The following is a 56644-nucleotide window of genomic DNA, read 5'->3' on the forward strand; positions in this document are numbered from 1 at the left end:
GGGTTGGTGTTACGAGTTGGTATCGAGTACTTCGGTCAGCCACTGGTCGGTGACCTCGAAGCGGAAGTTCGGGTTTTCTGCGGGCGGCACGTCGGTGAAGCGGATATTCCAGTACACCTTGCCGTCCGCGATCTGCGAGGCGGTGTTTAGCTCCGGATCCGCATAGACCTCGAAGTTGATCACCGCCCCCTTGTTCTTGAGGTCGCGCATGAACGCCTGCAGACCCTTCGTGACATCATCGACGTAGGTGCCGGTGATACCGCGGTCGACCGCCCATTTGTGACCCGCCAGCACCGCGTCCATCACGATGTCGAGCGTGCGCACGCGCGTGACAAATTTCCACTTCGCGTCGGCCGACAGCGTGCGGTTGCCCCACAGCCGGTATCCGCCATCACGGATGATCGTCGCGATGTTCGCGTGGTTCAGCAGGTTCGCGCGACACGTCTCATCGCCATCGAGGAATTCGATCGGGCGCTTCGTACCGGTGATATCGGTGATTTCCTTGTTCGACGGCGACGCCCAGAAACCAACGTTCGCATCGGTCTGGCAGAAGAGGCCCGCTGCGAACGACGAAGCCGGCGCATCCACATCCGCGTTCGCCGTCGTGTCCCACAGCATCGCGCCCGGGTCGACCATATAGAGGCGTTTGCTGCCGAAGTTCTTCGCGTACGCAATCGCCGCCTCGTCGTCGATATTCGGCCCGTCGACGATACCGATCGCACGCAGCTTGCCCGCGAGAGAGTCCATCGCGGTCGCCACCGCCTGCGTCGACGAGAAGCCGGGCGCGAGCAGCAGCCGTGGCTGCACGTTGTATTTCGACTTCGCATCGAGCAGCGACTGCAGACCGGTGCGTGCGCCGCCGGCACTGACGCCACCGATGATGGCCGACGTGAGCGCGGGCGCCTCTCCACCGGCCGCCACGCCAGTCGCGACGACCACCGCCTTGCTCTGCGCGTAGATGGCGCGGGCGGCTTTGGCGACCGCGCTGGTTTCGCCGAATGCAGCCACCGCTTCGCGGTAACTTGTGAGTTGCACCGGCACGTTGGGCGCAGCCCGATCGGCGCCGGGCGTATAGGTGTCGACGAGGCCCACGATCGACGACGACGGCACGGCGATCGTGCGCGGGCCGCTGTCGACCAGCGACACCGTGACGCCGTGGAAAAACGATGTTGCACCCATGCGGGCTCTCCATAAAAAAGAAGCCGTCGCGGACCAGATCCGGACGGCTGTTTCGGGTGATGCAGTAATGCAGAACGGTGTCTGCGCGGCGAGCCCGGAGCAATCAGGCCGGTGCGTCGTGCGCCGCATCCGGCACGATCTGCGCGCCGGCATACAGATAGCGGTTCTGGATGCCCGGGTACAGCGTCGTATCTTCCTTGCCGTCAGCCGGTTCCGCCTGTGCGAGCAGCTGCTCGGCGTAACGGAACGGATCCGAACCCGCCTCAGGAATACCGGTGAGCATGATCGACGTCGCCATGCCGAGCGGATTCTTGCCGGCCTTGTACATCGCCTCGGTGTAGTAGCTCAACACCACCACCGAGGTGATATTCGAACTGCGGCTTACGTTGACGTTGTCGACGACGTGATACTGGGCGGGGACGCCGATCGAATCGATCACGATTTCTTTCTTGAGTGCCATGTTTGGTCTCTGTGGTTGAATGACGGACCGATGCCGTCAGGCGTTGGCCGGGGTAGCCGCGTTGGCCGCAGTGGTCTGATCGTTGGGCATGGCCTGCTGATACGCCGAAACCTGTTCGGCAATCTGCGCGTTGGCCGCTTCGATCACCGGCCGCGCGACGCGATAAGGCAGCTCGCCCAGAGCGGAAAAAACGAGTTCCATGCCGGCGGACGGCAATGTGAGGGTGAAGGCCGAGGGCACATTCATCGCGGGTACTCCAGTTCAGGATTAAAAATGTTGTTGTTGGGGATACAGCTCGACAGCACAGTTCAGGCCGGTTCGACCGGCCACTCGATGTCGAACGGAAAGCCGGGCTGCCCGGTGAGATCGCGCAACGCCTGGCGGTATCGCTCCCAGGCCGCAGCGCTTGCCCTGAACGACTCCGGCGCATCCGGCGGCACGTTGACGCGGGCGTCGCTCGCCCCCAGCAGCCGGTCACGATAGGCACGCGCGAGCAGCGTGCGATACATGCCTTCGTTCGCACTGAACTCGTGCCTGAGCGAGTCCGCATCAGGCTGGGGAATCGTGGTGCTTCGCCAGACGGCGATGAACGGCTCGCCGCACTGGCGGCCCGAACGCGCGTCAACCGGGTGCGCCACATAGAAATCGCGACCGTGTTCGAGCATCGGATATCTTTCCCGGAGGATGGTGATGAGCATGTCATGCGAGTACGTCATCTGTTCCATTTACGTTATGTCCTTTCGTCATGTCTACTGGTTGCGCAACCACGTCGCGCGGATGTAAATGCCGCCGTCGCCAACGCGTCGCAGCCCGACCATGACCCATGGGTCGCCGAGATCCGCCGTGCCTTCCGAGTGAACATTGACCGCGCCGAATTCAACGATGCCGCTCGCCCAGCGCACCTGCGCGCCCGCGCCTGCCTTGCCAGCGAGAACGGTAGACAGATAGCCGCCCCACGCAGCGCCGTAGACGTCGCCGTTTGTCGCTACCCAGGCGCCTCCGTTCGCGATCCGCACGATGCCGGCGAAAGTCACGTTGCCGCCGTTGTCCAGGGTCGCCGGGATGCTGTTGTACTCGCTGTTCACCCACTCCATGCCACCGCCACCGGGGCGTCCGCGCATGAACATGGCTGTGCCGTCGGTGCTTTTCAGGCCGATCTCGCCATACGTACCGGGCTGGGTCAGCGTCAGACGTCCGGTCAGCGTGCCGCCACTCCGGTTGAGCTTGCTGTCCGGATCGAAATTCCAGCCGCCCCATACCGTCTTGCCGTCGCTGCGCGCGATCTCGTTACGGCCGAACGACCACGCATTGGTGCGGCCGTCGATATGGAAAACGATGGACGGCTCCGAGGTGACCGTGCCCCCTTCGTACGCATCGATCGCCGCGAAATGCCGGCCGCCCCAACGCGTCCAGCGCATGCCCATGTAGGCGGCGCCGGTGTTGGGCGCATCGACCTGCAAGGCAGGAATACGTGCGGGCGTTGAATTCCAGTCCGCAAATGCACCACCGTTTTCGCCGGTCGAATGGAACACACCATTCGCACCCGTTCCCGCCTTCACGTTTGAAAGCAGCGGACGCTGGGTCGAGACAACGTCGGTACCGAAGCGCATCGTCTCGCCGCCGTTGTTCGTGATCGCGAATACACCATCGGTGACGTGAAAAAGCCCCGTATCGGGCGCACCGTCATTCGCGAAGGTCAGCGAAGGCAAAGTCACTGTGCCTCCGTCGAGGTAGATGACCTTGCCCGTGTTGAGCCTGAGGTCGCCGTTGAGCGATCCCCCTTTACCCGTATCGAGCGGGTTCAGGTTGCCCGAGTGCCAGGCATAGCTGTTTCCGATGCGGATGTTCTTCTGCGCGAAGTTCCACGCCCACTGCCCGTGGGTCGGCGAATACCAGCCAGCTTCCTGATCGTTCGCATACAGGTAGCCGTCATTGGGACCGAGCAGGATCTGGCCTTCTCCGCCGCTGCGGTTGATCGCCAGGCCGGTGTTGACGTCCGCGCCCTGACTCATGATCACGCGACCTGTGTCGCGCCGGATCATGAACGGGTTCCACAGGTAGCCGCCCTGATCGTTGAACGCCTGGATGTAGAAATCCGTGCCCGCGTTCGAACCGTTGCCGGGCTCGCCCGTCGCGTCACCGAAGATTTTCCAGCGTACGCTCGCGCCGGTCTGGATCTGGATTTCGCGCTGCGTGCCGGAGTCGCCGCGCAAGGCGAGACGTCCCGTGTTCTTCAGTGTCACCGGGCCGCCGAACGTGGTCGACGCGCCCGTCTCATCGATGTTCACCGCGCCCGTGGACAGGTTCCAGAAAAATGGCCGGAAACTGTTGTAACCGCCGTAGAGGTCACCCGCGTTCGTCTGCAGCAGATAGGCGGCGTTGCCGTCGTTGCGCAGGAATACGCCGTACGCGCCAGTGACCGCGCGGAACGCGTTGATCGAGCCCGACTGGATCTCGCCCGTAAAGCGGGCGTCGCCCCTGCCCTGCACGATGCACGAACCATCGTCATCGGCCAGCCCGAACAGCACGCGCCCGGACGGCAGCACCCGCACGCGGGTCGTGCCGCCCCCGGCCACGATGTCGACGAGGCCCGAGGCGTTTTCTGAACCGATCGACATGTGGCCGTTCGTGCGCAACCACGACACACCCGACTGGGCTGCGATCCACGCCGTGGTTTCGCCCTTGCCGAACGTCACCGGGCCCTGCAACAGCGACGCGCCCTCGACCGTCAGATCCTTCGTGGAGACGAGGCCGGCCACGCGGGGCGCGTCCCACTGTCCGGGATTCTGCTCGGGCGCACTGTTCGAACCGGCAAGAATCGCGCGATACAGCAGGCCGCCCTGCTGCACGAGCGCGTCGACCGGATAAAGCACTTTCGGGGACCACGGCGGAATGCCCGTCGCCCTTAGCCAGGCCGTCCGGTTGCCGAGCTGCTTCGCCTGCACGTTGTCGATGCCGTCCGGGCCACCCATCACCGGGTCGGACGTTTCAAACTGATAGATACCGTCTTCCCACCGCTGCACTTCCACAAGATCGGTCATGTGGTTTTACTCCTCTGTTCTGCTGTCGTTCTTACCTGCTACGGTTCTTACGGCTCGCCGGTGTCAATCACCGGCAGCGGCAGCTGCGACGTATTCGAGCTTCGCCAGCCGGCTGCGTGCGGGCGCATAACGCTCCAGCGCTGCGCGCAGGCGGGCAGCCTGCTCGTCGGTCACCGGCTGGTGCAACTTGACGATGTATTCGGCCCACGCGCTACGCGATCCGTGCAGGTAGTCGCCATTGCGCGTGATCGATCCATCGCGTCGGCGGGCAAGCCGCCCCTCGATCAGCGTCACCTCCCCGAACCCGAGCCGCCGGATCACTTCGCGCACCGCCCACGCCGTGCCCTTCTTCCGGTGGAGCTCGAGCGAACCCTTGATGAGCGAGCGCTTCGCCTCGTCCGAGTCCGCGAGTTCCCAGCCGTCGACCGCGAGCGCCCACGCAAGCCACGGCAGCCATCCGGACGGACAGCGATCCGCATCCCACAGCGTGCGAAGAATCTCCGGGTCGACGTTGGGCTCCATCACGCGGGCCAGCGCCGCTTCGAGCGGCGTCTGGTTCGCGGGCAGGAGCGGCTCGCGCAGACGTCGCGTCGGTGGCTTGCCAGTCGGATCTGACATCACGCCTCCTTCGGATTCAGTCGGATCCGCGTGCAGTTGGCGAACTGGTGTCGCTGGCATACGACGGACGCTGCGGGCGAGATCAGTTCCACGTCTTCAACGCCGGAGCCCGGCGGATGCAGCGCTCCGAAGATCGCCGACAGCGACATGCCGGTGCCGAGCCTGCGCGCCTTCGCCACGGCGAGTTCCAGCGCCTCGCGCCGGGCCTTGAGCACGACGTCCGGATCTGGACCCTCGCCGATGTACAGATCGGCTTCGATCGCGAAGTCGAGCGGGGCTGATGCGGCCGTGATTACCGTGTCATTGAGCGGGCGCACGTCTTCGGGCGAGACCGCGTTGCGCACGCGCTCGAGCAGCGCCTGATCCGGCACACCGTTGCCCTTCGCCGAGAGCAGCGTCAATCTGACCGTGCCCGCTTCGGGCTGGTCGACCGACACGTCGAGCACATCCGGCGACGCGTTCATCGCGAGCGCCACGTACGCGCCCGACGGGCCGGCCACAGTCGCCGTTTCCATCGACATCTGCGTGCGCAGTTTGAGCCGCTCGTCGCCTTCGAACACGGGCGCGACAGGCGGACTGGCGGATGGGTCACCCGGGTCGACCGTAGCGCGTTCGATATCGAAGAGCACGGCGAGGTGTTCGAGATCCGCGCCGGTCGAGAACGCGAGCATGACCGCCTTGGCCGCGTCGTTAATCCGCGCACGCAATCGCACCTCGCGGTACGCAGCGAGCTCGATCAGCTTGACGACCGGATCGGATTCGAGCGCCGCGCTCCAGTCTTCGTATATCGCCCGGAAGTGGGCGAGCTTCTCCTGATAGATATCCTCGAAATCGAGCGTATCGACCAGGTCCGGTGGATCGATCGCGGTCAGGTCAATGGTTGTCACGTACTCACCTCAAAAACAGTGTCGTCACCCGCGTAGATGCCGGCCAGGCGAAACGTCACGGCACCCCCGACCACGGACACCACCGTCACGCGCGAGAGCCTGATCCGCGGTTCCCAGCGCCCGATCGCGCGTGCGGCTTCTGCCTGCACGGCCGAGATCCAGCCGCGCGTGACCGGCAGGTCGACCATGGCGGGAATGTCACTGCCATAGTCCGGTCGCTCGCGACGCGTGCCCCGCCGCGTGGACAGGATGTCGCCGATGCTCTGGCGCAGGTGGTCGAGTCCGCGTAACGGTGCACCCGTCATTCGGTTCATGCCGGTGAGTGCCATCAGAACGTGTCGCCCGCGCGGTCACCAAGCCGCTCAAAATCGGCGTGCCGTTCGATCTCCGCGATCTGCTGCGCGAGCGTCACCGTGATCTGGCTGCTGACGACCGGCGCGGTGCTGCCGTCGGCGAACACGAACGTGCGCGAACGGAATACGCGATCGAGGAATGTCACTGGCGTCACCGGCGTCGACGTATCGACTTGCGCACGAACGTCAGCAACCACAACAGGTTCTTTCGGCATGGTGGAACTCCAATGCAAAAGCCCCGCACACTGGCGGGGCCAAAGTTACTTTAAAGCGGCGCGATATCAGGACCTGACCGGTGGACTCACCAGGTTGCCGTCGCCCTCCTCCCTGTGCCGGTGCTTTGGCAGCGACACGCCCTGCGAGGTCACCTCACCGGTGAAATGCGCCTCGCCGTCGATCTCCGAGGCCGGCCCGCCTTCGCTATTGCTGCCCGTCATGCCGCCCTGAAACGTCAGCCGCTTGACGGTCGTGCTGTTGCCGGTGAAGGTCGAGTCCGGTGCATCGACCAGCAGCTTAGGCGTGCTTTGCGTAATGCCCTGCGCGGTCAGCTCCATCTGCGTGCCACCGATGCGGAACACGATGCGCCCTCCCGCCGGCACTGAGAACACATACTCGTGTGCGTCGTGGTCGTAGTGCTCGTGCGCGCCGTCCGGATAGTCCGTTGCGGTCAGATTCGCACATTGACCGTTCGCACCGCCGTGTGTGTCGCTGTAAAAGCCGGCCAGTACGAAGCCGCCAGCAAGCATGCCCGAGGGCGCCAGCACCACGGCCTGCTCTCCGACGGACGGCGGACACCACGTCCGCACGCGCCCGGCGGAGAACGTCTTCCATGGCAGCAGTGCACTGACCCACTCGCCATTGCGGACCCGGCATCGGGGCGGATCGTATTGCACCTCGTCGATCAGGCCCGCCTGGACGATGCTCGCGATCAGCCGGTCCATCTCGCCGATGTCGTAGTCGCTCATGCACGCGTACCCAGTTCGCTGCGCTCACCGTGGAGGCCGACGTGGTACAGATCCAGACTCGCCGGATCGACATAGGCCACTTCATGTGCCGCGCCCACGTCCGGACTGATGCCCCACACCACGGTCCGCGCGTGCGATACGTCGCCCGGCGGGAATGATGGAAACGGAAACGTGGGGGCGACTACCTCGCCGGCATCGAACTCGTGTGTCCACTCGACCAGCCAGACGAGATAGGCATCCAGCTCGGGTTTGAATGGGTCGTCGCCGATCTGCACCAGCTTTGCAGGCGTAACAGGCACGCCCCATGTCTCGCCGTGCACCGCGCACGCGATGCGCGCGGCAAGCCGGCGTACTGCAAGGTCCGCATGCGGCTCAAGCGGATCCACAATCGCGCGCGCCTGGAAGCGTCCGACCAGTGAAGTCTGCCCGGTGCCCGGATCGCGTCCCGGTTCCATCTCCGAGAGTTCAACCGCGATGCTGGGTGTCGGAATCCGCTTGCCGATGCGCGGATACGCATCGATCGGCGCGATGTCCGGCAGCCGGCCGCGCAGGCCTGCGATCATCGCGTCGTGCAATACCGTGAGGATGTCGGCACGGCCGGCGTCGCTATCGATAGCAACGTCGGCAACGCCAGCCGCGTCAGCTACATCATTATTTAGTTCTGCCACGGCGCACACCTCCCAGCGCTTTCCGTATCTCATAGTTCACCTCCTGACGCAGGATCGCCATGAGGCGTTCTTCACACATCCTTGCCGCCCGCCGGAAGGCCGGGTCGCCTGTCTTCGACCAGTCCACGGTCACGACTTCGAACGGCGTGCGGGCTTTGCCCGTGCGCTGGTAAAGCGCACCATCGGGCTTCGCCTTCGTCTGCCGCCATGCGCCATCGAACGTGAAGCGCCCCGCTCGCATGCCCTTCTTCGTCTCGCGCACCGAGCCGAGCCGGTGCGCCTCGACCGGATTCAGACCGAGCCACACCTTGCCCGTATCAGCCGAGCGCATGAAAAAATAGAGGCGCTTGCTGATCGCTTTCTGCGGGATCTGCGTGCCCTTCGATACTTCCTTGCCGGTCTGGCTTTTGATCCAGGCTGCCGTCTTGCGCAACGTGCGGCGCCACGCGGCCTGCATGGCCGGTGGCGACAAGCCCTGCAGGGCCGCAGTGACTGCCCCGACATCGATCTCGACTTTCAGTGCATCCATGCAAGCGCTCCCTGTCGAAGTTTCAGCGCGGTCGCAACAGCAGAGTCGTCCAGCCCGTACCGTCAGGTTGCAGTTCGAACACGACGTATGAATCGGCACCGACTGTCGCGATGCTGCCCTCCACCACACACGCGGCCTCGGCATCGCGCACACTCACCTGCGGGTGTTCCAGCTGCGTGCGCTGCCGACCAAGATCCGGACCGAGCCATGGCGCGGCGAACATGCCGCGCACCGGCTCGCCGTCGACGGTGATATCGTCGTCGGCCAGGTCCCGCACCACCGCGTCATCCAGATCCGCGACCAGATCCCGGAACGACATGCGGCGCTCCTTAAACCGTCAGCCGGATAACAGCCTTCGGACGCGTGCACAGGTGAATTGGATTGGACTGCGCCTCGAGTTCGACGCCCTTGCCGAAGTCCATCAGTTCCTGCTTCGCGTAATACGGCAACCCGTTCGTGTTGACCGTCTCCATATAGTCGGCCGGCGCGAAGCGCGTAATGAACAGTTCCGGCACGCCTTCGGGCACGGCCCACGCCTCATCGTCGGCGACATAACCGATGTCGCCGACGCGCCCCCGATAGCGTTCGAACGTGCAGCCGCCGAACTCGAACGTGTCGCGCGCGTCGCCCCGCAGCGCCGACGCCATCGCCGTATTGAGATAGGTTTCCTTGATCGCCTTCATCACGACGAGGCGGCTCCAGAAACTGCGCCCGCACAGCACGCGAACCCCGGAAAACGGCGTGTTGCCCAGCGCGTCCTCGATCGTGTCGAGCAGATCCGCGCACTTCAGTCGAATCTCGGTGTCCGCCTTGCCCAGCTCGAAACTGATCACCGTCTGTCTGATCGCGAACCGGTCGAGCAGATCGGCCACGACCGTTTTGCCGTCTGCATCGAGAATCAGACCCTTGACCGCGCCGATGCGATGGAATTCGTGCGTTGCATCCAGCTGGCGGCGCATCTTGGCGAGACGCTTGTTGACTACCGTCTGGATCGCTTCGAGCTCGGATTCGGAGCCGAACGCACGCAGATTCTGGATCTCGTCCGCGCCAATCGTTGCGCGCTGCGGCAGGTGCACCGTATTGAACGGAATCATGTTGCGCTTGCTGCCCACGACGACCGTACCGGACGCACCACGCTGCCCGGTCGGCACCAGTGCGAGCGTGTCGCCGTCGCGCTCGATCTGCACCACGGTGGTCGTGATGCCCTCTTCCTCGAAGAGGCCAAGCGTCGCAAGCCGGGTCGGCACCTGCGGCTGTTCGTTGATGGCTGCGCTGAGCGACGACAGCGAAAACGCGTCATCATTGAGAAGGGCGATATCCGCCATGAAATGCTCCTGACTGGAAAGAAAAAAAGGAAGGACGCCGCGCCGGACAGCGCAGCGCTGCAGCGATCAGCGCACGATGACGTGGTGCGCGGCAAGGTCCTGGCGAGCCGCTGCGTCGAGCCCCGTCAGGCGCAGCGCGGTCACCTCGGCCAGTCGCACGATGCCCACCGCCGGGCGCGGTGCGTCCGAGGCCGCGAGCGGCCCGTACAGGATTGCGGTGGCGACTTCGGATCCGTCAGTTGCCGTGTTGCTGTACGGCGCGTACTCGCCCGTGCCGGTGGTACCAAGCAGTTGACCGGCGGCCAGCGCGTCGCCCTTCGCGACGACAATCTGTTCGCGGGAAATGCGGCCCGGGCCTTCGGACAGAAGAAACTCGCGGGTGAACGTGCCCTGGGTCTTGATGGTGGTGGTCATGCATGTAACTCCCTGTTAGCCCGGTTGGCCCGGACCATTGGTTATCAAAGTGACTTTGCGTGAGAACTACCCGTTGCCTTGCGGGCCGCGTAGATCGACGACGCTTTGGGACCGCCAGTGGCCACAACGGTGTCGCCGGTGACAGGCTGCCGGCTGTTCACGCGTGGCTGCGCCTGCGTCACCCGATCAAAGAGACGCGCGCGCACCTGATCGGGATTCAGCCCGTCGCCAACGAACTGCGCGGTGAGTTCCGGCAGCTTCGCCGCCATGCACAGACCGGCGATCTCCGACGCGTTACGCACCGCTGCGTCGATCGTGGCGCGATCCTTCAAACCTGTAAGCGTCACGATGCTCTCCGCACAGGCGGACAGCTTCGCCGTACGGCAGGCGCTGAAGACGTGCGCCGCGAGCACGCCGACGTCTTCCGTCACTGGTGGCTCCGGATTGGGCGGCGCAGGATCCACGGGCGGCTCTGCGACCGGATCGACAGGTGGCGTCACCTGCGACCCAGGATTGCCGACCGTTGTATCGACCGCTGCGTCGACAAGCGCCTGAACCGACGATGGCGCTGCCGCGAACCGCGCGAGCAACCCCGCCGCGCGTACGCTCGCTGAGAGCTTTACCGGCGTCTCGATTTCGTCGGCGAAACCGGCCTCTTTCGCCTCGGCCGCCGTGAACCACGTTTCCGCATCCAGCATTGCAGTGAGTTCCTCGTCGGTCTTGCCGCTCTTGTTGCGGTACGCAGCGAGAATGCCGTCTCGCGCCCGGTCCATCGAATCAGCCGTCGCGCGCAGATCCGCCGACGTACCAGCGGCCACCGTCCACGGGTTGTGGATCATGAGCATCGCGTTCTCGGGCATGACAACGCGGTCGCCCGCCATCGCGACCAGCGAGGCTGCAGACGCAGCCACGCCGTCCACACGCGTGGTCACGCGACCGGCATAACGGCGCAGCGCGTTGTAGATCGCAAAGGCGTCGAACACGTCGCCACCCGGCGAATTGATCGCCACAATGACTTCATCCGCACCCGCAGCCACTTCGTCGAGGCGTGCCACGAACGTCTTCGCGTCCGTGCCCCAGAAGCCGATCTCGTCATAGATCCGGATCTCGGCCACCGACGAGCCCTGCGCGTTCGTGAGCGCGCGGATATCCCACCACTTACGATTTTTCATCTGCTTTCCCTTTCCCTGAAACAGCGCCATCCGCTGTTACGTCACCTGCCATATCGCGTGAGCGTGGATCCGTGTCGTAACGCAGACCCAGCGCATCGGCCCGTGCGTTATCCGCCGCGTTCTCCTGATCGACCTGCTCCGGGTCCTCGCCCTGCTTGAGAATCGACGCCGAGCGGCTCGTCAGGCCCGAGCGGATCGCCAGTTTCTGTGCGTTCACGTCCTGCACCGGATGGATGTACGGCCAGCCCTGAGGCACCCAGCGCACGCGCAGGTACTCGCGGCGTGTGCGATGGAAATCGGGCATGTCCATCGCGCCCGACAGCACGCAGGCATCGACCCACCACGCCCACACCCGGCGGCAATACTGGTGAATAAAAATGTTCCACTGCACCTGCTCGACCGAACGCCGGAATTCGTTCAGCAACACGCGCAGCACGCGATCGCTGACCTCGCGCAGATCGCCGGTGAGGATTTCGTACGGCATGCCAACGGACGCCGCAGCCGCCATCAGTTGCTGTCGCATGAAGGGGCTGTAATCAGTGCCCGCACCAGGCGGCGTCGCAAAGCGCATGTCTTCGCCAGGCGCGAGTTCCTGCACGGTCCCGGGCTCAAGCGATACCACCGGCGAAAAACCGTCCGTGTCAAACGTGAGCCCCTCGCCCGTCACCGGGTCGCCAGGCAGGCCGGGCTCCGTGTCTGGCTTCACCAGAAACCCCGCAAAGAGATTGCTGATCTCCTGCCGGAACAGCACCGCGTCGTCGAAGTTGTCGAGCGAGTGCAGCCGCAGCAGCACCGTGGACAGTTCCGGCACGCCGCGCACCTGGCCCGCACGCAGCGGCTGGAAAACATGCGCGATCTCGTCCGCCGGCTCCGGTCTCGTCAGCAACGAGCCGGACGATGCCAGGTTAGCGCGGTTGTATTCGCCCGGATGGCGCCGCAGCAGGTGGTACGCCACACGCTGGTCGTCGCCATCGAACTCCACGCCGCTGACGATCTCGCCGCCACGGGGCAGCATTTCGTTTTTGTCGACCGGCAGCATGTCGGCTTCGAGCACCTGCAATTGCATCGGCACCGACAGCAATCCGTCGAGCCGACGGATCCTGCGCCTCAACAGCACCTCGCCGTCGCCAAAGAACGCACGCGCAGCGAGGGTCTGCTGTCCATAGAAGTCGAGCAGGCCATCCGCGTCCGACTCGCTCACCCAGTCGTCCCACAGCTGCTTCTGCTGTCGGCGGATCTCCGGATCCGGGTGCTGGGGGTGCGGCTGGATGCCTGTGCCGATCGTGTTGGACACGAGCCGCGAGATCGCAGTCTTCGCCCATGGATCGTTGCGGATCGCATCGCGCGCGCGGCTGCGCAGCAGCGGCAGGTTCTGCACGGCGGCCGCATTCGGCCCGGCGCGCGAGGTCTGCCACGACCGGCCGCGTGCGCCCGAAGATCCGGCCGCCTCGTAGGCCGATGCCTTCAGACGGGGCGGCATCACGAACCCACGTCGTGCGAGCGACGGATAAGCGGCCGAACCGGCGCTCTTCATCGGATCCCCTTGCCGCCGTGCCGCAGGCGGAACACGCGCGAGCGCGGATTGGCGCGATCGAGTGCGCGCACGATCTCGGTCTGCGCTTCGCGCAACTCGGCGATACTGCGATAGCGGACCTTGCGATCCGCGTACTGCACTTCCAGCTCGCCCTTTGCGATTGCCGACTGGATGCGGGCAAGATCTGCTGCGGTATAGGCCATGCGTTGCTCCAGAAAAAGATGTTCAACTGCGCGGTTACCTGCGCTTCAGATACGCCGAGCGCCCTGTGCGCCGCCCCTGAAAACGCGAAACCCCGCTCGATGGCGGGGTTCCGGGTAAGGTATTTTGCGGTACGGTGGCCACTGAAGTAGCCACCGCTGGCGGGTCGTGTGCGGGGCTAACTGGCCCGGCGGGTTTATCGTCAACAGATGTTGCATCGCTAACATCGGGCACCTCAACGTCATCGACCGCCGGCAGCCCTGTCGCCACCGGTATCGTGTCAAACAGCGACGCCTGCGCGAGCCGGTTCTGCTCGAGCATCCAGTGCGCCTCTGTCATGAGGTGCGTCTTGATGCTGCGCGCCGCGTGCAACGCGTACACCTCACAGTCGAGCGCCTCGTTGCGCGCGCCCGCCTTCTTCTGCCAGATGCGCTTGCCGCCGATGCGCCCCGGCACTTTCACTTCTGCCGTCAGTTGGTGCAGGTAATCGGCCCGCACGCCCTGATACCAGTGCAGACGCCCGGGACCGTCGCTTTCGAGCTTGAGCCGGTTGTCGAGGATCAGGTCTTTTGCCTTGCTCACGCCCACCATGTAAGGGCGCAGGCCGTACTTCGCCGCCTTGCTGTTGTTGCGTACCGAATCGACCGATGCCTTGGGTACGCTGAACACCTCGGCCCCGACATCCTTCGCCCCCTTGATCGCCATGATGTTGATGCCACGCTTCTGAGCGACACGCACATAGCGATACACCGCATCGGACGTCGAGCCGTCCGACGAGTCGATCGACGCGGCGCGGATGCGCAGAACCCAGCCGTTCGCGTGCCGATAGCCCTGCGTGAGCAGCTCCGTCAATGCACCCCACACGCCACCAGCCATCGGATCGGTGCCCTGTTCGAGCACGTTGCCGTAAATTTCGTCCCATAACACCAGCCAGCTTTCCTCGCCACGGCCCCATGCGCGCAGCACCACTGCGATCCGGTCGTGCTGCACGTCGATACCGATCGTGAGCAGCAGCGCACGGGCCGGCACCGTGAAGACGGGATAGTCGAGCGCACGCGCCGCCAGTAGTTCGATCTCGGGAATGTCGCTCTCATACTTGTACGGACGCCCTTCAGTGTTGTTCACGAACGAGCGCATCTTCGTGTCGTCGCCGGCACGCAGCGCCTTCTCCGCGACGAGCCGCTTCTTGACCAGCTCGGCCATGCGCGAGCCTGGAAACGGCGACACCAGTTCATTCAACCGGAAGCCGGCCACGCCGTGAAACGCCGCGGTTGCCTGCCAGCGCCCCCGGCGCACTGCACGAAAGCGCGCGGTGTCGTCCCACAAACTGCCGCAGAATGGACACGTGTATCGGGCCGACTCGGGACGCGCGAGGCCGAACACTTCGTGCGGCTTCTCCGCATCCTCGGTCCACGTCACGTTGTCCCACGCCAGTTCGTGTTCCTCGCCGCAATCCGGACACGGCACGAGATAACGGCGCTGGTCCGACGCCTCGTACGCCTGTGCGATCCGCGAGAACCCGTCGACCGTCGGCGTGCCGCCGAAGATCACCTTGCGGCGGCTGTCGGAATAACTCTTGTTGCGCTCCTCAAGCAGCGTGATCGAATCGCCCTGCTCACGCACGTTCTGGTTTGCGTCGTCCGGTTCTTCGACCGCGACCACGGGGGCCGGTGTCGACTTCACATCGTCCGGCGCGTTGGACGTGATGAACTTCACGAACCCGCGTGCGAATGTCTTGTGATCCCACAGGTTGTTCCTGTCGCGCCCGGCGGTGACCGGCAGTTTCGCCAGCAGGCGCGGCGTGACTTCGACCATCGGCTCGAATTTTTCGAGATTGAATTTCTTGGCCGACTTCTCTTTTGCGAACATGATGATCATCGGACACGGATCGATGTCGATGCGCCGTCCGATGTAATTCAGCAGCACGCCATCGGTCCACGCAACCTGCGCCGACTTCATGCACACAATTTTCTGCACGCGCGGATCGTCGAGCGCCGCATGCATGCCCAGCACCCACGGCGTGATGTCCGGGTTGTAGCGACCGGGACTCGCGGCAGCCTTCGCACTCAGGCGACGATGCCGGCGAGCCCATTCAGTCGTCGAGAGCTTCTCCCCCGGCTTCAGCAGACTCGCGAGCCGCCTCAGCACTGCGTGCACTGTCTGGCTCGTATCGAGCCAACTGTTCGAGGCATCCATTGATATGCCCATTCAGGATTTCGACATCGATCTCGATACCGTAGAGCGTGCGCAGCTCCTGGACCAGCTTGTCCGGAAGAGAAACAAGCTCGGATTGAAATGCGCTGACCATCTGGCCATAGGCGCGTTCCAGCTGCTCCGCGTTGACCAGCTGTCCCTTCTTCTCGGCGAGCGTGAGGATCTTGATCTCGCGCTCCACCCGCTCCGTCATCGCGCGCTCGGTTGCAAGGTCGTATCCACCATCGCCCACCCGGCCCGCAGCGATACCGCGCAGGTGCCGGATGTACTCGACGCGGATCTCATCCATCAACGCCTGCCGGTAGTCGATGCCGAGCTTCTCGACAAGACGCGAGACGGCTGACTGGTCGAGGTCGAGGTGATCCGCGATCTGCTGCTGAGTGGGCATGAATATGACCCCCCTTGATGTTTCGCCAGTAGAGAAAAAACGCGGGTGTGAGCCCCCGTGTCTCCAGCGGCCATAGGGTCCCCGGCGGCTTGTGTCGGCGCCCTGCCCGCGCCCGACCTGCCGTGACTCAAAGACCAAACGCAAAAAAGCCCCGGCGCGAATGCGGCGAGGCTTCAGTTTCTTCCGGACGTGCGGCGACCCGGAACAGGCCGCGTCACTCGGTAAATACCGGAATCAAGTTGTAAGCCCGAAGTGTAGTTGAGCTACCTTGTTTCTGCAAGAGGCTGCGTACTGGATTGATCGTTGCGGCGATCATTGCATTCGCCACCACACTGCGCAGCGCGTTCGGCATTGAGCCGGTCAATGATGGTCTGCATCGACACGTACTCGCGCTGCGGTTCGCGTCCCATCTCAAGCAACTTTTCTCCGATCGCACGCTTCGCATGCGCGAGCGCCAGATCGAAGATCGATGTGGGCCGCACCTTCAGCCCAAGCCGTCGGCAGATGAAGGCTGGCGAAGCACTCCACAGGAAGTGCATCTGCAAGACCTTGCGATCGAGCGGCATCAACCGCTGCCACGCGCGCTCTACCTTCTGCGCATCTTCGGTGTTGATCGCCGTGCTGACGGCACGACCGCCCACGTTCGGAAAGTAAATCGATGCGACCAGCGTGTCCCCGTGGCCACTGCCCCCGCGCATCGCCTTCGCCCAGTTGTTCAAACGTTCATCCAGCGTCATGAGTTATTCCCCGTTCAGTCTTCGTACCGGCCGATGTGTGCCCGGCAATAGCCGCGCCGGGATGAGCCGGCACCAATGATGGTGGTCGCGATCCGCGTGCAGCGGCATCCGTCTTCGACGTGTGCGCATTGCCGGTCATCGGCCTGCGCTGATGCACCTGACGCACCGCCCGCCGATGCGCTGCCCGACGTCGCTTTCGACGCGAGCGCATCGTTGCGCCGACGCCGGATTTCGTCCCAGTTCTTGCGCAACCGTGCGGGCGAAACCATCACCTTCGACCAGAACCGGTCGCGATCAGCCCAGCCAAACAGGCGCGCAATGTCGCGTGCATCGCGCCCGTCGACCCGCAGCATCTGCCGGATCTCGGCGACCCACGCGGGCATGTCTGGCGTCCCGAAGTCCGGCAGCCGTACGCGGATACGCTCAAGCATCCAGGCCGCAAGCGACTCCGCCGTGCCCGCCTCATGGGCTTCCTCATGCGCTACTTCACCCACTTGCCCTCGCCGTTGTGCTTCGCTGAAATCCTCTCTCTGCCCAGCTACGGCTTCGTTCACCACTGTGGGTTGAGGTTTAGAGAGGTTTTTATACGTACTTCTGTTTACTGGTTTACTAGTTGGAACGTGGTTCAGGTAACTTTGCGAATCCGCCGTGTCCGGCGCGTCCCCGACGACACGCTCCGCAAGCTCACCGGAACGTCGTTCGGGTAAAGCGGCAGGTTCACCCGAACGACGTTCGTGATTGCCTGTTTTGCGTGCAACACCGGAACGTGGTTCGGAGTTGCCGAAGTTTTCAGCAACGACGGAATCAGGTTCCGGATCAGGCTCCTCTCCGCCGGCCGCGAGATCAAACTCAATTACATCGCACTGGCGCAACGCAATCTCCTTCGGGACCGACAGCCGGTAATGCGCGTGCGCCCAGCGGCGTGCCGGTCGGCGCGAGCGCCAGCGTGTGAGCCAGCCGTTGCTCTCCGCCACCACCAGGTGATTGCTTACACAACGCTCGGACAGGCTCGCCTTGCCCGCGATCGTGCCGATCGACGGCCAGCAGATGTCGTCCATCGCGTTTGCGTACTCGGCAATCACGAACAGGACCAGCTTGGTGGTCGACGGCAGATCGCTCTCCGTCATCGCACGTCGCCAGGTGAAGAATGGGGAAACAGTTGTCATAGGTCAGTTGCTCAATCTCTGATGCTTGATCTCGGATGCTTGATTTCAATAGCCCGCGTCCGGCTCCGAAAAATTCTCGAACCGGGTAATGGCGTTCTGGAATGCGAGGCGCACGGTGCCGATCGGCCCGTTGCGCTGCTTCGCAATAATGATTTCGGCGGTCCCCTTGTCGGAACTGTCCGGGTTATAGACTTCATCGCGATAGATGAAGAGGATCACGTCCGCGTCCTGCTCGATCGAACCCGACTCGCGCAGATCGGACATCACCGGGCGCTTGTTGGGCCGTTGCTCGAGGCCGCGGTTAAGCTGGGACAGCGCGATAACCGGCACGCGCAGTTCGGTGGCGATCTGCTTCAGTGCCCGCGAAATGCTGCTCACCTCAACCGCACGCATTTCCGGATTCGCGCCGTCGCCCGACATCAGTTGCAGATAGTCGATCACGACGACGCCGAGCTGGCCACACTCGCGATGCAGGCGTCTGAGGCGGGTTTTGAGCATCGATGGCGTAAGCGACGCGCCTTCCAGCATCCGGATGTCCGCGCCGGACATTACCTGCACGCCGTGCGTGACACGCGACCAGTCTTCGTCGTCAAGCGTGCCCGTGCGCAGGCGATGCTGGTTCACTCGCGACACCGACGCGAGCATGCGCGTCACCAGTTGCTCCTCGGGCATCTCCATTGACACGACCGCCGCCGGAAGTCCAAGGCGTGCGGCGACGTGTTCGGCGATGTTCATGGCGAACGAGGTCTTGCCCATCGACGGTCTACCACCGACGATAATAAGTTCGCCCTCGTGCATGCCGTCGAGGCGCCGGTCGAGATCGTCAAAGCCGGTCGCGGTCCCGGTGACGCCGCGCTTATCCTCGCGCTGGGACAGCTCGTCGATCCGCTCAAGCACGCGGGCCAAAGTACCTTGCATCGGCCTGAACCCGTCGTCCTTGCGCCGCTCGGTGTCCGACAGTCGCAGGAAGGAGGCTTGCGCCTGGTCGATGATTTCCGCCACCTCGCGCCCGCCCGTGTGGTGACACAGGTCGATCACCTGACGGGCCGTGCGCAGGCACCCGCGCAGCATTGACCGGTTACGCACGATCTCGGCGTACCGCACGACGTTCGCCGCGCTTGGCGTCGACTGGACGAGTTCGTTCAGATATTCCAGGGGGCGTTTGATCTTCGCGCCGCTTGACTGGAGCCGCTCGAAGACCGTGACCACATCCGCCTGATGCTGGGCGAGAATCAACCCGGCGATCGTCTGGTAGATCAGGCGGTTTTCCGTTAGCGTGAAATCGTCGACCGCAACCATATCGCCGATCCGGTCATACACGCTGTTATCCAGTAGCAACGCACCCAGCACCGCGTGTTCAGATTCGATCGACGCGATAGGCCCGTTAGGTCCGGTGGATCCGGCCGGGGCGTGCGCTTCCAATGGGTCGAGTGCGCCCATGGTTCTCCAGGATGTGCTGTGAGGTATTGAAATGGGGGGCCACGTCGCAGCGGCACCCCGAACGGGACGCTAGTTGCTGCGCAGTCTGGCGAGACGCGTGGCCGTATGGATGAGGCGCTGGAAAAGACGTTGCCCCTTGCGGCTAACGACCGTCAACTGCTCGACCTCGTGCAGGTCGATCCGGCGATCGGCCACCGCGCGCACCACCTCGCCCGCGACCTCGCCGACATGCACCTGCAGATCCAGCGTCGCACGCGCGAGCGCCTCTACGTCGTGGCAGCCATCCGGGTCCGGCAGCGTAGTATCGGTCTGCCGTTCGGCTATGAGGCCAAAGCGCTCGTTCAGCGCGTGCAGCGGGTCAAGCGCAAAGGGTGCGCTTTCCTTTTTTTCCTGCATCCACTCGACGAGGAGCTCGAACATCTCCATTGACAATCGATTCTCGCCCTCACCACGCAGGCGCAGCCGCAGAGATTCCGTCGCAATGTTCTTTCCTCGCCGCAGTGTCAGGAAGTTCGCAGCATCGGCCACACCCCCCGGTGTATTCCGCACCGACGTGTACAGCACGTCGAGCCATTCTGTTCCGCTATATCGACAGGTCATCCTGTTTATGTCCTCTTTGCACGTGTGCGCTTTCATACTGTGCACGCCCGTTTCGCGCTTTTACGATGCAGGCGTGTAGGCACTGGAAAGGACTTCAATGAGACGCACAAGCCCCCCTGGAAGCCGTCGCACGCTCCGGGCAACGCGCGAAGTAATCGTGCAACGCCTGGACCGTGGACACGCGCGGGTCGGAAACTACGCCACTGGTGATTTTGGTGAGCGTCGGATAGGGGACGCCGGATTGAGCCGCGACGTTGCGCAGATTGCCCTTCTCGCGAAGAAGACGCCGACGAACGGCGCTGAGCCACTGTTCGTGATGCTGTTTCATATCAGCCTCCCGTCGTAAATGAACCGGGAGAATACCCTTTAATGGTTATTCTGGCAACGGAAACTATCCGCTATGAAATAACCATATTTGGCAATATGCCCATATGACAGCAAAACGCGCGAACGAAATTCTCGCCCGCAACATACGGCGACTCATGGATGGCCATCCGACCCTGGCCACGCAGACGGCGCTCGCGCGCAGGGCAGGAATCTCACAGAGTTCGATCCAGCGCGTCCTGACGGCCGCAGTACATCCCCAACTCGACGTGATCGAGGCCATCGCGAATTCGTTCAGGGTGACGCCAGCGCAGTTATTGATGGAAGATCTGGACACTGGAACTGTCCAGATTTCACGCGACGATATGGGACTGGAAGACCTGCCTGAAGCCGACAGGGAAAAAGTCGCAAGCTATGCCCGATTTCTGCAACACCAGAGCCAGACCAAAGCCGGCCGGGAGGACAAGCCCGAAGAATTCATCCGACTCGCCGATCTACGGGAATTGAGCCTGGACGAACTGGCGCAGGTCATGCGCCCGGCACTTCGTGAGCCTAACGATAACACGCTCACGAATCATGAAATACAGCACTCAAAGACCAAACCAGCAAGACGCCGCACGGGTAATTAGCATCGAGCAGTACCGGCGCCCTGACCATCCCCGACACACCAACGAACATCCCCTCGCCCGCAGGGCGAAGCTCGTCCAGGCGACTGCAGACGCACAACTTCAGGACCCTGATGCGCTACCTATAGCCGCCGCAATGGTGGTTCTGCGCTCAGATTGGCGCCTGTCGTCCGTGACTGAGGCGATCGAGCCCGAACAGATCGACATCTTTGCGAACGAACTCGAAAATCTTGCGCGACGACTCCGGGCGAAACACCGCAAAAAACCGGCCAGTCCCGATCAACGCGGTTTTAGCTACCTGAGCAGCATTCTGTCACTGTTTTTTCTGGCCGCAACCTACATCAACGAGAGCGCAGCGATGGATGTAGCACTGTCGCTCGCGGCCCAGTTGTCGATCGCAATCATCGTACGTCAACGCAATTAGCCCTGTGCCGGCCGGAACCCTGAGAGGTTTCGGCTGCAATTTTTCGTCGTCAAATATCCATTGATGGATTGACATGAATTGCCACTAATGGGTAATCTTCGGTCCGAACGCCATCCTGCGTCCCCGGAGAAACCTCATGAAAAGTGTCGACAAGCATTCGCCAGTCCGTCAGGCGTGGCTCCGCTCCATCCAGGGGCTGCCATCTGATATCCCGGAAGGCTTCACGATCGTTCGCCAAAGTGACTTTGAAAAATCAACGGTATGGCGAGCCGTCTTTGTATTCGCCGCCGTCGTCATCGGTATCACGCTTTTCCAGCCCGAACTGGCTGACGCTCCGCTGTCCACCTATCGCGTCACAACCTAGCCGGACGACTCCGCGCTGCGCATGTGCCCCGCTATCTGCCCCCGGCATCGAAAGCCGCGCGCGAAAGCCGATCAACCCACGCCGGACGGACAACGTCATCCCGCTGGCGATATCGAGCAAAACCGGAATGCCAAAACTAAACTTGCCTTTCTCAACCGAGCCACCGCTGCGCGACACCATTCGCGTTCGCTCGATCGTCAATTACGATCCGACGATCCCGCGCGCAACGACACCGATGATGGTCGGCCAGTATGTAGTTGCACGCAGTCCTCTGCATGGCAGCGCCCACACGCTCTACAAGGTCATGGACGGCCCGACAGTCGTTCGGACATTCATTTCAATTCCGGATGCAGACGACTGCCGCATGGCTATCGTTAAGCACAGGCTTAAGGCTGCCGACACGCTGGCCGAAAAGACCATCGCACGGGCAAAGTCCAGCCCGCTCGTGATGCGCCACAAGGAGGTCGCGTGAAGCGCCCCACCCAATACAAGCGGCCGACGACTTACGCTGAAATCGTCAGGAACGCTCACATACAGCATGCCGGCCGGATAGCGGAACTGAAGCGGGCCGAAAAGATAATTCGTGCCATTGAGCCGGATCTGGAACATCTGGATAGAACGGGGATCGGCTACGACGTCGGCGTCAGCTCGATGCGACTGGTCGACGTCAGCGACTATTTATCCACTACCCGCCGCGCAAAGTGGGCGCTACATGTCGCCGCTGGCATTTTTTCTATTACCGAAAACCGGCTGACGGACGGCTTCCTTGCACTCGGCTGGGTTGTTGAATCGGGGAGTGTGAACGGTCCATACGGATCGGTGGTGCTTCGCAAGCACAGGACGCAAACCCGCATTCGCCTAGATGGCAACGCAGAGTATCTGCGCACCATCCTGCCAAAGGAGGACGCGTGACCTTCGCCTTTCTCGTCGCCCTTGCCACGTGCGGCACAGCCTGGTTCGTTACCGGCGCCGCACAGCATCGCCACATCGGCTACCTGTTCGGCCTCGCCGACACAGTTCTTTGGCTGTTCGCCGGCGTGTCGGCCGGCAAGCTATTCGTCGTCATCGCCGCCGCGTTCTGTGCGCTGTGCTACGCACGGCCTTTCCTGCGCGCGCGCCTCTACTCCCGACTCCGGAGGCAACATGGTTAAGACCAGCCCGCTCGTGCTCGATGCTTTAATCGTTACCGGCAACACCAAGGCCGCAATCAAGGCGGCCGGAGGCGGCTCCTCAGATCTCTGGACTGTTCCACCCAGCCAGATCCATTACGATGCCCGCGACAACGTCCGCCCGCTGATGCAAGACTGGGTGCGGCATCTCGCTAACCTCATGAAGGTCAATGGCTATGACCGGAAGAAGCCGCTCGGCTGTTTTGTTCGCAAGGTCGGCGGCGAAGACAGGATTTTCGTGTACGAGGGTCAGCATCGTTATCACGCGGTACTGCTGGCAGCCGACGAAGGCAGAAAGGAATGTCTGCCGGCCAGGATCATGGAAACCTTCGAACGGATTCCCCTGATCATCGACGAAGCGAAGTCGGTCAGCCGCCCCAATCTGATCTACGCGGGAATCACGAACAACTACGGCGAGAAGCTGACGCCACTGCAACTGGCGGAAAAGATCGTCGAACTGCAACAGCTCGGCGAGCCGAACGCGACGATCTGCGCACGCCTCGACATTACCGACCAGACCATCCGCGACGTTCTGTTACTCGCACACGCACCAGTTGCACTTCACAGGCTGGTCCGCGAAAATGTCGTGTCGTCGACGCTTGCCATTGAAGAGATCCGCTCGCACGGTGGCGAGAAAGCGCTCAACCGACTTGCAAGCGCCGCATCGAAGGCAAAAGAGTCGGGGAAAACCAAGGTCACCAGGAAGGCTCTGGACGCCGCTATACCCAAACCCACCGCGAAGAAAATCACCGATCCGCAAGCAAAGCAACTTTTGCGGGCGCTGCAATCGGTACGTCACGACCCGCTGTTCGGCAAGCTCTCGCCTCGCACGATCGCGGGCGTTCATGCCGCTCTCACCCAACATGCGGACCTGCTCGACGCCGCCCCCCGCATCGGCTCTCAGGAACTCCCAGAATGACTAACGCGAAAACCGCACTTGTAAAACCGTTGTACCTCGACCTCGATAGCGTTTGCTCTATCGTGTCGCTCGCGCCAGCCACTGTGCAGTTGCTGGTTCGTCAAAGCCAGTTCCCCAAACCTCGCCTACTTTCCGGTCGCCGCGTAGGGTGGCTACTTCGGGAAATCGAGGAGTGGGCGGAGCAGCGCCCAATTTCCGACCTGTTGCCTCCGTCAAACACGGGCGGTCGCCGCAGGAAACAGGTTACCGCGTCGATCAGCGCCCTTCAGCCAACTGTTCAAGCCGCTCTGACACCCGCGTAAGCCATATCCGCCGCTCGGCATCGTAGGCGTGTCGGTTGTACACGCCTTTAATGCCCTCTTGCATGTGGCCAAGTACGGCCTCGCCCACCTCGTCGGGACAGCCCATAGCTGCCAGCATCGTGCGTATGGTGCGTCTCAAGTCATGCGGTGCCCATACCGTTACAGGCAACCGCGGTCGAGCCATCTCCGGCCGCGTTTTCGAATACGGCTGATGATAATGCACCGCTGTTTGCACCACGGCCTGCTCGATATGTGCAGCCGATCCATTCGCCGGTGGGAATAGAAATCCCTTACCGTAAACGCTGATGCGTCGGCGCACAATGGTTTCGGCTCGCCCTATCAACGGCACGCGGAGATCGGTAGCGTCTTCGTGCCGCGCGTTCTTGGTCTTCTCTCTCGGTATCGTCCACCACCAGCCGTCGCTTTCCTCGGCAACCTCTCGGCCTTCCATAGCGACTATCTCTGACCCACGCGTCGCCGTCCACAAATAGAGCGTCAACGCGTCGCAAACGCTTCTGCTGAAGTTCGGCAGCCACGGAATTAGTTGCGCCAGTTCACCATCAGCCAGCGTTCGTTTTTTCCCTATCCGCTTACCACCGATCGTCTTTCCCTTGCTTTTCAGTTTGCCGCGCAGGATCAAACGCCACCAGTTTGGCGCGCTCTGTGACAGTCGCCCGGCGTCGAGGGCGTAATCCCATGCCGCACCCAACTCAGCACGCAGCTTCGACGCTTGCACTGGAATATGGGCATGCGATTCGATTAGGTCAAAAGCTTGGGAGCGAGTAAGCGTTTCAGCATGCGCATCCGCAAGCGGCCCAAGCATCGTGCGGAACATACGCGCGATTTCGTTCGCGCCCTTCGTCTTGCGGTTCCGCTCGACATGCCCCTCAAGGTAGTCGCTGCACAGGTTTCCCACTGTGTACTTCGACTGCTGCGGTACCATAACGCCGTTTCGGACCGTAGCCGGTTCACGCTTGTTCGCGACCGGCTCTTGCCCTTCTTTGCGCGCGTCACGAAGCTTCTCCCAAGCCACGATCGCAGCAGCGGGCGATATGGCCGGCCACTCGCCGATTTTGGTCTGCTTCATTCGCCCATCGATAGGTGACTTGTAGCGATAGGTCCAACTTTTTGTTGTCTTCGTTGCCACCAAGCGCAAGCCGGGGCAGTCGACTACTGTGAGATGTTGATCGGGTCCAAGTTGCTTGGCAGCGCGAGCATCAAAGTGCATAAAATTCAGCGTAGGTTTTGCCGGAAAATCGAGAGACTCCCCCGGCGTAGGTCAATTAGATTTCCAAGCTGGAAACCTACGCTAAAGACTTAAGTTTTGCAATGTGCAGACATGCTCGAGCATGCGTAGACAGGAACATGCGAATAGGCCACGCGCCTTTCTGGATATAGGATAGATGGAAGAAACGACCGCAAAACCTGACGTGAAAAGCATCAACATAAGCAATCACACGCCGATGATGCAGCAATACCTGCGCATCAAAGCGGATCATCCGGGCACGCTGGTGTTCTACCGGATGGGCGACTTCTACGAACTCTTTTTCGACGACGCCATCAAGGCCGCCCGTCTGCTCGATCTGACGCTCACGCAGCGCGGCGCGTCGGGCGGCAATCCGATCAAGATGGCCGGCGTGCCGTATCACGCGGTCGAACAGTATCTGGCCAAGCTGGTGAAGCTCGGCGAATCCGTCGCGATCTGCGAACAGATCGGCGACCCGGCAACGTCGAAAGGCCCCGTCGAACGTAAAGTGGTGCGCGTGGTCACGCCGGGCACCCTCACGGACGCCGCGCTGCTGTCCGACAAGAGCGACGTCTACCTGATGGCACTGTGCGTCGCGCACAACCGCCGCGGCGTCGCGACCAGCGTGGGTCTGGCCTGGCTGAATCTGGCGAGCGGCGCGTTGCGCCTCGCGGAAGTCGCACCCGACCAGGTGGCGGCCGCGCTCGAACGCATTCGTCCCGCGGAAATTCTGGTGGCCGATTCCACCGCGGACGCCGCGAGCTGGACCCCGCCCGTCAATGCCGGCGCCCTCACCCGCGTGCCGGTGTGGCACTTCGATATCGCGTCGGGCACGCAGCGTCTTTGCGATCAACTGGAAGTGGCGGGCCTCGACGGCTTCGGCGCCCATTCGCTGACGGCCGCCTGCGGCGCGGCCGGCGCGTTGCTGCTGTACGCGGCGGCCACGCAAGGCCAGCAATTGCGCCACGTGCGCAGCCTGAAGGTGGAATACGAGTCCGAATATATCGGCCTCGACCCGGCCACGCGCCGCAACCTCGAACTCACCGAAACGCTGCGCGGCACCGAGTCGCCCACGCTGTGCTCGCTGCTCGACACCTGCTGCACGACCATGGGCAGCCGGCTGCTGCGTCACTGGCTGCATCACCCGCCGCGCGAAGCCACGGTGGCTCAGGCACGGCAGCAAGCCATCGGCGCACTGCTCGATGCGCCACCCGGCTCAAGCGTCGAAACGCTGCGCGGCGCGCTGCGGCAAATCTCGGATATCGAACGGATCACCGGGCGTCTCGCGCTGCTGTCCGCGCGGCCTCGCGATCTGTCGAGCTTGCGCGATACGTTCATCGCGTTGCCCGAACTGCGCACGCAACTCGCGGCGGTGTCGTCCAACGCGGATTCGCTCGCGCGTATCGACGCATCGCTCGTGCCGCCGCAAGACTGCGTCGAACTGCTCAAGCGCGCGGTCGCGCAGGAGCCGTCGGCAATGGTGCGCGACGGCGGCGTGATCGCACGCGGTTACGACGCGGACCTCGACGAATTGCGCGATATTTCGGAGAACTGCGGGCAGTTCCTGATCGACCTCGAAACACGCGAACGCGCACGCACGGGGATCGGCAATCTGCGCGTCGAATACAACAAGGTGCACGGCTTCTATATCGAAGTCACGCGCGGCCAGACCGACAAAGTGCCCGACGACTATCGCCGCCGTCAGACGCTGAAGAATGCCGAGCGCTACATCACGCCGGAGCTGAAGACTTTCGAGGACAAAGCGCTGTCGGCGCAGGAACGCGCGCTGGCGCGCGAACGCTCGCTGTACGACGCGTTGCTGCAGGCGCTGCTACCCTTCATCCCCGATTGCCAGCGGGTCGCTTCGGCGCTCGCCGAACTCGATCTGCTGGCGGCGTTCGCCGAACGCGCCCGCGCGCTCGACTGGGTCGCGCCCACGTTCTCGCCTGATACGGGCATCGAAATCGAACAGGGGCGTCACCCGGTGGTCGAGGCTCAGGTCGAACAGTTCATCGCCAACGACTGCACGCTGACACCCGAGCGCAAACTGCTGCTGATCACCGGCCCGAACATGGGCGGTAAATCGACCTTCATGCGGCAGACCGCGCTGATCGCGCTGCTGGCGTATGTGGGCAGCTACGTGCCGGCGAGGCGCGCGGTGTTCGGACCGATCGACCGCATCTTCACGCGGATCGGCGCGGCGGACGACCTGGCCGGCGGCCGCTCGACCTTCATGGTGGAAATGACCGAAGCCGCCGCGATCCTGAACGACGCGACGCCGCAAAGTCTCGTGCTGATGGATGAAATCGGCCGCGGCACCTCGACCTTCGACGGGCTCGCGCTGGCCTGGGCGATCGCGCGCCATCTGCTGTCGCATAACGGCTGCCATACGCTGTTCGCCACGCACTATTTCGAACTCACGCAGTTGCCGGCCGAGTTTCCGCAAGCGGCCAATGTGCATCTGTCGGCGGTCGAGCATGGGCACGGCATTGTGTTCCTGCACGCGGTCAGCGAAGGTCCGGCGAATCAGAGCTACGGCCTGCAGGTCGCGCAACTGGCGGGTGTACCCAACGCGGTGATTCGCGCGGCTCGCAAGCATCTCGCGCATCTCGAACAGCAATCGGCGGCGCAGCCCGCACCGCAACTCGATCTGTTCGCCGCCCCGCTGCCGATGCTGGTCGAAGACACGGACGACGAACGCTACGACGAGCCGCGGCCCGCCGCGCTGCCGCCCGCCATGCAGGCGCTCGCCGAACGCCTGCGCGCAATCGACCCGAACGACTTGCGCCCGCGTGAAGCGCTCGACCTGCTGTACGAACTGCACGAGCTGGCTACCGCGCCAGATGCGGATCATTGACGCTCCCAGACCCCGGCAGCGTCCGCGCACGTTTCGCGCGGCGCTGACCGTCGCCCTTCTGCTCGCGGGCGGCTTCGTGCCGCTCGTGGGTCTGCTCACGGGTGGTCTGCTCCTGTTTGCCCAGCCGGCGCACGCCGAAGCGCAGCGCTACGCGTTCGCGGTCATCGCCAACACGTTGCAAAACACCGCCGACGAAGCCGCCACGCAGCGCCTGATCGACGCCATCGGCCGGGAACGCGACATCGCGTTCATCGTGTACGACGGCAATCTGAAGGGTGCGAAAGAAGCTTGCCGCGACGCGCTTTACGAGCGCCGTCACACGTTGCTCGAAACGTCGCGGCCCGCGCTGTTCTTTATTCCTGGCCAGCATGACTGGGCCGATTGCGGCACGGCCGAGGCCGGCGGCTTCGATCCGACCGAACGCCTCGACCAGTTGCGCCAGACCCTGTTCGCCGACTCGACGTCGATGGGCCAGAACCCCATCACGCTGACGCGCGAAAGCGAAGTCTCGCGCTTTCGTCCGTTTCGCGAAAACGTGCGCTGGCAAGTGGGCGATACGGTGTTTATCGGTCTGAACGCGCCGAGTCCGAACAATCACTACCTGACCGCGGGCGGCCGCAACGGTGAATTTGAAGACCGGGCGATTGCCAATGCATTCTGGCTCGAGCACGCAGGCGAATATGCGAAACGCCGCGACGCGCGCGCAATCGTCGTGTTCATTCAAGGCGACCCCGACCCGGAGCGTTATGAACGGCCGGACCGCTTCGCCTGGCTGCGTTTTGCACGCAGCCCGCGCCGCGATGGGTTTCTGGAGTTCAAGCGCAGCCTGGTCAAACTCGCGCAGACTTTCCGCGGACCCGTGCTGGTGATTCATTGCGACGACGAACGCGCGAGCGGCGGCTTCCTGATCGATCAGCCGTTACGCAATGACAAGGGCGCACTGGTGACGAATCTCACGCGGATCGCGCTGGCGCCGCATGATCGTCTTAACCAATGGATTCGGATTGAAGCAGATCTCGGCAGGAAACCGCCGTTCCGCGTGAGTGTGCGCGACGTGCCGAAGCAAATACCGTTGCCCGTGCCACCGCCGTTGCTGCCGCATGAAGAACCGGCCGCGTCGATGCCGGCTGTGCCGGCGCTCGGTCCGGCTTCGGAATTGCCACCGCTGTTGCCGACGCCCGGGGAGTCGCAACTGGATCAGCAGCCGCAAATTCCGGCCGATCAGGGCGGCGGCGGTTACGGGCCTGCGACTTCGGTCCCGCCCGCCTCCGCTACCTTGCCGCACATGCCGGGCGCCGCGTCAGGTTCGAACTCGAACGGCGGCGTGCCCGCCAGCTCAGTGCAGCGTGGGCCCTGACTTGTCGTCGTCGGCTTCGTCGTCTTCGTCGAGGACTTCGAGGCCGTCGGCGCCATGCGCGTGTTCGTGCTGGATTTCGTCTTCAGTCGCGGGACGCACGTCTTTGACCGTCAGCGCGAAACGCAGCGCCATGCCGGCGAGCGGATGGTTGCCGTCGAGCACGACTTTGTCTTCCGCGACGTCCGTCACGACGTAGACGAGCGAATCGAGATCTTCGTCGCCCTCTTCCGGCGTGCCTTCGAATTGCATGCCGACTTCGAGCGGTTCAGGAAAACGATCGCGCGGCTCGATCTTCACGAGGTCGGGGTCGTACTCACCGAACGCGTCGGCCGGCTCAAGCTGGATCTGGGCCTCGAAGCCGGCCTCGTGGCCGTCGAGCTCTTCCTCGATCTTGGGGAACGTGCCATCATAGCCGCCGTGCAGATAGACCATCGGCTCGTCGCTTTCTTCAATCAGATTGCCCTGCGCATCCGACAGCTTGTAAGCGACCGACACGACGGTGTTCTTTGCGATTTTCATTCGATTCTCCAGAATACAACTCACATTATACGATGCCCAAGCGGCCCACTGACCACCCGGCCGACATAGCTTCGGCACGAAATTCTTCATCGGCGGCGAAGCCGGTTCTGCCGCCTTCGTCCGATACGCCGACATCGTTGCTCGGCAATCTGACGCCGTCGCAATTCATGCGCCGCTACTGGCAAAAAAAGCCGCTGCTGATCCGTCAGGCGATCCCGAACGTCGAGGCGCCGCTCTCGCGCGACGAATTTTTCGAGCTGGCCGATCAGGACGAAGTCGAAGCCCGTCTGATCACCCATTTTCGCAACAAGTGGCAACTCGAGCACGGCCCGTTCGCGCCGGACGAACTGCCGTCGGTGAAGCAGCGCGCATGGACGTTACTCGTGCAAGGCGTCGATCTTTACGACGACCGTGCCCGCGCGTTGCTCGACCGCTTCCGCTTCGTGCCGGACGCGCGGCTCGACGACCTGATGATCTCGTACGCAAGTGACGGCGGCGGTGTCGGCCCGCACTTCGATTCCTACGATGTGTTTCTTTTGCAAGTAAAAGGTAAGCGCCGCTGGCGTATCAGTGCGCAGAAAGATCTGACACTGCGAGACGGTCTGCCTTTGAAAGTTTTACAGAATTTCCAGGCCGAAGAGGAATGGGTGCTCGAGCCAGGCGACATGCTTTACCTGCCGCCGCACATCGCCCATGACGGCATTGCCGAAGGCGAATGCATGACCTGCTCGATCGGTTTCCGCGCGCCCTCGGCGAGCGAGTTGACCGCGCAGTTCCTCTATCATCTGGCCGAGCGCGGCGAGTCCGCAGGCAGCCCGGTCGCGTTGTACCGCGATCCGCAGCAACCCGCTGTCGAGCGTCCGGCCGAATTGCCCGCGGCGCTGGTCGAAAGGGTTGGATCGATCCTTGCTGGTATCAAATGGAAAGAGCAGGATATTGCCTCGTTCCTTGGCACATACCTCAGCGAACCGAAGCCGAGTGTCGTGTTTGATCCGCCGCAAAGGCCGCTTAATGAAGACCGTTTTATCAGTCGCGCATCAAAGTCAGGCATTCGGCTGAACCGCAAGACTAATTTGTTGTACAACCGCCGTTTTTTCTTCGTAAATGGAGAAGAAACGTTATTTGATGGCGCAAAAAAGTGGTTGATTGACCTCGCTGACCACCGGTGTATGAGTGCGAAACGCTTTGTAACACTCTCACACGATTCGTCGGTGACAGCATTGCTACACGAGTGGTATTGTGCGGGCTGGATAGAAGTGGGCGAGCTCGCGTAACTGTTTGCGCAACTCTTGCTCACCTGCTATACCGTACTTTCAAATTTTGTATGAGAAAGACAACGTATTGACCCCGGATTTATGGATTGTCAGTACGAAAGTGCATATAATTTCCGCCCAAGCCGTAGGGAAGATTCCAGCTCGTTCAAAGAGCTTCTCCACCAACGGCCCAGGTCGGTGTTGGAGCACATTACCGGTTTTATTTTGCGCTGTTGCTTACCTTTAATCCATAAAAGGACGTGATCATGAAGAAATCCCTCCTCGTAGCATCCCTGTTGGCAGCTGTGGCACTGGCTGCATGCAACAAGAGCAACGATCAAGCCGCTGCCCCGGCTAGCGACGCAGCTGCTGCTTCGGCACCGGCTGCTGCAGCTTCGGATTCGGCGATGGCTGCTTCGGGTGCTGCTGCTGCTGCGAGCGACGCTGCTGCTTCGGCTACGACGGCTGCTTCGGACGCAACCGCTGCTGCTTCGGACGCTGCTGCTTCGGCTGCTGCTCCGGCTTCGGGCGCAAGCCAGTAAGCTGTCGCATAGGGTTCGCCTCTGGGCGAATACTGCATCGGGAAATCCCCTCGATTTCCCGGGCAGTAAAGCAAAACGCCACGGATTCACATCCGTGGCGTTTTGTCATTTGGGCGCCGTTTTTTACAACAGCGCCGACTTAATACCGACCGGCATCAACTATTCAGCCGGTGTCGCGCTCTCTTCGAAAAACTCCCGTACGACCTCGATCTCACGGGTGCGCTTGAATGGCGGCAGGCTCTGCCATATACGGCGCCCATACGGTTTGTCGACGAGACGCGTGTCGCAGATCATCAGCACGCCGCGATCGGTCTCAGCGCGAATCAGACGGCCTGCGCCCTGCTTCAGCGTGATCACGGCTTGCGGCAATTGATGCACGGCGAACGGGCTCAAGCCTTTCTTCGTCAACGCGTCGAGACGCGCGGACAACACCGGGTCGTCGGGCGGCGCGAACGGCAGCTTGTCGATCACCACCAGCGACAGCGCGTCGCCGCGCACGTCGACACCTTCCCAGAAACTCTGACTGCCCACCAGAATCGCATTGCCGTACGAGCGGAAACGGTCGAGCAATTCGGTGCGGCTCGCATCGCCCTGCACGAGCAGCGGATAGTCCCAACCACGCGTTTCGATCGTGTCGCGCAATCTGGTCGAGATGCGGTCCACCGCGCGCAGCGTCGTGCACAGCATGAAGACGCCGCCGCCCGATGCTTCGATCGCGGGCAAGGCAGCGTCGAACACGGCGTCGGTGAACATCGGCGAGGACGGCTGCGGCAGATTGCGCGGCACGTACAGCAGCCCTTGCGTCGGATAGTCGAAGGGACTGGGCAGCGTCATCGAGCGCCTGGCGTTCAGCCCCATCTGCGCGGCATAGTGCGTGAAGTCGCCGCGCACCGACAACGTGGCCGACGTGAAGATCCATGCACGCGGCACGCCGGCGCGCTGCTTTGCGAAGATCGGCGCGACCGACAGCGGCGTTTCGTGCAACTGCACGGTATGCGAGAAGACTTCGATCCAGCGCACCTTTTCATTCGGATCGGCGCGTTCGCTTTTGCCGTCGGCCGAAGCGCCTTGAGCCGCATTGTCAGCCGCTGCGCGTTCGGTTTCGGTGGGCGGCGTGGTCCAGCCGGCGAGCACGCCTTGCAGCTCGCGTGCGCGGCGCAGACACGCGCCTATCGATTCGGCGCGCTCGGCCTGGCTCGCGAGCGCCGAGGTCAATGCATCGAGTTCGGTTTCGAGCGTTTCGAGCGCGGCAAACAGCGGATGGTCGTCGGGCAACTGCCCGATCGACAAACGCACCGAGTCTTCCTTGAACGCGAGCCGCACGTCGCGCGCCGCGCGTTCGAGCGTCGAGCCGAGCTTCACCCAGTCAACAGTTTCGCGCGCATGGCCCAGGCCTTCCGCGACAGAATCGCGGGCCAGTTCGAGAAACTGCGTGGTGGACAGCGTTTCGCCGAAAAACAGCGTGGCGGTTTCCGGCAACTGATGCGCTTCGTCGAAAATGACCGTATTGGCAGTGGGCAGCAACTCGGCCATGCCGGTATCGCGCAACATGATGTCGGCGAAAAACAGATGGTGATTCACCACCACGATATCCGCCTGCTGCGCCTCACGGCGCGCCTGCATGACGAAGCAATCCTTGTAGTGCGGGCACTCCTGGCCGAGACAGTTTTCGCGCGTCGACGTCACCATCGACCACACCGCCGCCGTTTCCGGCACGCTCGCGAGTTCGGCCTTGTCGCCGGTGCGCGTGATCTTCGCGAAGCGCACGATGTCCTGCAGATACGAGGTTTCCTGACGCGACGGCAGACGGCCGTTGTCCGCCGTACGCTGCAGATAGTAGTGGCACAGGTAGTTCGCGCGCCCCTTGAGCATGGCGACCGACACCGGCACCGCGAGCGCGTCGCGCACGGTCGGAATGTCGCGCTGAAAGAGCTGGTCCTGCAAGTGCTTGGTACCGGTGGAGACGATCACCTTGCCGCCCCACAACATGGCCGGCACGAGGTACGCGTAGGTCTTGCCGGTGCCGGTGCCCGCTTCGACGATCAGCGTGTTTTCGCTGCCGTCGAGGCTGCTCGCTTCGTCGCTTTCGACAGCGGCCGCCTCGGTGCCTGACGGCGCACCGAGCCGCCGCGCCGGACGCTTCTGCGCCTCGAACATCGCGGGTTCGGGCATGGCGCGGCCCGACGCTTCCATCGCCGCGGCAACCGCGCGCGACATCTCGATCTGCGACGCGCGCGACCGATAGCCGTCGATCTGCCTCGCCAGTAAACCGTTTTCGGCGAAGATCTCGTCCAGCTCGGCGGCCCGGCGCGGATTCAATGACGCGCTCAGTGCGGACGCGGCCGCGCGCGGCGCCGGCGTACCGGTTGCCGATGCGGCGTCGCCCGAGGCGGCGCGGGGTGAAGGTTCAAGCGATGAATTCAAGGCAAGCGTTCCTGCAAAGTCCGGCTCGCGCGGCGCGCGCCCGGCGCTTCTTGCCAGGCCGCGAACTCAGGCGCGTGTGTCGGGTTCGAGCTGCAATTGCAGCAAGATGATGGTGTCCTTGACTTTGAGTTTGCGCTTTTTCAGGCGCTGCAACTCGAAGTCGTCGATGCCGGGCTCATCCGACATTCGGTCGATCAAACGATCGAGCCCACTGTGCTCCGATTCCAGTTGCAGAATACGGTCGCGAAGTGTGTTCGCGTCGATGACGTGATGTTGATCGCGCATGCTCGCCTCCTCTCGTCGACGGCACGAACCGCGTGTGCGGCTCGATGCCTGAGGTTGCTGTCCGGCTTAAAACGCGTTACGGCGACTGCGACGCCGGCTCCGGTCAGCTATTGCGACTGCGAACCGGCCCGAGGCATTACAGCAAGCAAACACGGTGCTCAACGACAGCACACTTACTGTTGCTCCTGTTGCAGTTTCTGCTGTTGTTCGAGTTCCTGCTGCTGTTTCAACTGATCTTGACGTTTCTGCTCGGCTTTCTCGGCCGCCTGCTTCTGACGCGACTCGACGTCGGCTTTGTGCTGCGCCGCGTCAGTCTGTTTCTTCTCGAAGCTCTGCTGTTTCTCGACGCGCTCCTGCGCCTTTTGCGCGCCCTGCTGATGGGCTTCGTCGAGCTTGCGCTGGAAGTCGCCCTGCTTCTGATCGTACGCCTGCTGATTGGCGGCTGCCTGCGACGGACTCACCCCGCGCTGCGCCTGATCCAGCGCGTGCTGGCGCTGCTTGTCCTGATACGCCTGCGCATTGGCGCTGCGCTGCGGCGCCTCGGCGGTGCGCTGCGCCTGATCGAGTTGATGCTGACGCTGCTTGTCCTGGTACGCCTGGGTGTTGCGGGCGTCGTCGGCGGCGCGCTGCGGGGCGCTCGCTTCGTCTTGCGCGCGTTTGATCGCGGCCTGCTCGTCACGCTCGCGGGCGCGCTGTGCGCGCTGCTCGCCGTCGAGCGCCAACTGTTCCTTGCGGATGTCGGCCTGCACGACGCGCATGCTGTCGCGCGCCTTGTTCAGGCAATAGTTGACGAAGAACTTGCTATAGCAGTCGTGTTCGGCGACTCCGTAGCGGTAGTTGTTTTCGTCGCTGCGCTGATCCAGCACCTTCTGGCGCGCGTCGAACGCATTGTCTTGCGCCGCGATGCTGGCGGTGCTGTCTGAGTTGCCGGTGTTCATGCCGCCGCTTGCATCCACCGCCCGAGCATCCGACGCGGCCGACCCAGCCGCCGTGGCGCTGCTGCCCATCATGGGCGCCGAAGCCTGCCCAGCGGTCTGCGCCATGGCCGGCGCGGACAGCCCCAGCGCAACGGCCAGCACGCCCGCTGCGCACGACGCGGCGAACACTCCGTTGGGAACGGGCACGGACTTGAACACGGAGCGCGTTACCCGCGTGAGCGACACGAGCGGCGAACGCGAAAACAGCGGCGATTGTGGCAAGCGAGAGACCAAGCGGGAGCCCAGGCAGTTGAGGGACAAGGAGATCGGCAACGTCGTAGGAGGTCAACGGAACATGCCCGAAATTCTATCACCCTGCGGTTGAGCCCTTTGGCATTTATGGCAAAATGCCCCGCTCTAGCAACCTGGTCGCAGCGCGCACGCCCGGCGTGCTTCACGGCATGCTGCACGGCGTGACCCACACCGTGCAGCATGTGCCCGAGGTGGCTCACTCCGTGCCCCAACGGGTCATCAGCGCGCGGCCTTAGACTGAGTCCGCAGGAACACCAAGACCTTATGACGGAAAACGTAGCACTCAAGATCGTACAGCGCATCGCCGCCGAACTGTCCGTCCAGCCGCGCCAGGTCGCGGCCGCGGTGCAACTTCTCGACGAAGGAGCGACTGTTCCGTTCATCGCCCGCTACCGTAAGGAAGTGACCGACAATCTCGACGACACGCAACTGCGTAATCTCGAGGAACGCCTGCTGTATCTGCGCGAGCTGGAAGACCGGCGCGCGGCGATCATCGCCAGCATCGACGAACAGGGCAAGCTCACCGACGAGCTGCGCGGCGCGATCGAAGGCGCGGACAGCAAGCAGGTGCTGGAAGACCTGTATCTCCCGTACAAGCCGAAGCGCCGCACGCGCGCGCAGATCGCCCGCGAAGCCGGCTTGCAGCCGCTCGCGGACGCGCTGCTGGCCAATCCCCTGCTCGACCCGCAAACCGAAGCCGCCGCCTACGTGGACGCCGAGAAAGGCGTCGCCGACGTGAAGGGCGCGCTCGACGGCGCGCGCGACATTCTGTCGGAACAGTTCGGCGAAACCGCCGATCTGCTCGGCAAGCTGCGCGATTACCTGTTCAACCAGGGCGTGCTGTCGTCGAAAGTGGTCGAGGGTAAAGAAAACGCGGAAGAAGAGAAATTCCGCGATTACTACGACTACGCGGAAACCATCCGGACCGTGCCGTCGCATCGCGCGCTGGCGCTGTTCCGCGGCCGCAATGCGGGCGTGCTGATGGTCAAGCTCGGTCTCAGCGAAGAACTCGACGCGCTGGTGCCGCATCCGGGCGAAGCGCTGATCGCGCGTCATTTCGGCATAGCCAATCAGAACCGGCCGGCCGACAAATGGCTCTCCGACGTGTGCCGCTGGTGCTGGCGCGTGAAGGTGCAGCCGCACATCGAAAACGAACTGCTCACCAACCTGCGCGACGAAGCCGAGCACGAAGCGATTCGCGTGTTCGCACGCAATCTGAAGGATCTGCTGCTGGCCGCGCCCGCGGGCCCGAAGGCCGTGATCGGTCTCGATCCGGGCATGCGCACCGGCGTGAAGGTGGCCGTGGTCGATCGGACCGGCAAGGTGCTCGCCACCGACGTGATCTATCCGCACGAGCCGCGCCGCGACTGGGACGGCTCGATCGCCAAACTCGCGCGCCTCTGCGCGCAGACCCAGGCCGAGCTGATCAGTATCGGCAACGGCACGGCGTCGCGTGAAACGGACAAGCTCGCGAGCGAACTGATCGCGCGGCATCCGGAATTCAAGCTGCAGAAAATCGTGGTGTCGGAAGCCGGTGCATCGGTGTACTCGGCGTCCGAGATCGCGGCGAAGGAATTTCCGGACATGGACGTGACGCTGCGCGGCGCGGTGTCGATCGCGCGCCGTCTGCAGGATCCGCTCGCGGAACTCGTGAAGATCGAGCCGAAGGCGATCGGCGTCGGCCAGTATCAGCACGACGTGAATCAGCGCGAGCTGGCGCGCTCGCTGGACGCGGTCGTCGAAGACTGCGTGAACGCGGTCGGCGTCGACGCGAATACCGCGTCGGTCGCGCTGCTCGCGCGCGTGTCGGGATTGAACGCGACGCTGGCGCGCAATATCGTCGACTATCGCGATGCAAACGGGCCGTTCCCGTCGCGCGAACATCTGCGCAAGGTGCCGCGTCTGGGCGACAAGACGTTCGAGCAGGCCGCCGGCTTCCTGCGCATCAACAACGGCGACAATCCGCTCGACCGCTCGTCGGTTCACCCGGAAGCGTATCCCGTCGTCGAACGGATGCTGGCGAAGATCAGCAAGCATGTCGGTGAAGTGCTGGGCAATCGCGACGCGTTGCGCGGCCTGTCGCCGGCGGAATTCGTCGACGAACGTTTCGGCTTGCCGACCGTGCGCGACATTCTGCTCGAGCTCGAAAAGCCGGGCCGCGATCCGCGTCCGGAGTTCAAGACCGCGACCTTCCGCGAAGGCGTCGAGAAGGTCAGCGATCTGACGCCGGGCATGGTGCTCGAAGGCGTCGTGACGAACGTGGCGGCATTCGGTGCGTTCATCGACATCGGCGTGCATCAGGACGGTCTGGTGCACGTGTCGGCGCTGTCGACGAAGTTCATCAAGGACCCGCATGAAGTCGTCAAGGCCGGCCAGATCGTCAAGGTGAAGGTGCTGGAAGTCGACGTGAAGCGTCAGCGTATCGCGCTGACCATGCGACTGGACGATGAGTTCGGTGCGGCCGCGGTCCGCAGCGGTGGCGGCGCGCAGCAGGATCGTGGCGGCGCGGCGCGCTCGGGCGGCGGTGGACGCGGCGCGCAGCAACAGCGCTCGCGTGAACCGGAAGCCGGCGGCGCAATGGCGGCGGCGTTCGCGAAGCTGAAACAGAAGTAAATGCAAAAAGCCCACGCAATGCGTGGGCTTTTTGTTTTTCGAGGCGCTCCGGCTCCGCTCAAGCGAAGCGCCCGACAACGCACACGGCGTTGTCAAATCTCGATCTTCGTCCCCAACTCCACCACCCGGTTGGCCGGAATGCTGAAGAAGTCCGTCGGCTTCGCGGCGTTCTGATGCATCCACGCGAAGACCCGTTCGCGCCACACCGACATGCCCGGCAATTGCGTCGGCACCACCGTCTCGCGCGCGAGGAAAAACGACGTGTCCATCAACTCGAACGTCATGTCATTCGTGCGGCCGACCTCTTGCAGCACCGCCTTCACGTCCGGCGTTTCATTGAACCCGTAGACCGCCTTGACGAGATACAGACCACCGTCGATATCCTTCACCGTCACACGTTCCGATTCATTCACGTACGGAATGTCGCGCGTCACGAAGGTCAGGAAGATGGTGCGTTCATGCAGCACCTTGTTGTGCTTCAGATTGTGCAGCAAGCTCACCGGCACCAGCGAATCGCTGCCGGTCAGATAGATCGCCGTACCCGACACGCGATGCGGCGGATGCGCGAGCAGCCCCTGCAGGAACGGCATCAGCGGAATACCGTCGGCGGCCGTGCGTTCCTTGACGATCATCCTGCCCTTGAACCAGGTCATCAGCAGGAAGAACAGCAGCGCGCCGATGCCGAGCGGCAACCAGCCGCCCTCCGCGACCTTCAGCAGATTGGCGCCGAAAAAGCCCAGATCGACCGCCATGAACACGCCGATGATCAGCGCCACCAGCAGCTTGTTCCAGTTCCACACCTTCACCATCACGACGCAGGCGAGGATCGTGGTGATCACCATCGTGGCCGTCACCGCAATACCGTACGCAGCGGCGAGATTGTCCGAACTCTTGAAGGCGATCACGATGCACAGAATGATGAACAGCAGCATCCAGTTCACCACCGGCACATAGATCTGGCCGATCGCCAGGTCTGACGTGTGCAGGATCTTCATGCGCGGTACATAGCCGAGCTGGATCGCCTGGCTCGTCAGCGAATACGCGCCCGAAATCACGGCCTGCGAAGCGATCACGGTCGCCACCGTCGACAGCACGACGAGCGGCAACAGCGCCCAGTCCGGCGCGAGCAGGAAGAAGGGATTTTCAATCGCTTTCGGGTCGTGCATCAGCAGCGCGCCCTGGCCGAAGTAGTTCAGCACCAGCGACGGCATCACCAGCACGTACCACGCCATCCGGATCGGCTTCGCACCGAAGTGGCCCATGTCGGCGTACAGCGCCTCGGCACCGGTCAGCACCAGTACGACCGAGCCGAGCACCACATAGGCCTGCAGCACGTGCGCGGCCATGAAGGTGTACGCGTAGTACGGGTTGAGCGCGCGAATCACGTTCGGCGCCTGAACGATGTGCCACAGGCCGAGTGCGGCGATCACCACGAACCACAGCACCATGATCGGCCCGAACAGGCGACCGACGGTGGCCGTGCCGTGCCGCTGAATCCAGAACAGCAGCACGAGAATCACCATGGTGAGCGGCAGCACCAGATGCGACAGATTGGGCGCGGCGATCTCCAGACCTTCGACGGCCGAGATCACCGAGATGGCCGGTGTGATCACCGCATCGCCATAAAACATGCAGGCGCCGAAGATGCCGAGCATCATCAGCACGCCGGCCATTTTCGACTTCTGGTCGATGGAGCGTAGCGCCAGCGCCATCAGCGCGAGCACGCCGCCTTCGCCGTTATTGTCCGCGCGCATCACGAACAACACGTACTTGATGCCGACCACGATCACGATCGCCCAGAACAGCAGCGAGATCACACCGAGGATGGATTGGTCGGTTAGCGGAATGCCATGCGAGGGGCTGAAAGCCTCTTTCAGCGAGTACAACGGGCTCGTGCCGATATCACCGAACACCACCCCGATCGCGGCAATGGCGAGGGACGGCAGAGGCTGTTTGTGCACGTGATTGTTATCTGTCATAAACGCGAGGAAATCCGTTCCCTGAGCGGAAAAAACGACCGCCATTCTAAACTGCCGGCATGGCGCCGCCCGGCTTGTTGTGGATACACCACGTGGCTGGTCCGCGCAGTGTAGCACTGCGGTATGGGCGCGTCTGCCGTGCAAGGTGTTTCGTTTGAAGCGCGAGTTCGCGCTTTGCCGGACGTGGTGTCGACGGTGCGTTCGGGACGCGCAAATAAAAAAACGGAGTCCGTTGGGACTCCGTTTTGCGTTACTACACGGGATAAAACCGGGCCAAAGCCAGCACAACGCGCTGGCTCCGAAGCGACAGTTCGGGCGCCGAAGCGGGCATCACTGCCCCGACGACTCCTGCGCTTGCGCCATGCCGCGCTTGATCCACGCGCCGAGGTTATGCGGACGCACCGTGTCCCATTCCTCGAACGGCTGATGAATCCACGGATTGGTAGGCAGATACTGCACGCTGTAGTCGGGCTTCACCTTCGAGCAGCCCTTGTACCAGAGCACCGCCGAACGCACCGCGGTGATCGCCGGATAGCGTTCCTTCAGATGCTGCTGAACCCGCGCCAGCGTCACGCCCGAATCGACCAGGTCGTCAACCAGCAGCACGTTGCCGTGCAACTCGCCGCGCGTCATGGTGATGTATTGCGCGATGTCGAGATCGCCCTGCTCCGTGCCGGCCGCTTCTCGATACGAACTCGTGGCGAGAATTGCCAGCGGCAGATCGTAAATGCGCGAGAGTTGGTCGCCCACGCGCAAACCGCCGCGCGCGAGGCACAGGATCTTGTCGAACTTCCATCCCGACTCATGCACCTGCAGCGCCAGCAGTTCGATCAGCCGGTGATATTCGTCCCAGCCGACCCACAGGTTCTTGTCGTCGTTGCGCGGGTCTTTCATCGCAATCATGGGTACACCTTGAACCATCGCTTAAACCTTGAACGGATGACGCAACAGAATGGTCTCGTCGCGATCCGGACCGGTCGACACCATGTCGATCGGAATACCCGCGACTTCCTGCACACGCGACAGATATGCGCGCGCATTCGCCGGCAGCTTGTCCCATTCCTTGATGCCAACCGTGCTTTCCCTCCAGCCCGCGAAGGTTTCGTACACCGGCTCGCAACGCGCGACTTCCGACGCTCCGCGCGGCAGCAGGTCGACCGACTGACCGTCGACCGTGTAGCCGACGCACAGCTTCACTTCGGCGAGACCGTCGAGCACGTCGAGCTTGGTCATGCACAGACCCGACACACCGTTGATCTGGATCGAGCGGCGCAGCGCGGCGGCGTCGAGCCAGCCGGTGCGGCGCGGACGGCCGGTGACCGAGCCGAATTCCTTGCCGACCGTGGCCAGTTCGAGGCCGATCGCTTCCTGACGGGCGGCGTTGTCCGCGTCGTACAGTTCGCTCGGGAACGGGCCCGAACCGACGCGCGTGCAATACGCCTTGGTGATCCCGAGAATGTAGTTCAGCTTTTGCGGACCGACGCCGGCGCCCGCGGTGGCGGCGCCCGCCACGCAGTTGCTCGACGTGACGTACGGATACGTGCCGTGGTCGATGTCGAGCAGCGTGCCTTGCGCGCCTTCAAACAGTAGATTGCTGCCGGCGGCGTTCGCGTCGTACAGACGGCGCGACACGTCGGTGACCATCGGCTTCAGACGGTCGGCATAGCTCAGCATCGTGTCGAGCGTTTGCTGGAAGTCGACAGCCGCGACGCCCAGGTATTGCGTCAACACAAAGTTGTGATAGTCGAGGTTTTCACGCAGACGTTCGGCGAAGATTTCCGGCTCGAACAGGTCCTGCACGCGCAAGCCGCGACGCGCCACCTTGTCTTCGTAAGCCGGGCCGATGCCGCGGCCGGTGGTGCCGATCTTGCTCGCGCCACGGCGCGCTTCGCGGCCCTGGTCGATGGCAATGTGATACGGCAGGATCAGGGTGGTGGCTTCGGAAATGAAGAGGCGATTCTGAACATCGACCCCGGCGGCTTCGAGCTCGCCGATTTCCTTGAACAGAGCTTCCGGCGACAACACGACGCCATTGCCGATGTAGCACGCGACACCGGGATGCATGATGCCCGACGGAATCAGACGCAAGATCGTTTTCTTGCCGCCGATGATAAGCGTGTGACCGGCATTGTGACCGCCCTGGAAGCGAACGACGCCTTGAGCGTGGTCCGTCAACCAGTCGACGATCTTGCCCTTGCCTTCATCACCCCATTGGGTCCCCACGACGACGACGTTACGCCCGGGGTTCACATTCACTGCGCTGGCAGACATGTTGTTTCGTAAGCTGGTTAAAAACGTATTCTACCTATGTTCGCGGAACCTTCCGAATTTTTCCGTTTCCGCTCAACGGTATGCACGTTATGGTGGGTATATCAAAAACAGCGCGGCGGATGACCGCGCCGGGAGTCCGGCGACACTTTGGACGCCTTCTGAGTTGCGCTGAGGTGAGACCTCAGGCGGGTCCGACGAAGCGCGCGTGAGCGCGCCGCAACGCGCTCACGCGCGCGGTTCGACGACCCATGCGCCGTTGTGCTCGACCAACACGCGATCGAAAGCGAATTCATCGAGATCGTGTTCATGACCCGGCAGCGCCTGGATCACGACTTCGCCGGCATCGCGCAATGCGGCGACGCTGACGCGCAGCGCGTCGTCGTGCTGCCAAGGCGCGAGGATCGCGCTGCTGCGTGCTTCGACCGGCGAGATCCGCGCCACTTCACGCAGATCGAGCGAAAAACCGGTTGCCGCGCGCGCACGACCATAAGCCTGCCCGACGTGGTCATAACGGCCGCCGCGCGCCACCGCGTTCGGCACACCGTCCACGTACGCGGAGAACATCACGCCGCTGTGGTACGCATAGCCACGCAGATCCGCCAGATCGATCATCACTTCGGCGCCATCCACCTGGCTCGCGAGGAACGCGAGGTCGTCGAGCGCGCGCGAAATGGCCGGCGCGTTCGGCAAACGGGCACGCGCTTCTGCGAGCACCGACGCGTCGCCGTACAGCGCGGGCAGCGCGCGCAACGCGTCGCGCGTGACCGGCGTGAGATTCGCGGTCAGCTCGACGAGGCGCGGCACGTCCTTGCCGGCCAGCGCATCGTAGAGCGACTGGCCCAACTCCGCCGCGGCCGGTTCCGCTTCGATCAGCGCGGCCAGCACGCCGGCGTGGCACAGGTCGAGCCGCACTTTCGCGAGGCCGGCCAGACGCAGCGCGTCGAGCATCAGTTGCTGGATTTCAAGGTCGGCTTCGAGGCCGGCGTGACCGTAGATTTCCGCGCCGATCTGGATCTGCTCACGCGTGGCATGCAGGCCGCGCGGCCGTGTATGCGCGACGTTGCCCGCATAGCAAAGACGCGTCACGCCCTGACGGTTCAGCAAGTGCGCGTCGATACGTGCGACCTGCGGCGTGATGTCGGCGCGCAGACCGAGCGTGCGCCCGGACAACTGATCGACCAGCTTGAAGGTGCGCAGATTCAGATCGTGCCCACCGCCGGTCAGCAGCGACTCGATGTATTCGAGCAGCGGCGGCATGACCATCTCGTAGCCGTACGAGCGGAAACGGTCCAGCAGATGGCGCCGCAGTTCTTCGATCTTGCGGGCTTCCGACGGCAGGACGTCGGCAATATTCTCGGGAAGTAACCAGGTCGACATCGATACAGTCCTACGACGTTGAACACGGCGACTGGGTGCGCCGGTAAGTGAATGTGAATGGCGGGCGGCGGCTCGATTCTGGCGGCTATCGCAGGCGTGGGTGCAGCCCGCGACAGGCATTTTCGGCCAGCGTACCGACTGATCGAGTCGGCAGGCCGGTGTCCGCGAAGCAAGGACGCGGTCACGACACGGCGAGCGCACAGCGCGCCTAAACCTTCTGCGCCTGCTTCGCCGGACGGACCGCTTCAGGTCACGATAAACAGCAGGATCAGCCCAAGCGCCATCACGATCAGCCCGCCGACGCGAATCTGATGCGGCGGGCGTTCCGCTATTTTACGGAACGTGTCGCGCCAGGCGCTCGGAAAAACGAAGGGAAACATCCCCTCGATAATCAGCATCAACGCAATCGCGAGCAGTAACGAGCCGGCTATATCCATGCGAATCAAGAGGCCGCGATGCGGATGCCGCGGCCTTCCGGTTATCAGTGTTTGCGCGGGACCGCGGGAGCGTCCGGGGCAGTGCCGCCGGTCGGGCTACGCATGAAGCGGAAGAACTCGCTGCTCGGGTCGACCACGATCACATCGCCCGGTTTGAAGGTGTTCTTGTACGCCTGCATGCTTTGATAGAACTGGTAGAACTGCGGGTCGGCGCCATACGCTTCAGCAGCGATCTCCGCGGCTTTCGCATCGCCCTCGCCCTTGATGGTCTGCGCCTGACGGTAACCGTCCGCGAGAATCGCCTGCTGCTGGCCCACCGCTTCCGCCTTGATCTGGTCGGCTTCGGCAGCGCCCTTGGCGCGCTCGTCGGCCGCGATCTGCTCGCGGGCGGTGATCATCCGCTTGTAGACCGAGTCGGCCATGGTTGCCGGAAAATCGACGCGCGTCAGTTGCACGTCGACGACCGACACACCCAGCGAAGCCGCGGCCTTGTCCATCGCGCTACGTGCTTCGTCGGCGACGGCTTGCTGTTTGGCCAGCGCGTCGGACAGCGTGACCTTGCCGAACGCGTCGCCGAGCGCGCTGCGCGACAGCAGCGCCAGACGGTCCGGCAGGCTTTGCACGTCGCCCCTGGTTTCGGCGATCAGCTTCAGCGGATCGGTGACACGATATTTGACGACCGGATTGGCCAGCAGATCGGTTTTGTCGGACGTGACGTAACGGTCTTCGTCCGGCGCGTCGAGCGACTGGATGCGGTTATCGACCAGCGTGACGGTTTGCAGTGGCGGCGGCAGTTTGACGTGCAGGCCCGGGCCGAGCAGCGTCGGTGCCGAGTCGCCATGCGACGACAACACCGCCATATGCCGCTGATCGACAACGAATACCGTTGACGACGCCGCGAACAGCACGATGACGACAGCCACGACGAGCGCAATGATCTTGTTCATGTTGTGCGCTCCTTATTGAACGTCGTCTTCGCGCATACGGCTGCGGAAGGAGTCGCGTGAACGCAGCGCATCGCTGCTGGCTGCGGCCTGGCTGGCGGGCGTCGCGGCGACGGCAGCGGCGGGCGCGGAGGCCACGCTGCCCGGCGCGGCGGCCGACGGAGCAACCGACGGCGCGGCAGAAGGCGAAGTGGCACTACCCGCCCCTTGCGATGCGGCAGCCGGCGAAGCGCCCGACGCAGCGGCCGCGGCGTCGGCCACCCGCTGGCGGGTCTGCTCGACTAGCTTGTCGAGCGGCAGATACAGCACGTTATTGCCGCTCTTGCTGTCCACAAACACCTTGGTCGTATTCGAATAGATCTGCTGCATGGTTTCCAGGTACATGCGCTCGCGAATCACAGCGGGCGCTTTCGAGTACTGCGCGTAGACCTGCTTGAAGCGCTCGGCGTCGCCTTGCGCCTGAGCGACGGTTTTGTCGCTGTAGGTTTTCGCCTCGTCGATCTGACGCGCCACGTCGGCTTGCGCGCGCGGGAGCAGATCCGCCGCATAGGCCTGCGCTTCACGTTTGGCGCGATCGTTTTCCTGACGCACCTTGGCGGCGTCGTCGAACGCGGCCTGCACCTGGTCGGGCACCTGCACACCCTGAATCGTCACGCCGGTCACCGCGAGGCCCGACTGATATTCATCCAGGGATTGCTGGATCGACGCCATCAGTTGCTGGCGAATCGTTTCGCGATCCTGATCGAGAACCTCGCTGGTGCTGCGCGCACCGACGATACTGCGCACCGCCGCCTGGGCGGCCTGCATCACGCTCTGATCGGGATCGGTGCTGCGGAACAGATAGTCCGTCGGCTTGCGCACCTGGTACTGGACCGCGAAGCGCACGTCGACGATATCCGCGTCGTGCGTGAGCATCGACGCGTCTTTCACATTGGCGAGACGCACCACGTTGTTGCGGCCGATCTCGACCTGACGGATCTGGCCGATATTGACGAGCTCATGCGCTTCGAACGGATACGGCAGACGCCAATGCACACCCTGCCCCGCGGTGTAGCGATACTTGCCGAATTGCATCACGACGCCGGCTTGTCCGTCCTGCACGACGAACACACCGCTGCCGAGATAAACAGCCACCAGCACGCCGATCACGATGCCCACGCCGATCCGTGCGCCGCGGCCATTATCCGGCCGGCCACCGCCTGTACCGCCGCCCTTGCGGCCGAACACGCGGCTCAGACGACGGTTGAAATCACGCCACATTTCGTCGAGATCGGGCGGACCTTCGCCATCTTTGCTCGGAGGACGCTTGGGTTCATTCGGCCGTTGCCGGTCGCCATTGCCGTCGCCCCGGCCCCAGCGCGGATCGTTCAGTGAAAGCATGGCGCGCATGCGCAGCCAGATACTCCGCTCGTTGTAATCGTTCACCTGTGTTCGTTCACCAGAGTAGACAGCGGGTCAGTGCAATTGGAACGGGTCAGTGCCCGAGTTCTGGGACCTTGCGGTCGTCGCGTGGGGCTGCCGACCGGTCTTCTTCCGACAGATCGAGATGCGTGTCGGGAAGAGGTTCGGCAGTAGCGATCTCAGCGATAGCAGCGCGCAATGTATCCAGACCTTGCCCCGTGCGCGCGCTCAAAAAGACGCGCGAAATATTACCATACTCATCCCGCTCAACCGCGTCGCCACGGGCCGCCAACTCCGGCACCGCGTCGATCTTGTTGAACACCAGCACCTGACGGACGTTGTCCGCGCCGATGGCGTGCAACACCTCGTTCACCTGATCGATCTGATCGAGGCGCACCGCGCTCGACGCGTCGACCACATGCAACAGCAGGTCGGCGTGAATGGTTTCCTCGAGCGTGGCGCGGAATGCCGCCACCAGTTGGTGAGGCAATTCACGGATGAAGCCGACCGTATCGGACACCACCACCTGCCCCGCTTCATCGCCCAGATAGACGCGCCGCGAGGTGGTATCCAGCGTTGCGAACAACTGGTCGGCGGCGTAGGCCTGGGCCTTCGTGAGCGCGTTGAACAGCGTGGATTTACCAGCGTTCGTATAGCCGACCAGCGATACCGACATGGTCTGATTACGGCTGCGCGCGCGGCGCTGCGTGCCATGCTGACGACGCAATTTTTCGAGCCGCGTCTTGAGCGCCTTGATGCGCTCGCCGATCAAACGGCGGTCGGTTTCGAGCTGCGTTTCACCAGGACCGCGCAAACCGATACCGCCTTTTTGCCGCTCGAGGTGGGTCCATGCGCGGATTAGCCGCGTCGACAGATACTGCAACTGCGCGAGCTCCACCTGCAGCTTGCCTTCGTGGCTGCGGGCGCGTTGCGCAAAAATGTCGAGGATCAGGCTGGTGCGATCGATCACGCGCCGATTAAGCGCTTGCTCCAGATTGCGCTGCTGCGCAGGCGCCAGAGCATGATTGAAAATGACGAGTTCGATGTCGTTCGCCTCACACGCGAGACGCAGTTCTTCGGCTTTACCGCTACCGACGAACATCTTCGCGTCCGGACTGGAACGGCGCCCGGTGAGGGTGACTAAGGGATTCGCGCCCGCGCTTTGCGCGAGCAGGCTGAGTTCTTCCAGGCTGGCTTCGAAATCGATCTTACCGAAGTCGATGCCGACAAGCGCTGCATTGATCAAATTGGAGGGTATCAAAATTGAGGCGGCCGGGAGTGATCGCCAACGGGCGACGCTACGCCGGCCGCGACGAGGGGTTAGGACTGTTCGGAATCCGGGTGGAAATTCACCGGACGGGCAGGCACGACCGTGGAGATTGCGTGCTTGTAGACCATCTGGGTGACCGTATTCCGGAGCAACACGACGTACTGGTCGAACGATTCGATGTTCCCTTGAAGCTTGATGCCGTTGACCAGGTAGATCGACACCGGCACATGCTCTTTACGCAGTGCGTTCAAAAACGGGTCTTGTAACAATTGCCCTTTGTTGCTCATAGCAAACTCCGTATTTTTTTGCAGGTTGACTGAATTGACGACGAAGAAAAAGAGATCCGCCGTCAACCGCTACACTATAGCCGATTTTCATTTTTGCGCGACGGGCCTGGCCAGGCGGCCAAACCCAGTACACACGCGGCTTTCAGCCTAAGTTCAGCCTTTGTCCGCGTAAGGGTTCGTCGACGATCTGAACTCTATGCGCAATGGAGTCCCAATCAGCTTGAAAGTTTCCCGGAAGCGGTTTTCGAGGTAGCGTTTATACGTGTCGGTGATCGCGTCGAGCGCGTTGCCGTGAATCACGATGAGCGGCGGGTTCTGTCCGCCCTGGTGCGCATAGCGCAGTTTCGGACGCACCGGACCGCGACGACGCGGTTGCTGGAACTCCACGGCCTCGATCAACGCGCGCGTGAGCTTCGGCGTCGGCAGCTTGGCCATCGCAGCCTTGTACGCGTCGTCCACCGAGCGCATCAGCGGGCCAATCCCCGTGTTTTCCGTCGCGGAAATGAAGTGGAATTTGGCAAAGTCGAGAAATTTTAGTTTGCGCTCGAGGTCCGCCTTGGTGCGCTCGCGTACATGCGAATCGAGTCCGTCCCACTTGTTCACGCCCACCACCAGCGCGCGGCCTTGCTCGACCACGAAGCCGGCAATGTGCGCGTCCTGTTCGGAGATGTCCTGGCGCGCGTCGAGCAGCAGGATCACGACGTTCGCGTCGGAGATCGACTGCAGCGTTTTCACCACCGAGAACTTCTCGATCGCCTCGAACACTTTGCCGCGACGGCGCAGGCCGGCCGTGTCGATCAGCGTGTACGGTTTGCCCTGGCGTTCGAAGTCGACGTAGATCGAATCGCGCGTGGTGCCGGGCATGTCGAACGCAATCACGCGTTCTTCGCCGACCAGTGAATTGATCAACGTCGACTTGCCCACGTTCGGGCGGCCGACGATCGCGATCTTCACGCCATGCGCCGCTTTCTCTTCGTCGCTCTCTTCCGGCTGGCCGGCGTACGCGACCTCGAGCGCTTCGTTGATCATTTCGGTCACGCCGTCGCCGTGCGCGGACGAAATTGCGCGCGGGTCGCCGAGGCCGAGTTCGTAGAAGTCGGCGGCGACGTTGCTGTACTTCATCCCCTCCGCCTTGTTGACGACGAGGAAAATCGGCCGGCCGACCTTGCGCAGGTAATCGGCGATGGTCTTGTCCTGCGGCGCAAGGCCGTTACGACCGTCGCAGATGAACACGACGATGTCCGATTCCTCGACCGCCTGGCGGGTTTGACGCGCCATCTCGTGCATGATGCCTTCTTTCGCGACCGGCTCGAAGCCGCCGGTATCGACGACCAGATACGGCCGGTCGCCAGCGCGCCCTTCGCCATAGTGGCGATCGCGGGTGAGACCGGGCAGGTCGGCAACCAGCGCGTCACGCGAACGCGTGAGCCGGTTGAATAGCGTGGATTTCCCCACATTGGGGCGCCCGACGAGGGCAATAACGGGTTTCATCAGATGTTGTTCACGGTGAAACGCGGGATCGAAATCGACCGCCCGCGTAGCGACGCCATGCGGCCGCTACACGGCAGCGTTTGACGAAAATTATCACGAATTCGACCGGCCCCGGATACGCTGTCAATTTGCGCACCCGGGCGGACGGGAGTTTGGCTGGTTGGGGCGGCGCTAATGGGCCGCCAGGTTCAGTCTTTCCTGCTCGACGGCTCGCACGCCTGGGAGCTGACGGTGCTCTGCGAAATCTCTGACGACCTGCGGAGCAACCGCCGACGGTGGCGCCGCAAGCAGCCACCGATGGCCACGCACGCGATGCCTCTGCGGCGCGTTGACCATTTCCTGATCCGACTTGCCGGACCAGCCAGTCCGGCGCGATTCTTCTACTTGCTCTACGACTCGAGTTCTACAGAAACGCGCACGGCCGGCAAAGCCGGCCTGCGCGCTGAACGGCAACTTCGCCGACTTGCCTGCGCGCTTAGCGCGGGCGGTAGCCGTACAGATCGCCGTCGTGCGTCAACACGACCAGCGTGTCGCCGGCCAACACCGGCGCCGCGGTGATCGGGCTGCCGTCGGTCTTCACACGGGCGACGAGCGTGCCGTCGTCGCGCGACAGGAAGTGCACGTAACCCTGATAGTCGCCCAGCACAGCGGCGCGGCCCAGCAGGTACGGCACGCTGAGTTCGCGATTCTTCAGCTTGTCGTTCTTCCACAGCGGCGCGCCGCTGGTGACGTCGAACGCCGAGACGACCGACCAGTCGTCAGCCGCGACGACCGCGCGATCGTCCTGCGCCAGACCGCTCGTGCTCGAGAAGGCTTTTTCCCACAGCGCCCGGCCCGAGTTCGCGTCGAAACAGCCAATCTGGCCCTGGAACGTCACCGCGCAGGTTTCCGAACCGACCAGCGTGGGCGGACCGGTCACGTCGTTGATGCGCTCCACTTCCGTCACGCCCTTCGGATACGACACCGGCGTCTGCCAGTAGTTGTCGCCGGTTTGCAGATTGATCGCCGCGAATGAGCCGCCCGGGAAACCGGCCAGCACCGCCGCGTCGCCCGCGAACGTCATACCCGACGACACCCGCAGATTGAGCGGCACCGCGCGGTTGCGATAGTTCCACTTCTGCTCGCCGGTTTGCGCGTTGAACGCGACGATCTGACCGTCGACCGTACGCACCACGACGAGGCCATTGCCGACTAGCGGCGGCGAGATGATTTCGCCCGGCGCTTTAGCGGTCCACAGCTGCTTGCCGTCCGCGCCGAGCACGTAGACATCACCCTTCAGACCGCCGACCGCAGCCAGCGTACCGTCGCTACCGACGCCCGCCGACAGGTCGTCGTGCAACTTGACGCGCCAGATGTCTTTGCCGGTTTGCGCGTCGATCTTCGCGACCGAACCGTTTGCGCCCGCCGCGTACACCGCGTTGCCGACCGCGACCGGCGAGAACAGGTAACGGCCCGCCTTGCCCACGCTTGCCTTCCAGGCCTGCTGCACGTCGAGCACGGGTTTGAACTCGGTCAGCGGCGTCGGCACGCGGCGTTCGTCTTTCGTGGATGAGCAAGCCGCCAGGGTGAGCACGGTCATCGCACAGGCAACGGGCACAGCGTAACGTTTCAGCAGATTCATCGGTGGACGAAGCATTCAGGAAATGGATTAAAGGAGACCGGTTGGTCGTAGCATGCGGCGCAATCAGCCGCCCAGTGCATCCAGCTTGAACTGGATCAACTGACGTGCCGAGCTATCGGTTTTCGACAGCGTGTCGAGCGCGAGCTTGTAGGCCGTGCGTGCATCGTCACGCTTGCCCTGGGCGGCCAGCAGGTCGCCACGGCCATTCGCCACGAGACCCTTGAAGGCGTCGGACTGCGGTTCGGCGAGCAGCGCCAGGCCCTGGTCGTAAGCCTTGTCGTCGAGCAGCAGCGAAGCAAGGTGCAACCTGGCGATCTGCTTGAACTCGTCGTCTTTCGCGTGATCGATGGTCCATTGCAACTGGGCCTTCGCACCGGCTTCGTCGCCCGCGGTGTACAGCGCCTTGGCCGCGCCCAACGCGGTCATCTGCGCATATGCGGTGCCGCTGAACTTGTCTTCCATGTCGGTGGCGACGCGCGTGACCTTCGCCTTGTCGCCCGAGGCCACTGCTTGCTGAACCTGGTCATATAGCACGGCAGCTTCCGCCGCCTGGCGCCGCTGCCAGAAATTCCAGCCGTTCCAGCCGGCAGCCGCAACCAGGACCACCAGCACGATCCATGTGGTTGCATTGCCCCATTGCGTCCACCATGCCTTCAGACTTTCTATCGATTCTTGTTCGTCGTGGTAACTCATCGCCCGGCGATTTCCTCTTTCTTGATACGTGTGCTTGTCGAGCCAATCAGGAGCCAATGGGCTCGACGACATCGCGATCAGTCGTCGCCGTCTTCGGCGGTTGCAACCATCGCATTGATTAGAAATTCGGTCAAGTCTTCGGCGGGCACGTTCTGTTGCTCGCTCTTACCGCCGTTAGCCGCGCCGTTGCTCGTGTCGCGTAGTGCTTTGACGCCGACCGTACCGTTCGCGATTTCGTCTTCGCCGAGCACCACCGCGAAGGCGGCGCCGCTTGAATCCGCGCGCTTCATCTGCGATTTGAAGCTGGCGGTTTGACCGTCGGCGCTGCAATGCAGAATGACGTCGAGACCCGTATCACGCAAACGTTCGGCGATGATGAAGGCCTGCTCGCGCGCCGCATCGCCCTGATGGACGACATAGACGTCGCAACCTTCGTCGTCCGGCACAAGCTGATCTTCTTTCAGCAACTCGAGAATCCGTTCGACGCCCATTGCCCAACCGCACGCGCCGGTCGGCTTGCCGCCGAGCTGTTCGATCAGCGGATCGTAACGGCCGCCAGCGGCAACGGTGCCTTGCGCGCCCAGCTTGTCGGTCACCCACTCGAACACGGTCAGATTGTAATAATCGAGACCGCGCACCAGACGCGGATTGATCTTGAACGGAATGTTGTTCGCTTTCAGAATGCGCTGCAGCCCCTCGAAGTGCGCGAGCGACTCTTCGCCGAGAAAATCGATCAGTTTCGGCGCGTTCTGCGCGACTTCCTGCATGGCCGGATTCTTCGTATCCAGCACGCGCAGCGGGTTCGTGTACAAACGACGTTTCGCTTCTTCGTCGAGCACGTCCATGTGCTTTTCGAGGTAGGCGATCAGTTCGACGCGATGCGCCGCGCGTTCATGCGCCAGACCCAGCGAGTTGAGTTCGAGCTTGATGCCCATCAAGCCGAGGTCGTCCCACAGACGCTGACACATCATGATGATTTCAGCGTCGGCGTCCGGGCCGGCAAAGCCCAGCGCTTCCACGCCCACCTGATGGAACTGGCGATAACGGCCGCGCTGCGGGCGCTCGTGGCGGAACATCGGACCGACGTACCACAGGCGCTTCGGGCCGTCGTACAGCATGTTGTGTTCGATCGCCGCGCGCACCACGGCCGCGGTGTTTTCCGGGCGCATGGTCAGGTTCTCGCCGTTCAGCGCGTCGGTAAAGCTGTACATCTCTTTTTCGACGATGTCTGTCACCTCACCGATACCGCGCTTGAACAGCTGCGTATGCTCGACGATCGGCGTACGGATATTCTGGTATCCGTACGAACGCAGCATCGACTTGACGGTCATTTCAAAAAATTCCCACAGCCCGGCTTCCTGCGGAAGGATGTCGTTCATGCCCTTCACGCCGGACAACTTTTCGAGCTTTTTCTTCTGTTCAGTCATCTGTCTTTCGATAGCCGATATTTAGTTGAGTGCCTCGGCGCGGCCATAGCGGCGCTCGACGTAGTCACTCACGATTTGCTGGAATTCTTGCGCGATGTGCTCGCCGCGCAGCGTCTTGACCTTCTCGCCGTCGATAAACACCGGCGCGGCCGGGTTCTCACCCGAGCCCGGCAAGCTGATGCCGATATTGGCCTGCTTCGACTCGCCCGGACCATTGACGATGCAGCCCATCACCGCGACGTGCATCTTCTCGACGCCAGGATACTGGTCGCGCCACACCGGCATCTGCGTGCGCAGATAGGTCTGGATTTGCGACGCCAGCTCCTGGAACAGCGTGCTGGTAGTACGGCCGCAACCCGGGCACGCGATCACCATCGGCGTGAACGAGCGCAGACCCATGGTCTGCAGAATTTCCTGGCCGACGATCACTTCGCCGGTACGCGGGCCGCCCGGTTCCGGTGTCAGCGAGATCCGGATCGTGTCGCCGATACCTTGCTGCAACAGCACCGACAGCGCCGCCGTCGACGCGACGATACCTTTCGAGCCCATGCCCGCTTCCGTCAAGCCAAGATGCAGCGCGAAGTCGCAACGGCGCGCGAGTTCGCGATACACGGCGATCAGGTCCTGCACGCCGCTGACCTTGCACGACAGAATGATCTTGTTACGCGGCAGGCCGATTTCGACCGCGCGTTCGGCCGAGCCGATCGCCGACTGGATCAGCGCTTCGTACATCACGCTTTGCGCTTCCCACGGCGTGGAACGTGCCGCGTTTTCGTCCATCATTTTCGCGAGCAGGTCCTGGTCGAGACTGCCCCAATTGACGCCGATACGCACTGCCTTGTCGTACTTCGCCGCCGCTTCGATCATCTGCGCGAACTGCGTGTCGCGCTTCGCGCCGTGACCGACGTTGCCCGGATTGATCCGATACTTGGACAACGACTCCGCGCACCCGGGATAGTCGCGCAACAGCAAATGGCCGTTGTAATGGAAGTCGCCGACCAGCGGCACCGACACGCCCATGCGGTCGAGCTGCTCGCGCACGGCCGGCACGGCCGCAGCCGCTTCCGGCGTGTTCACCGTGATACGCACCAGTTCCGAACCGGCTTGCGCCAGCTCCTTGATCTGGATGGCTGTGCCGATTGCGTCCGCAGTGTCCGTGTTGGTCATGGACTGGACGCGCACGGGTGCGTCGCCACCGATCGTGACGATCTGCCCCCCCCAACGGACGTCGACCGCGTGCGACTTGCGCCGCGCCGCGTGGCCGCCGAACACCGGTTCATTGGAAACGATCTTGCTACTGGATTGGGATTGAGCTTCGGATTGCATCGAAAAACCCATTTACGCCGCATGCGCCACACAAAGACGTAGCGCCTGAATTGAAAAAGCGCCGCGGACCGGTTTGGCCGCGGCGCACACCGTATCTGTCAAGGCAACGCGAAGCGCGCCACGTTACCTTTAGCTGCCGAATATTTGGCCGGATCAACCGGTTGGCCGTCGAGCGTCAAAGACTCAAGACCGGCCTTGTTGCCCAGCGTGACCTTGAACGGCGCCACGCCCGTCACTTCTTTAGTGTCGCCCGCGTGGACGAGGCCGGAGAACACTTCCTTGCCGTCCTTGCCACGCACGCTGAACCAGCTATCTTGCGTCACGCGCAGTGCGACGATCGCCTCGCCGCCGCCCGCCGTGTCAACTGCCGCCGACGATGCGTCAGCAACGATCGCCGCCGGCGCGCTTGCAGCCGGTGCGACAACAGCCTCCGCCTGCGAAGCCGCCTTGGGTGCAGCCGCCGTTGCCGTCACGGCCGATGCCGACGACGGCGCGGCGCCCGTAGCCAACGGCGCGGGCATCGGCGTACCCGACGCTGCGCTGTCTGCCGCGGCTTGCGTGTCCGGTGCGGACGCCGCCTCTTCCGTCGTGGCGTCGGAACCCGCCGCCTGACTCTGTGCCACCGCGCCCGATGCACCGGTCGCGCCACCCGCGGCGCCATTCGCGCTCGCCTTCAACCGAGCAAGCCACACCGACGAATCGCCGCCGTTGGTATGCCACATGCCCAACGCGATCACCGCGACGATCACCGCCGCCACGCCCCATAACCACGAACGGCTCTTTTGCCCACTTCCGCCGAGCGACAGCGACACCTTGCCGCGCGGCAAATCTTTGCCCGAAGATGCAGGCATCGACAGGTCCGGCGCAGGCACACCCTTCTCGCGACGCAAGGCCTGCGTGAACGGCGTGGGATCGGCGCCCAGCATCTTCGCATAGCTGCGCACGACGCCGAGCGCGAAGGTCGTATCCGGCAAGTGGCTGATGTCGCCCGATTCGAGCGCACGCAACTTGACGACGGAGACTTTCAGACGCGCGGACACGTCCTCGATCGTCCAGCCTTTCGACTCACGCAACTGGGTCAAGCGCGCGCCAACTGCCGCCAACGAATCCAAGCCCGGCTGCACAACGGGCTGCACCACCGCCCGTGCGACCGGCGCCGGATGGCCTTCGTTCGTGTCTGTGTCCTGCGGCTGCGGGTGCTGCGGCTCACTCATCCCAAATCCTTTCGCGTCGATTCTTTTTAACTCGTGCCATTCGGACGGGCTCACGCCTCACGCCCGAATCGCAGACCGTTTATAACAAAATGTGCGGCCTTGTGTGCCGCTTCCGATCGCTTCTGCAAACTTTCTTTTCAATCGTGGGTGGCAAGGCCCCTGTCTGCACGTTCGAGGAAACACTCCACCGAACGCCGGCACCCTGCCCGCCCGAACGATTACACGGCCCGAACCTCGATAATCTTCGCCGCCTTCCCGGTGCGTTCAGCGAGGCGCGTACGGTCTTGCACCGCACCGGCCAACTGACCGCAGGCTGCGTCGATATCGTCGCCGCGTGTTTTGCGCACCGTGGTGACGACGCCCGCGTCCATCAACACTTGTGCAAACCGTTTGATCTGTTCCGGCTTCGAGCGGAAAAGGCCCGATTCGGGGAACGGATTGAACGGAATCAGATTGAACTTGCACGGGACGTCGCGCGTGACGGCCAGCAATTCGCGCGCTTGCGCCTCGCTGTCGTTCACACCGTCGAGCATGCAATATTCGAACGTAATAAAATCGCGCG

59 protein-coding genes (1 of these 59 only partly in view) are annotated in these 56644 nt (G+C 63.0%); 13 read left to right on the forward strand and 46 right to left on the reverse strand.

Translation table 11 applies throughout. From position 1 onward, the window contains the following. Nucleotides 1-9: 9 nt before the first annotated feature. From FA94_RS02235 to FA94_RS37700, 25 genes are all read right to left on the reverse strand, one after another. Nucleotides 10-1179 carry a phage tail sheath subtilisin-like domain-containing protein gene (locus tag FA94_RS02235; protein WP_035546354.1) on the reverse strand — a complete coding sequence of 390 codons (1170 nt, stop codon included), beginning with the start codon at nt 1177-1179 and terminating at the stop codon, nt 10-12. 103 nt (nt 1180-1282) lie between these two features. Next, on the reverse strand, nt 1283-1639 hold the full coding sequence (locus FA94_RS02240) for a hypothetical protein (protein WP_035546355.1): 357 nt from the start codon (nt 1637-1639) through the stop codon (nt 1283-1285). Between the two features lie 36 nt (nt 1640-1675). Beyond that, nucleotides 1676-1885, reverse strand: coding sequence for a hypothetical protein (locus FA94_RS02245; protein WP_035546356.1), 210 nt, complete (start codon nt 1883-1885; stop codon nt 1676-1678). A 62-nt stretch (nt 1886-1947) separates the two neighbouring features. Further along, nucleotides 1948-2364 carry an XkdW family protein gene (locus FA94_RS37150; RefSeq protein ID WP_051980305.1) on the reverse strand — a complete coding sequence of 139 codons (417 nt, stop codon included), beginning with the start codon at nt 2362-2364 and terminating at the stop codon, nt 1948-1950. A 24-nt stretch (nt 2365-2388) separates the two neighbouring features. Further along, a complete protein-coding gene (locus tag FA94_RS37155; protein ID WP_051980306.1) occupies nt 2389-4680 on the reverse strand; it encodes a phage tail fiber protein in 2292 nt (763 codons plus the stop codon). A 63-nt stretch (nt 4681-4743) separates the two neighbouring features. Next, nucleotides 4744-5298: a phage tail protein I gene (locus FA94_RS02260; RefSeq protein ID WP_081935644.1), complete on the reverse strand. Its 555-nt coding sequence runs from the start codon at nt 5296-5298 to the stop codon at nt 4744-4746. Continuing rightward, complete coding sequence (locus FA94_RS02265) at nt 5298-6185, reverse strand: baseplate assembly protein (RefSeq protein WP_035546358.1); 888 nt, start codon at nt 6183-6185, stop codon at nt 5298-5300. The genes FA94_RS02260 and FA94_RS02265 overlap by 1 nt, the downstream gene beginning before the upstream one ends. After that, a complete protein-coding gene (locus tag FA94_RS02270) occupies nt 6182-6514 on the reverse strand; it encodes a GPW/gp25 family protein (protein ID WP_035546359.1) in 333 nt (110 codons plus the stop codon). Before FA94_RS02270 ends, FA94_RS02265 begins: the two co-directional genes overlap by 4 nt. Beyond that, nucleotides 6514-6753, reverse strand: coding sequence for a hypothetical protein (locus FA94_RS02275; RefSeq protein WP_035546361.1), 240 nt, complete (start codon nt 6751-6753; stop codon nt 6514-6516). The genes FA94_RS02270 and FA94_RS02275 overlap by 1 nt, the downstream gene beginning before the upstream one ends. Before the next feature lie 66 nt (nt 6754-6819). Next, on the reverse strand, nt 6820-7503 hold the full coding sequence (locus FA94_RS02280) for a phage baseplate assembly protein V (protein ID WP_035546363.1): 684 nt from the start codon (nt 7501-7503) through the stop codon (nt 6820-6822). Continuing rightward, complete coding sequence (locus FA94_RS02285; protein WP_231584876.1) at nt 7500-8066, reverse strand: hypothetical protein; 567 nt, start codon at nt 8064-8066, stop codon at nt 7500-7502. Before FA94_RS02285 ends, FA94_RS02280 begins: the two co-directional genes overlap by 4 nt. Nucleotides 8067-8154: 88 nt before the next feature. Then, a complete protein-coding gene (locus FA94_RS02290) occupies nt 8155-8700 on the reverse strand; it encodes a phage tail protein (protein WP_035546365.1) in 546 nt (181 codons plus the stop codon). Nucleotides 8701-8722: 22 nt separating this feature from the next. Next, the gene (locus FA94_RS02295) at nt 8723-9019 is read right to left on the reverse strand and encodes a head-tail joining protein (protein ID WP_035546367.1); all 297 of its coding nucleotides are present in this window, start codon (nt 9017-9019) and stop codon (nt 8723-8725) included. 10 nt (nt 9020-9029) lie between these two features. Next, complete coding sequence (locus FA94_RS02300) at nt 9030-10025, reverse strand: major capsid protein (RefSeq protein WP_035546369.1); 996 nt, start codon at nt 10023-10025, stop codon at nt 9030-9032. 66 nt (nt 10026-10091) lie between these two features. Further along, on the reverse strand, nt 10092-10439 hold the full coding sequence (locus FA94_RS02305; protein ID WP_035546371.1) for a head decoration protein: 348 nt from the start codon (nt 10437-10439) through the stop codon (nt 10092-10094). 44 nt (nt 10440-10483) lie between these two features. Next, nucleotides 10484-11611 carry a head maturation protease, ClpP-related gene (locus tag FA94_RS02310; protein ID WP_035546372.1) on the reverse strand — a complete coding sequence of 376 codons (1128 nt, stop codon included), beginning with the start codon at nt 11609-11611 and terminating at the stop codon, nt 10484-10486. Beyond that, nucleotides 11598-13145, reverse strand: a complete 1548-nt coding sequence (locus tag FA94_RS02315) for a phage portal protein (protein WP_051980308.1) — start codon at nt 13143-13145, stop codon at nt 11598-11600. The genes FA94_RS02310 and FA94_RS02315 overlap by 14 nt, the downstream gene beginning before the upstream one ends. Further along, nucleotides 13142-13348, reverse strand: coding sequence for a phage head-tail joining protein (locus FA94_RS02320; RefSeq protein WP_035546374.1), 207 nt, complete (start codon nt 13346-13348; stop codon nt 13142-13144). Before FA94_RS02320 ends, FA94_RS02315 begins: the two co-directional genes overlap by 4 nt. A 34-nt stretch (nt 13349-13382) precedes the next feature. Continuing rightward, nucleotides 13383-15542, reverse strand: coding sequence for a phage terminase large subunit family protein (locus FA94_RS02325; RefSeq protein WP_035546376.1), 2160 nt, complete (start codon nt 15540-15542; stop codon nt 13383-13385). After that, nucleotides 15439-15948, reverse strand: coding sequence for a hypothetical protein (locus tag FA94_RS02330; RefSeq protein ID WP_035546378.1), 510 nt, complete (start codon nt 15946-15948; stop codon nt 15439-15441). The genes FA94_RS02325 and FA94_RS02330 overlap by 104 nt, the downstream gene beginning before the upstream one ends. Before the next feature lie 263 nt (nt 15949-16211). After that, the gene (locus tag FA94_RS02335; RefSeq protein WP_051980309.1) at nt 16212-16685 is read right to left on the reverse strand and encodes a hypothetical protein; all 474 of its coding nucleotides are present in this window, start codon (nt 16683-16685) and stop codon (nt 16212-16214) included. A 14-nt stretch (nt 16686-16699) separates the two neighbouring features. After that, nucleotides 16700-17851, reverse strand: a complete 1152-nt coding sequence (locus tag FA94_RS02340) for a helix-turn-helix domain-containing protein (protein ID WP_197070170.1) — start codon at nt 17849-17851, stop codon at nt 16700-16702. Between the two features lie 45 nt (nt 17852-17896). After that, nucleotides 17897-19291, reverse strand: coding sequence for a replicative DNA helicase (gene dnaB / locus FA94_RS02345; protein WP_035546382.1), 1395 nt, complete (start codon nt 19289-19291; stop codon nt 17897-17899). Nucleotides 19292-19360: 69 nt separating this feature from the next. Further along, a complete protein-coding gene (locus tag FA94_RS02350; protein ID WP_081935797.1) occupies nt 19361-19891 on the reverse strand; it encodes a hypothetical protein in 531 nt (176 codons plus the stop codon). A gap of 94 nt (nt 19892-19985) precedes the next feature. Beyond that, nucleotides 19986-20219: a helix-turn-helix domain-containing protein gene (locus tag FA94_RS37700; protein WP_081935645.1), complete on the reverse strand. Its 234-nt coding sequence runs from the start codon at nt 20217-20219 to the stop codon at nt 19986-19988. Nucleotides 20220-20322: 103 nt separating this feature from the next. On the opposite strand from FA94_RS37700, the gene FA94_RS02360 reads away from it, so the two are divergent. The 8 genes from FA94_RS02360 (at nt 20323) to FA94_RS37705 (ending at nt 24019) form a co-directional block, all read left to right on the forward strand. Next, nucleotides 20323-20844, forward strand: a complete 522-nt coding sequence (locus FA94_RS02360; protein ID WP_081935646.1) for a helix-turn-helix domain-containing protein — start codon at nt 20323-20325, stop codon at nt 20842-20844. Then, nucleotides 20792-21265, forward strand: coding sequence for a hypothetical protein (locus FA94_RS38475; RefSeq protein ID WP_156126493.1), 474 nt, complete (start codon nt 20792-20794; stop codon nt 21263-21265). The genes FA94_RS02360 and FA94_RS38475 overlap by 53 nt, the downstream gene beginning before the upstream one ends. 136 nt (nt 21266-21401) lie before the next feature. After that, entirely contained in the window at nt 21402-21629 is a 228-nt protein-coding gene (locus FA94_RS02370) for a hypothetical protein (protein ID WP_035546390.1), read from the forward strand. 127 nt (nt 21630-21756) lie between these two features. Then, nucleotides 21757-22101, forward strand: coding sequence for a hypothetical protein (locus tag FA94_RS02375; RefSeq protein ID WP_035546392.1), 345 nt, complete (start codon nt 21757-21759; stop codon nt 22099-22101). Then, a complete protein-coding gene (locus FA94_RS02380; RefSeq protein WP_035546395.1) occupies nt 22098-22541 on the forward strand; it encodes a hypothetical protein in 444 nt (147 codons plus the stop codon). Before FA94_RS02375 ends, FA94_RS02380 begins: the two co-directional genes overlap by 4 nt. Further along, a complete protein-coding gene (locus tag FA94_RS02385) occupies nt 22538-22780 on the forward strand; it encodes a hypothetical protein (RefSeq protein ID WP_035546397.1) in 243 nt (80 codons plus the stop codon). Before FA94_RS02380 ends, FA94_RS02385 begins: the two co-directional genes overlap by 4 nt. Further along, entirely contained in the window at nt 22773-23717 is a 945-nt protein-coding gene (locus FA94_RS02390) for a ParB/RepB/Spo0J family partition protein (RefSeq protein WP_231584835.1), read from the forward strand. The genes FA94_RS02385 and FA94_RS02390 overlap by 8 nt, the downstream gene beginning before the upstream one ends. Then, nucleotides 23714-24019, forward strand: coding sequence for a helix-turn-helix transcriptional regulator (locus FA94_RS37705; RefSeq protein ID WP_081935647.1), 306 nt, complete (start codon nt 23714-23716; stop codon nt 24017-24019). Before FA94_RS02390 ends, FA94_RS37705 begins: the two co-directional genes overlap by 4 nt. Here the strand turns inward: FA94_RS37705 and FA94_RS02395 are convergent. Beyond that, nucleotides 23973-25247, reverse strand: coding sequence for a tyrosine-type recombinase/integrase (locus FA94_RS02395; protein ID WP_035546398.1), 1275 nt, complete (start codon nt 25245-25247; stop codon nt 23973-23975). The two genes, FA94_RS37705 and FA94_RS02395, sit on opposite strands and share 47 nt — an antisense overlap. Nucleotides 25248-25422: 175 nt before the next feature. Between FA94_RS02395 and mutS the strand changes: the two genes are divergently transcribed. Both mutS and FA94_RS02405 read left to right on the forward strand, forming a co-directional pair. Continuing rightward, entirely contained in the window at nt 25423-28122 is a 2700-nt protein-coding gene (gene mutS, locus FA94_RS02400) for a DNA mismatch repair protein MutS (protein WP_035546399.1), read from the forward strand. Next, on the forward strand, nt 28109-29479 hold the full coding sequence (locus FA94_RS02405) for a hypothetical protein (RefSeq protein ID WP_035546401.1): 1371 nt from the start codon (nt 28109-28111) through the stop codon (nt 29477-29479). Before mutS ends, FA94_RS02405 begins: the two co-directional genes overlap by 14 nt. Here the strand turns inward: FA94_RS02405 and FA94_RS02410 are convergent. Next, the gene (locus tag FA94_RS02410; protein WP_035546403.1) at nt 29459-29998 is read right to left on the reverse strand and encodes an FKBP-type peptidyl-prolyl cis-trans isomerase; all 540 of its coding nucleotides are present in this window, start codon (nt 29996-29998) and stop codon (nt 29459-29461) included. The two genes, FA94_RS02405 and FA94_RS02410, sit on opposite strands and share 21 nt — an antisense overlap. Before the next feature lie 32 nt (nt 29999-30030). On the opposite strand from FA94_RS02410, the gene FA94_RS02415 reads away from it, so the two are divergent. Beyond that, entirely contained in the window at nt 30031-31272 is a 1242-nt protein-coding gene (locus tag FA94_RS02415) for a cupin domain-containing protein (protein WP_035546405.1), read from the forward strand. A gap of 245 nt (nt 31273-31517) precedes the next feature. Continuing rightward, nucleotides 31518-31793 (forward strand): hypothetical protein, encoded by a 276-nt coding sequence (locus FA94_RS39340; RefSeq protein ID WP_081935648.1) that lies wholly within the window; start codon nt 31518-31520, stop codon nt 31791-31793. A 159-nt stretch (nt 31794-31952) separates the two neighbouring features. Here FA94_RS39340 and yoaA read toward each other — a convergent pair whose 3' ends face one another. The 3 genes from yoaA to FA94_RS02430 all read right to left on the reverse strand — a co-directional run bounded on the left by yoaA (nt 31953) and on the right by FA94_RS02430 (nt 35701). After that, a complete protein-coding gene (gene yoaA, locus FA94_RS02420) occupies nt 31953-34217 on the reverse strand; it encodes a DNA repair helicase YoaA (protein WP_035546407.1) in 2265 nt (754 codons plus the stop codon). Nucleotides 34218-34283: 66 nt separating this feature from the next. After that, nucleotides 34284-34502 carry a DUF465 domain-containing protein gene (locus FA94_RS02425; RefSeq protein WP_035546409.1) on the reverse strand — a complete coding sequence of 73 codons (219 nt, stop codon included), beginning with the start codon at nt 34500-34502 and terminating at the stop codon, nt 34284-34286. Between the two features lie 173 nt (nt 34503-34675). Beyond that, nucleotides 34676-35701, reverse strand: coding sequence for a hypothetical protein (locus FA94_RS02430; RefSeq protein WP_408306847.1), 1026 nt, complete (start codon nt 35699-35701; stop codon nt 34676-34678). Between the two features lie 294 nt (nt 35702-35995). Between FA94_RS02430 and FA94_RS02435 the strand changes: the two genes are divergently transcribed. After that, nucleotides 35996-38344: a Tex family protein gene (locus FA94_RS02435; RefSeq protein WP_035546410.1), complete on the forward strand. Its 2349-nt coding sequence runs from the start codon at nt 35996-35998 to the stop codon at nt 38342-38344. Between the two features lie 92 nt (nt 38345-38436). Here the strand turns inward: FA94_RS02435 and FA94_RS02440 are convergent, their stop codons facing one another. From FA94_RS02440 to rlmN, 16 genes are all read right to left on the reverse strand, one after another. Beyond that, nucleotides 38437-40323 (reverse strand): potassium transporter Kup, encoded by a 1887-nt coding sequence (locus FA94_RS02440; protein ID WP_035549123.1) that lies wholly within the window; start codon nt 40321-40323, stop codon nt 38437-38439. 330 nt (nt 40324-40653) lie between these two features. After that, a complete protein-coding gene (locus FA94_RS02445) occupies nt 40654-41244 on the reverse strand; it encodes a phosphoribosyltransferase (protein WP_035546411.1) in 591 nt (196 codons plus the stop codon). 3 nt (nt 41245-41247) lie between these two features. After that, nucleotides 41248-42594 carry an adenylosuccinate synthase gene (locus FA94_RS02450; RefSeq protein WP_035546413.1) on the reverse strand — a complete coding sequence of 449 codons (1347 nt, stop codon included), beginning with the start codon at nt 42592-42594 and terminating at the stop codon, nt 41248-41250. A 225-nt stretch (nt 42595-42819) separates the two neighbouring features. After that, nucleotides 42820-43971 (reverse strand): ATP phosphoribosyltransferase regulatory subunit, encoded by a 1152-nt coding sequence (locus FA94_RS02455; protein WP_035546414.1) that lies wholly within the window; start codon nt 43969-43971, stop codon nt 42820-42822. A 245-nt stretch (nt 43972-44216) separates the two neighbouring features. Further along, nucleotides 44217-44408 carry a DUF2065 domain-containing protein gene (locus FA94_RS02460; protein WP_035546416.1) on the reverse strand — a complete coding sequence of 64 codons (192 nt, stop codon included), beginning with the start codon at nt 44406-44408 and terminating at the stop codon, nt 44217-44219. A 44-nt stretch (nt 44409-44452) separates the two neighbouring features. After that, nucleotides 44453-45355, reverse strand: a complete 903-nt coding sequence (gene hflC, locus FA94_RS02465) for a protease modulator HflC (RefSeq protein ID WP_035546418.1) — start codon at nt 45353-45355, stop codon at nt 44453-44455. 12 nt (nt 45356-45367) lie between these two features. After that, nucleotides 45368-46777 carry an FtsH protease activity modulator HflK gene (hflK, locus tag FA94_RS02470; RefSeq protein ID WP_035546420.1) on the reverse strand — a complete coding sequence of 470 codons (1410 nt, stop codon included), beginning with the start codon at nt 46775-46777 and terminating at the stop codon, nt 45368-45370. Nucleotides 46778-46826: 49 nt separating this feature from the next. Then, a complete protein-coding gene (gene hflX, locus FA94_RS02475; protein WP_035546422.1) occupies nt 46827-47999 on the reverse strand; it encodes a GTPase HflX in 1173 nt (390 codons plus the stop codon). Between the two features lie 74 nt (nt 48000-48073). Next, complete coding sequence (gene hfq, locus FA94_RS02480; RefSeq protein WP_006051315.1) at nt 48074-48310, reverse strand: RNA chaperone Hfq; 237 nt, start codon at nt 48308-48310, stop codon at nt 48074-48076. 153 nt (nt 48311-48463) lie between these two features. Continuing rightward, a complete protein-coding gene (gene der, locus FA94_RS02485) occupies nt 48464-49801 on the reverse strand; it encodes a ribosome biogenesis GTPase Der (protein ID WP_035546423.1) in 1338 nt (445 codons plus the stop codon). Between the two features lie 475 nt (nt 49802-50276). Next, complete coding sequence (gene bamB, locus FA94_RS02490; protein WP_035546424.1) at nt 50277-51422, reverse strand: outer membrane protein assembly factor BamB; 1146 nt, start codon at nt 51420-51422, stop codon at nt 50277-50279. A 63-nt stretch (nt 51423-51485) separates the two neighbouring features. Further along, nucleotides 51486-52115: a YfgM family protein gene (locus tag FA94_RS02495; protein ID WP_035546426.1), complete on the reverse strand. Its 630-nt coding sequence runs from the start codon at nt 52113-52115 to the stop codon at nt 51486-51488. 77 nt (nt 52116-52192) lie between these two features. Further along, nucleotides 52193-53542 carry a histidine--tRNA ligase gene (gene hisS / locus FA94_RS02500; protein WP_035546428.1) on the reverse strand — a complete coding sequence of 450 codons (1350 nt, stop codon included), beginning with the start codon at nt 53540-53542 and terminating at the stop codon, nt 52193-52195. Nucleotides 53543-53563: 21 nt separating this feature from the next. Beyond that, nucleotides 53564-54880 (reverse strand): flavodoxin-dependent (E)-4-hydroxy-3-methylbut-2-enyl-diphosphate synthase, encoded by a 1317-nt coding sequence (ispG, locus tag FA94_RS02505; protein WP_035546430.1) that lies wholly within the window; start codon nt 54878-54880, stop codon nt 53564-53566. An 86-nt stretch (nt 54881-54966) separates the two neighbouring features. Then, nucleotides 54967-56082, reverse strand: coding sequence for a helix-turn-helix domain-containing protein (locus FA94_RS02510; RefSeq protein WP_035546432.1), 1116 nt, complete (start codon nt 56080-56082; stop codon nt 54967-54969). Nucleotides 56083-56300: 218 nt separating this feature from the next. Further along, nucleotides 56301-56644, reverse strand: the end of a protein-coding gene (gene rlmN / locus FA94_RS02515; RefSeq protein WP_035546434.1) for a dual-specificity RNA methyltransferase RlmN. The gene runs 808 nt beyond the window's last position; the window shows 344 of its 1152 coding nt (coding positions 809-1152); its start codon lies beyond the right edge, outside the window — the gene reads right to left on this strand; it ends in the stop codon at nt 56301-56303.

This window comes from Burkholderia sp. 9120 (assembly GCF_000745015.1).
In the GTDB taxonomy this organism is placed as follows: domain Bacteria; phylum Pseudomonadota; class Gammaproteobacteria; order Burkholderiales; family Burkholderiaceae; genus Paraburkholderia.

What these genes read in the sequence shown, in the direction of transcription:
- FA94_RS02235 (WP_035546354.1), bottom strand. Translation starts at nt 1,179, where the DNA reads ATGGGTGCAACATCGTTTTTCCACGGCGTCACGGTGTCGCTGGTCGAC.
- FA94_RS02240 (WP_035546355.1), bottom strand. Translation starts at nt 1,639, where the DNA reads ATGGCACTCAAGAAAGAAATCGTGATCGATTCGATCGGCGTCCCCGCC.
- FA94_RS02245 (WP_035546356.1), bottom strand. Translation starts at nt 1,885, where the DNA reads ATGAATGTGCCCTCGGCCTTCACCCTCACATTGCCGTCCGCCGGCATG.
- FA94_RS37150 (WP_051980305.1), bottom strand. Translation starts at nt 2,364, where the DNA reads ATGGAACAGATGACGTACTCGCATGACATGCTCATCACCATCCTCCGG.
- FA94_RS37155 (WP_051980306.1), bottom strand. Translation starts at nt 4,680, where the DNA reads ATGACCGATCTTGTGGAAGTGCAGCGGTGGGAAGACGGTATCTATCAG.
- FA94_RS02260 (WP_081935644.1), bottom strand. Translation starts at nt 5,298, where the DNA reads ATGTCAGATCCGACTGGCAAGCCACCGACGCGACGTCTGCGCGAGCCG.
- FA94_RS02270 (WP_035546359.1), bottom strand. Translation starts at nt 6,514, where the DNA reads ATGGCACTCACCGGCATGAACCGAATGACGGGTGCACCGTTACGCGGA.
- FA94_RS02275 (WP_035546361.1), bottom strand. Translation starts at nt 6,753, where the DNA reads ATGCCGAAAGAACCTGTTGTGGTTGCTGACGTTCGTGCGCAAGTCGAT.
- FA94_RS02280 (WP_035546363.1), bottom strand. Translation starts at nt 7,503, where the DNA reads ATGAGCGACTACGACATCGGCGAGATGGACCGGCTGATCGCGAGCATC.
- FA94_RS02285 (WP_231584876.1), bottom strand. Translation starts at nt 8,066, where the DNA reads ATGATCGCAGGCCTGCGCGGCCGGCTGCCGGACATCGCGCCGATCGAT.
- FA94_RS02290 (WP_035546365.1), bottom strand. Translation starts at nt 8,700, where the DNA reads ATGGATGCACTGAAAGTCGAGATCGATGTCGGGGCAGTCACTGCGGCC.
- FA94_RS02295 (WP_035546367.1), bottom strand. Translation starts at nt 9,019, where the DNA reads ATGTCGTTCCGGGATCTGGTCGCGGATCTGGATGACGCGGTGGTGCGG.
- FA94_RS02300 (WP_035546369.1), bottom strand. Translation starts at nt 10,025, where the DNA reads ATGGCGGATATCGCCCTTCTCAATGATGACGCGTTTTCGCTGTCGTCG.
- FA94_RS02305 (WP_035546371.1), bottom strand. Translation starts at nt 10,439, where the DNA reads ATGACCACCACCATCAAGACCCAGGGCACGTTCACCCGCGAGTTTCTT.
- FA94_RS02310 (WP_035546372.1), bottom strand. Translation starts at nt 11,611, where the DNA reads ATGAAAAATCGTAAGTGGTGGGATATCCGCGCGCTCACGAACGCGCAG.
- FA94_RS02315 (WP_051980308.1), bottom strand. Translation starts at nt 13,145, where the DNA reads ATGAAGAGCGCCGGTTCGGCCGCTTATCCGTCGCTCGCACGACGTGGG.
- FA94_RS02320 (WP_035546374.1), bottom strand. Translation starts at nt 13,348, where the DNA reads ATGGCCTATACCGCAGCAGATCTTGCCCGCATCCAGTCGGCAATCGCA.
- FA94_RS02325 (WP_035546376.1), bottom strand. Translation starts at nt 15,542, where the DNA reads ATGGATGCCTCGAACAGTTGGCTCGATACGAGCCAGACAGTGCACGCA.
- FA94_RS02330 (WP_035546378.1), bottom strand. Translation starts at nt 15,948, where the DNA reads ATGCCCACTCAGCAGCAGATCGCGGATCACCTCGACCTCGACCAGTCA.
- FA94_RS02335 (WP_051980309.1), bottom strand. Translation starts at nt 16,685, where the DNA reads ATGACGCTGGATGAACGTTTGAACAACTGGGCGAAGGCGATGCGCGGG.
- FA94_RS02340 (WP_197070170.1), bottom strand. Translation starts at nt 17,851, where the DNA reads ATGACAACTGTTTCCCCATTCTTCACCTGGCGACGTGCGATGACGGAG.
- dnaB (WP_035546382.1), bottom strand. Translation starts at nt 19,291, where the DNA reads ATGGGCGCACTCGACCCATTGGAAGCGCACGCCCCGGCCGGATCCACC.
- FA94_RS02350 (WP_081935797.1), bottom strand. Translation starts at nt 19,891, where the DNA reads ATGACCTGTCGATATAGCGGAACAGAATGGCTCGACGTGCTGTACACG.
- FA94_RS37700 (WP_081935645.1), bottom strand. Translation starts at nt 20,219, where the DNA reads ATGAAACAGCATCACGAACAGTGGCTCAGCGCCGTTCGTCGGCGTCTT.
- FA94_RS02360 (WP_081935646.1), top strand. Translation starts at nt 20,323, where the DNA reads ATGACAGCAAAACGCGCGAACGAAATTCTCGCCCGCAACATACGGCGA.
- FA94_RS38475 (WP_156126493.1), top strand. Translation starts at nt 20,792, where the DNA reads ATGAAATACAGCACTCAAAGACCAAACCAGCAAGACGCCGCACGGGTA.
- FA94_RS02370 (WP_035546390.1), top strand. Translation starts at nt 21,402, where the DNA reads ATGAAAAGTGTCGACAAGCATTCGCCAGTCCGTCAGGCGTGGCTCCGC.
- FA94_RS02375 (WP_035546392.1), top strand. Translation starts at nt 21,757, where the DNA reads ATGCCAAAACTAAACTTGCCTTTCTCAACCGAGCCACCGCTGCGCGAC.
- FA94_RS02390 (WP_231584835.1), top strand. Translation starts at nt 22,773, where the DNA reads ATGGTTAAGACCAGCCCGCTCGTGCTCGATGCTTTAATCGTTACCGGC.
- FA94_RS37705 (WP_081935647.1), top strand. Translation starts at nt 23,714, where the DNA reads ATGACTAACGCGAAAACCGCACTTGTAAAACCGTTGTACCTCGACCTC.
- FA94_RS02395 (WP_035546398.1), bottom strand. Translation starts at nt 25,247, where the DNA reads ATGCACTTTGATGCTCGCGCTGCCAAGCAACTTGGACCCGATCAACAT.
- mutS (WP_035546399.1), top strand. Translation starts at nt 25,423, where the DNA reads ATGGAAGAAACGACCGCAAAACCTGACGTGAAAAGCATCAACATAAGC.
- FA94_RS02405 (WP_035546401.1), top strand. Translation starts at nt 28,109, where the DNA reads ATGCGGATCATTGACGCTCCCAGACCCCGGCAGCGTCCGCGCACGTTT.
- FA94_RS02410 (WP_035546403.1), bottom strand. Translation starts at nt 29,998, where the DNA reads ATGAAAATCGCAAAGAACACCGTCGTGTCGGTCGCTTACAAGCTGTCG.
- FA94_RS02415 (WP_035546405.1), top strand. Translation starts at nt 30,031, where the DNA reads ATGCCCAAGCGGCCCACTGACCACCCGGCCGACATAGCTTCGGCACGA.
- FA94_RS39340 (WP_081935648.1), top strand. Translation starts at nt 31,518, where the DNA reads ATGAAGAAATCCCTCCTCGTAGCATCCCTGTTGGCAGCTGTGGCACTG.
- FA94_RS02425 (WP_035546409.1), bottom strand. Translation starts at nt 34,502, where the DNA reads ATGCGCGATCAACATCACGTCATCGACGCGAACACACTTCGCGACCGT.
- FA94_RS02435 (WP_035546410.1), top strand. Translation starts at nt 35,996, where the DNA reads ATGACGGAAAACGTAGCACTCAAGATCGTACAGCGCATCGCCGCCGAA.
- FA94_RS02440 (WP_035549123.1), bottom strand. Translation starts at nt 40,323, where the DNA reads ATGACAGATAACAATCACGTGCACAAACAGCCTCTGCCGTCCCTCGCC.
- FA94_RS02445 (WP_035546411.1), bottom strand. Translation starts at nt 41,244, where the DNA reads ATGGTTCAAGGTGTACCCATGATTGCGATGAAAGACCCGCGCAACGAC.
- FA94_RS02450 (WP_035546413.1), bottom strand. Translation starts at nt 42,594, where the DNA reads ATGTCTGCCAGCGCAGTGAATGTGAACCCCGGGCGTAACGTCGTCGTC.
- FA94_RS02455 (WP_035546414.1), bottom strand. Translation starts at nt 43,971, where the DNA reads ATGTCGACCTGGTTACTTCCCGAGAATATTGCCGACGTCCTGCCGTCG.
- FA94_RS02460 (WP_035546416.1), bottom strand. Translation starts at nt 44,408, where the DNA reads ATGGATATAGCCGGCTCGTTACTGCTCGCGATTGCGTTGATGCTGATT.
- hflC (WP_035546418.1), bottom strand. Translation starts at nt 45,355, where the DNA reads ATGAACAAGATCATTGCGCTCGTCGTGGCTGTCGTCATCGTGCTGTTC.
- hfq (WP_006051315.1), bottom strand. Translation starts at nt 48,310, where the DNA reads ATGAGCAACAAAGGGCAATTGTTACAAGACCCGTTTTTGAACGCACTG.
- der (WP_035546423.1), bottom strand. Translation starts at nt 49,801, where the DNA reads ATGAAACCCGTTATTGCCCTCGTCGGGCGCCCCAATGTGGGGAAATCC.
- bamB (WP_035546424.1), bottom strand. Translation starts at nt 51,422, where the DNA reads ATGAATCTGCTGAAACGTTACGCTGTGCCCGTTGCCTGTGCGATGACC.
- FA94_RS02495 (WP_035546426.1), bottom strand. Translation starts at nt 52,115, where the DNA reads ATGAGTTACCACGACGAACAAGAATCGATAGAAAGTCTGAAGGCATGG.
- hisS (WP_035546428.1), bottom strand. Translation starts at nt 53,542, where the DNA reads ATGACTGAACAGAAGAAAAAGCTCGAAAAGTTGTCCGGCGTGAAGGGC.
- ispG (WP_035546430.1), bottom strand. Translation starts at nt 54,880, where the DNA reads ATGGGTTTTTCGATGCAATCCGAAGCTCAATCCCAATCCAGTAGCAAG.
- FA94_RS02510 (WP_035546432.1), bottom strand. Translation starts at nt 56,082, where the DNA reads ATGAGTGAGCCGCAGCACCCGCAGCCGCAGGACACAGACACGAACGAA.